At 76.2% G+C, this 57,671-nt stretch carries 11 protein-coding genes and 2 pseudogenes (1 of these 13 running past the window's edge); 8 read left to right on the top strand and 5 right to left on the bottom strand.

The genetic code is table 11. The annotated features are described in order from the left end of the window. Nucleotides 1-13,102, top strand: the 3' portion of a protein-coding gene (locus tag ACWGJO_RS14095; RefSeq protein WP_452183637.1) for a type I polyketide synthase. It extends 1,517 nt beyond the left edge of the window; 13,102 of the gene's 14,619 nt are visible here — the last part of the coding sequence; its start codon lies beyond the left edge, outside the window; the stop codon is at nt 13,100-13,102. A 66-nt stretch (nt 13,103-13,168) separates the two neighbouring features. Here ACWGJO_RS14095 and ACWGJO_RS14090 read toward each other — a convergent pair whose 3' ends face one another. Then, complete coding sequence (locus ACWGJO_RS14090) at nt 13,169-14,392, bottom strand: cytochrome P450 (protein WP_387689955.1); 1,224 nt, start codon at nt 14,390-14,392, stop codon at nt 13,169-13,171. A 279-nt stretch (nt 14,393-14,671) separates the two neighbouring features. Between ACWGJO_RS14090 and ACWGJO_RS14085 the strand changes: the two genes are divergently transcribed. From ACWGJO_RS14085 to ACWGJO_RS14075, 3 genes and pseudogenes are all read left to right on the top strand, one after another. Further along, nucleotides 14,672-31,090: a type I polyketide synthase gene (locus tag ACWGJO_RS14085; protein WP_452183636.1), complete on the top strand. Its 16,419-nt coding sequence runs from the start codon at nt 14,672-14,674 to the stop codon at nt 31,088-31,090. Further along, nucleotides 31,087-35,490: pseudogene (locus ACWGJO_RS14080) on the top strand (type I polyketide synthase); the annotation flags it as partial. The gene ACWGJO_RS14085 and the pseudogene ACWGJO_RS14080, both read left to right, overlap by 4 nt. A 217-nt stretch (nt 35,491-35,707) precedes the next feature. Beyond that, nucleotides 35,708-46,438 (top strand): annotated as a pseudogene (locus ACWGJO_RS14075) (type I polyketide synthase); the annotation flags it as partial. Nucleotides 46,439-46,694: 256 nt separating this feature from the next. Here ACWGJO_RS14075 and ACWGJO_RS14070 read toward each other — a convergent pair. From ACWGJO_RS14070 to ACWGJO_RS14055, 4 genes are all read right to left on the bottom strand, one after another. Further along, complete coding sequence (locus ACWGJO_RS14070) at nt 46,695-47,333, bottom strand: response regulator (protein ID WP_387689960.1); 639 nt, start codon at nt 47,331-47,333, stop codon at nt 46,695-46,697. Beyond that, nucleotides 47,330-48,565, bottom strand: a complete 1,236-nt coding sequence (locus ACWGJO_RS14065; RefSeq protein WP_452183635.1) for a sensor histidine kinase — start codon at nt 48,563-48,565, stop codon at nt 47,330-47,332. The genes ACWGJO_RS14070 and ACWGJO_RS14065 overlap by 4 nt, the downstream gene beginning before the upstream one ends. Before the next feature lie 80 nt (nt 48,566-48,645). Beyond that, the gene (locus ACWGJO_RS14060; protein WP_452183639.1) at nt 48,646-49,374 is read right to left on the bottom strand and encodes an ABC transporter permease; all 729 of its coding nucleotides are present in this window, start codon (nt 49,372-49,374) and stop codon (nt 48,646-48,648) included. A 54-nt stretch (nt 49,375-49,428) separates the two neighbouring features. Further along, a complete protein-coding gene (locus ACWGJO_RS14055) occupies nt 49,429-50,346 on the bottom strand; it encodes an ABC transporter ATP-binding protein (RefSeq protein WP_452183634.1) in 918 nt (305 codons plus the stop codon). Between the two features lie 263 nt (nt 50,347-50,609). Here ACWGJO_RS14055 and ACWGJO_RS14050 point away from each other — a divergent pair, with 263 nt between their 5' ends. The 4 genes from ACWGJO_RS14050 to ACWGJO_RS14035 all read left to right on the top strand — a co-directional run. Further along, nucleotides 50,610-51,848, top strand: a complete 1,239-nt coding sequence (locus ACWGJO_RS14050; protein WP_452183633.1) for a cytochrome P450 — start codon at nt 50,610-50,612, stop codon at nt 51,846-51,848. Nucleotides 51,849-51,949: 101 nt separating this feature from the next. Then, on the top strand, nt 51,950-52,987 hold the full coding sequence (locus ACWGJO_RS14045; protein ID WP_452183632.1) for an ATP-binding cassette domain-containing protein: 1,038 nt from the start codon (nt 51,950-51,952) through the stop codon (nt 52,985-52,987). Beyond that, nucleotides 52,987-53,823, top strand: a complete 837-nt coding sequence (locus tag ACWGJO_RS14040) for an ABC transporter permease (protein WP_452183631.1) — start codon at nt 52,987-52,989, stop codon at nt 53,821-53,823. The genes ACWGJO_RS14045 and ACWGJO_RS14040 overlap by 1 nt, the downstream gene beginning before the upstream one ends. A 308-nt stretch (nt 53,824-54,131) precedes the next feature. Then, the coding region (locus tag ACWGJO_RS14035) for a type I polyketide synthase (protein ID WP_452183630.1) at nt 54,132-57,671 on the top strand (3,540 nt) is incomplete at its 3' end.

Genomic DNA, 57,671 nt, shown 5'->3' with positions numbered 1-57,671 from the left:
GCTGCCGTGGCCGCTGGCCGCGAAGACGGCGGACGGGCTGCGCGGCCAGGCCGTCCGGCTGCGCGACGCCATGACCGCGGACGACGCCCCGCGGCCGGTGGACGTCGCCCGCTCCCTGCTGACCCGGGCCGCGCTGCCCAGCCGCGCCGTGGTGCTCGGCGCCGAGCGCGCGGAACTGCTGGCCGGCCTGCAGGCGCTGGCCGACGGGGAGTCGGCGGCCAACCTGGTGCGCGGCGAGGCCGCCGGCGGCACCGGGGTGGTCTTCGTCTTCCCCGGCCAGGGCAGCCAGTGGGCCGCCATGGCCCGTGAACTCCTGGACGCCTCACCGGCGTTCCGGCAGCGGCTGGAGCAGTGCGGGGCGGCGCTCGCGCCGTACGTCCCCTGGTCGCTGTCCGAGGTGCTGGGCGGCGCGCCGGACGCCCCCGACCTGAGCCGGGTGGACGTCGTCCAGCCGGTGCTCTGGGCGGTCATGGTGTCGCTGGCCGAGGCCTGGCGCTCGGTCGGCGTCCGCCCGGCCGCGGTCGTCGGCCACTCCCAGGGCGAGATCGCGGCGGCCTGCGTCGCCGGCGGCCTGACACTGGAGGACGGCGCCCGGGTCGTGGCGCTGCGCAGCCGGGCGCTCGCCGCCCTCGCCGGCCGCGGCGGCATGGTCTCGCTGCCCGTCGGCCGGGAGCGGGCCACCGAGCTGATCGCCCCCTGGGGCGAGGGCCTCTGCGTCGCGGCGGAGAACGGCCCCGCCTCCACCGTCGTCTCCGGCGAGGCCGGCCCCGTCGAGGAGCTGCTGGCGCTCTGCGGGGCCCGGGAGGTGCGCGCCCGTCGCATCCCGGTGGACTACGCCTCGCACTCCCCGCAGGTCGAGGAGCTGCGCGAGCGCATCCTCGCCGACCTCGCGCCGATCACCCCCGGCTCCAGCGGCATCGCCTTCTACTCGACCGTCACCGGCGCGCCGATCGACACCGCGCGGATGGACGCCGGCTACTGGTACGACAACCTGCGCTCCACCGTGCGCTTCGAGCAGGCCACCCGCGCCCTGCTGGCCGACGGCCGCTCGGTGTTCGTGGAGAGCAGCCCGCACCCGGTGCTCACCATCGGCATCCAGGACACCGCGGACCAGGTCGGCACCCCGGTGACGGTCACCGGCACGCTGCGCCGCGAGGACGGCGGCCCGGACCGCCTCCTGGCGGGCGCCGCCGAGCTGTGGACCGCCGGGGTCGCCGTCGACTGGTCGGCGGCCTTCGCCGGAGGCACGCGCACCGCGCTGCCCACGTACGCCTTCCAGCGCCGCCGCTACTGGCCCGACCCGCTGCCCGCCCCGGCGCGGGCGGCCGGGGGCGGCGACCCCGCCGAGAGCGGGTTCTGGGACGCCGTCGAGCGCGGCGACGCCGAGGAACTGGCCGCCACCCTGCGGCTGGACGAGGCGCCCGGGGTCCTGGACGCGGTGCTGCCCGCGCTGGCCGGCTGGCACCGCGGCCGCCGCCGGGGCGCGACCGTCGACTCCTGGCGCTACCGGGTCGCCTGGACCCCCGTACCCGACCTGCCCGCGCACCCCCGGCTGGGCGGCCGCTGGCTGCTCGCGCTCCCGGCGGGCGGGAACGGCGGGGAGGTCGCCGACCTGCTGCGCTCGGCCGGGGCCGAGGTGGTCGAGCTGACCGTCGCCGCCGACGCCGACCGTACGGAGCTCGCCGAACGGCTGAGCGCCGCCGGCTCCGCCACGGGTGTGGTCTCGCTGCTGGCGAGCGCCGAGGACGCACCGCAGGCCCCGGCCGGGCCGGCCGCGACCGTCACCCTGCTCCAGGCCCTCGGCGACGCCGACCTCGACGCGCCGCTCTGGTCGCTCACCGGCGGCGCGGTGTCGATCGGCCGCGCGGACCCGCTGCGCAGCCCCGTCCAGGCGCTGTCCTGGGGCCTGGGCCGGGTCGCCGCGCTGGAGTACCCGCGCCGCTGGGGCGGTCTGATCGACCTTCCGGCCGTCCTGGACGCCCGGGCCGGCGCCCGGCTGGTGGCGCTGCTCGGCGGCGCCGCCGGGGACGAGGACCAACTCGCCGTGCGCGGATCCGGGGTGTTCGCCCGCCGCCTGGCCCGCGCCCCGCGCGCGGCCGGGACGGCGCTCGAACTGCCCGGCTCGGTGCTGGTCACCGGCGGTACGGGCGCGCTCGGCGCGGTCGTCGCCCGCTGGCTGGCCGGCCGCGGCGTGCCGCACCTGACCCTGCTCGGCCGGCGCGGTACGGCGGCGCCGGGCGTGGCGGACCTGGTCGCGGAGCTGACCGCGCTGGGCACCCGGGTGACCGTGGCCGCCTGCGACCTGACCGACCGGGAGTCGCTGGCCGGCGTACTGGCGCGGATCCCGGCGGAGTTCCCGCTGGTCGGCGTGGTGCACGCGGCCGGCGTCGGCCAGGCCATGATGCTGGACCGCACCGGCCCGGCGGAGCTGGCCGAGGTGCTCGGCGGCAAGGTCGCCGGCGCGCTGCACCTGGACGAGCTGACCCGGGGCCTGGACCTGCGGATGTTCGTCACCTTCGGTTCGGGCGCCGGGATCTGGGGCAGCGGCGGCCAGGCGGCCTACGCGGCCGCGAACGCCTACCTGGACGCGCTGGTCCTCCGGCGCCGGGCCGAAGGCCTGCCCGGCACCTCGCTCTCCTGGGGCGCCTGGGGCGAGGTGGGCATGGTGTCGACCGACGCCGTCCGCGACCACCTGCGCGAGCGCGGCATGGTGCCGATGGACCCGGACCTGGCGATCGAGGCGCTGGCCGGGGCCGTCGACGCGGGCGAGGACTGCCTGACCGTCGCCGACATCGACTGGCCCCGCTTCGTCGACACCTTCACCGCCACCAGGGTCAGCCCGCTGCTGGCCGACCTCCCCGAGGCGCGGACGGCGGACGAGGAGCCGGCCGGCGAGGACCGGCGCCCGGACCTCGGCCGCCGGCTCGCCCCGCTGCCCGAGGCGCAGCGGCGACAGATCCTGCTGGACCTGGTCCGCACCGAGGTCGCCGCCGTGCTCAAGCACCCGGACGTCCGGGCCGTCGAGGCCGCGCGGACCTTCAAGGACCTGGGCTTCGAATCGCTCACGGCGGTCGAGCTGCGCAACCGGCTGAACCGGGAGACCGGCCTGCGGCTGCCCGCGACCATGGTGTTCGACCACCCGACGCCGACCGCCCTGGTGGCCTACCTGGAAAGGGAGTTGGACCTCGGTGCCGAGGCGGGCCCGGCCGGCGCCGAGCCGGCGGCGGTCCCGGCCGGCCTGGACGAGCCGATCGCGATCGTCGGCATCGGCTGCCGTTTCCCCGGCGGCGTCCGCTCGCCCGAGGACCTGTGGACCCTGGTGGCCGACGGCGCCGACGCGCTGTCCTCCTTCCCCGTCGACCGCGGCTGGCCGGACCGGGTGCCGGGCGTGGACAGCGCCGTCGGCGGCTTCGTGGACGACGCCACCGAGTTCGACGCCGGGCTGTTCGGGATCTCGCCGCGCGAGGCGCTGGCGATGGACCCGCAGCAGCGGCTGCTGCTGGAGGCGTCCTGGGAGGCCTTCGAGGACGCCGGCATCGATCCGCACGAGGTGCGCGGCAGCCGGACGGGCGTCTTCGCGGGTGCCTCGTCCTCGGGCTACGGCCACGGCCAGCTGCTCGACGGGGTCGAGGGGCACGTGCTGTCCGGCACCGCCAACAGCGTGATCTCGGGCCGCGTCTCGTACGTGTTCGGCCTGGAGGGTCCGGCGGTCACGGTGGACACGGCCTGCTCCTCCTCGCTGGTGGCACTGCACCTCGCGGTGCAGGCGCTGCGGGTGGGCGAGTGCGGCATGGCGCTGGCCGGCGGCGTCGCCGTGATGGTGAACGCCGGCGCGTTCGGCGAGTTCAACCGGCAGGGCGGGCTGGCGGCGGACGGCCGCTGCAAGGCCTTCGCGGCCGGTGCGGACGGTACGGGCTGGGGCGAGGGCGTCGGCGTGCTGGTGCTGGAGCGGCTGTCGGACGCGCAGCGGCTCGGGCACCGGGTGCTGGCGGTGGTCCGGGGGAGCGCGGTCAACCAGGACGGTGCGTCCAACGGTCTGACCGCGCCGAACGGGCCCTCGCAGGAGCGGGTGATCCGTCAGGCCCTCGCCAACGCGGGACTGGCGGTATCGGACGTGGACGCGGTGGAGGCGCACGGCACCGGCACCCGGCTGGGTGACCCGATCGAGGCGCAGGCGCTGCTGGCGACGTACGGCCGGGACCGGGCCGGTGAGCCGCTCTGGCTGGGCTCGGTGAAGTCCAACCTGGGGCACACCCAGGCGGCGGCCGGTGTCGCGGGTGTGATCAAGATGGTGCAGGCGCTGCGGCACGGCGTGCTGCCGGCCACCCTGCACGTGGACGAGCCGACGCCGCAGGTGGACTGGTCGGCGGGCGCGGTGGAACTGCTCACCGAGGCCCGGCCGTGGTCGCCGGGCGAACGCCCGCGCCGGGCGGGCGTGTCCGCCTTCGGGATCAGCGGAACCAACGCCCACGTCCTGCTGGAGCAGGCGCCCCCCGTCGAGGAGACGGCGCCGGTCGAGGAGGCCGCCGGGCCGACGCCGTGGGTGGTGTCGGCGCAGAGCGCCGGGGCGTTGAAGGCCCAGGCGGCGCGGCTGGCCGGGGCGTTGGACACCGACGCCCGTCCGCAGGACGTGGCGTGGTCGCTGGCGACCGGGCGGGCCGGGCTGGCCCACCGCGCGGTGGTGCTCGGCGACGGCCGGGCGGCGCTGCTGGAGGGTCTGGCGGCGCTGGCGGCGGGCGAGCCGTCGGCGCGGGTGGTCTCGGGCGTCACGGCCGAGGGCCGGACGGCGTTCCTGTTCACCGGTCAGGGTGCGCAGCGGGTCGGCATGGGTGCCGGGTTGTACGAGGTGTTCCCGGTGTTCGCCGAGGCCTTCGACGCGGTCTGTGCGGAGTTCGACCTGCTGCTGGACCGTCCGGTGAAGGACGTCGTCTTCGCGGGTGCGGAGGATCTGGACCGTACGGTCTGGGCGCAGGCCGGGCTGTTCGCGGTCGAGGTGGCGCTGTTCCGGCTGCTGGAGTCCTGGGGTGTGGTCCCGGACGTGCTGCTCGGGCACTCGATCGGTGAGGTGGCGGCGGCCCATGTGGCGGGCGTTCTCTCGCTGGCGGACGCGTGCGCCCTGGTGGCGGCGCGCGGCCGGCTGATGGACGCGCTGCCGAGCGGCGGGGCGATGCTGGCGGTGCAGGCCGGCGAGGCCGAGGTCCGCGAGGCGATCGGCGACCGCCTGGACGTCGCCGCCGTCAACGGGCCTGCCTCGGTGGTGGTTTCGGGGCCGGCGGAGGTTGTCGAGGAGTTCGCGGCGCGCTGGTCGGCCGAGGGTCGCAAGACCAGCCGGCTGACGGTCTCGCACGCCTTCCACTCGGCCCTGATGGAGCCGATGCTCGCCGAATTCGCCTCCGTGCTGGCGGAGTTGACCTTCGCCGAGCCGAAGGTACCGATCGTGTCGACGCTGACCGGCTCGCCCGCCGAGCCGGGTCTGCTGACCACGCCGGAGTACTGGGTGCGCCAGGTCCGCGAGGCCGTCCGCTTCGCCGATGGCGTCGAGGCCCTGCACGGCCAGGGCGTGACCCGCTTCCTGGAGGTCGGCCCGGACGGCGTACTGACCGCTCTCGCCGCCCCGTTGGTGCCCGACGCCGTGGGCGCGCCGCTGTTGCGCAAGGACCGGGACGAGCACGAGAGCGCTCCGGCCGCCCTGGCCGCGCTCTGGACGGCGGGAGCCGCGATCGACTGGTCCGCGGTGCTGCCCGCCGGCCGGCGCGTCGCCCTGCCGACGTACGCCTTCCAGCGCGAGCGCTACTGGCCCCGGTCCATCGACCTGGGGAGCCTCGTGGCCGACCCGGCCGAGGCCCGGTTCTGGCGGGCGGTCGAGAACCAGGACCTGGCCGGGCTGGCCGAGGCGCTGGAGATCGGCCGGGCACCCGAGGAGCTGGAGTCCGTCCTGCCGGTGCTGTCCTCGTGGCGGCAGCGCCGCCAGGTCGACTCGGTGGTGGACTCCTGGCGCTACGAGGTGGTCTGGAAGCCGCTGACCGGCCTCACGGAGACCCCCCTGTCGGGGCGCTGGCTGCTGGTGACGGCCGAGGGGGCACCCGTGGAGGCCGTCGAAGCGGCACTGCGGGCCGCCGGCGCGGACGTTCTGCCGGTGGCCGGGGAGGGCCTCGGCCGGAAGGAGCTGGCCGACCGTGTCCGCGAGTCGGCCGCCGAGGGCGAGCCGGTGAACGTGCTCTCCCTGCTCGCCGTGGCCGAACAGCCGCAGGGCCCGGGCTCGTGGGTGTCCTCCGGCGTGGCCGGGACGCTGACGCTGGTCCAGGCGCTGGGCGACGCGGGCGTCAGGGCGAAGCTGTGGTCGGCGACCGTCGGTGCGGTGTCGGTGGGCCGGGCGGACCGGTCGGTGAGCCCGGCGCAGGCGCAGATCTGGGGTCTGGGCCGGGCGGCCGCACTGGAACTGCCGGTCTTGTGGGGCGGGTTGGTCGACCTTCCGCCGGTGCTGGACGAGCGGGCCGGCCACCGGCTGGTGGCGGTGCTCGGCGGTGCCGAGGACCAGGTCGCCGTGCGCTCCTCGGGCGTCTACGGGCGCCGGGTGGTGCGGGCCGCGCAGCGGAGCGGCCGCGGCGGCGTTTGGACCCCGTCCGGGACGGTGCTGGTGACCGGTGGTCTGGGTGCGCTGGGCGCGGAGGTGGCGCGTTGGCTGGCCGGGCGCGGGGTGCCGCACCTGGTGCTGACCGGCCGTCGTGGCGATCGGACGCCGGGCGCCGCCGAGCTGGTGGCCGAACTGACCGGTCTGGGTGCCCGGGTGACGGTCGCCGCCTGTGACGTGGCGGACCGCGACGCGGTCGCCGCCGTCCTGGCCGCGGTGCCCGCCGAGCTGCCGCTCACGGGCGTGGTGCACACCGCGGGCGTGGTGGACGACGGCGTGCTGGACGGCGAGACGGTCGAGCGGTTCGAGCCGGTCTTCGCCGGCAAGGTCGGCGGCGCCGATCTGCTGGACGAGCTGACGGCCGGTCCGGAGCTCGATCTGTTCGTGGTCTTCTCCTCGATCGCGGCGACCTGGGGCAGTGGTGGTCAGGGCGCCTACGCGGCGGCCAACGCCCACCTGGACGCGCTGGTGCAGCGGCGCCGGGCGCGGGGTCTGCGGGGCACGTCGGTGGCCTGGGGCCCGTGGGCCGGTGAGGGCATGGCCGCCCAGGGCGATGCCGCCGAGCAGCTGCGCCGTCGTGGCCTGGCCGTGATGGACCCGGAGTTGGCGGTGTCGGCCCTGGCACGGGCGGTGGACGCGGACGAGGGCTGTGTGACGGTCGCGGACGTGGACTGGCAGCTGTTCGCGCCGGCCTTCACGGCCGTGCGCACCAGCCGGCTGCTGGCGGAGCTGCCGGAGGCCGTCGGCGCGCAGGCGCTGGTGGTCGAGAGCGTGGAGCGGTCCTCGGAGTTCCGGGAGCGGCTGGCGGCGGCCGCGGCCGGGCGCCGGGAGCGGATGCTGGTGGACCTGGTCCGGACCGGTGCGGCCGCCGTCCTCGGGCACGTTTCGATGGAGGCCGTGGACGCCGGTCAGGCGTTCCGCGACCTCGGCTTCGACTCGCTGACGGCGGTGGCCCTGCGGAACCTGCTGGTGAAGGAGACCGGGCTCTCGCTGTCGGCCACGCTGGTGTTCGACTATCCGACGCCGGTGCTGCTGGCGCGGCATCTGGCCGGGGAACTGCTGGAGTCGGTGCCCGAGGCGGCGGTGGCCGCGGAGCTGCCGCGCGCGGTGGTGTCCGCCGCTGAGGACCCGGTCGTGATCGTGGGCATGAGCGCCCGCTATCCGGGCGGGGTGCGTTCGGCGGCCGGGCTGTGGGAGCTGGTGGCCGCCGGGGCGGACGGGGTCACCGGCTTCCCGACCGACCGCGGCTGGCCGCTCGAAGCGGTCGGCGCCGCGGCGGCGCGCGGTGGCTTCGTGGAGAGCGTGACGGAGTTCGACGCGGGGCTGTTCGCGATCTCGCCGCGCGAGGCGCTGGCGATGGACCCGCAGCAGCGGATCCTGCTGGAGGCGTCCTGGGAGGCCTTCGAGGACGCCGGGATCGACCCGCGTTCGGTGCGCGGCGAGCAGATCGGCGTCTTCGTCGGTGCCTCCAACTCCGGCTACGGTGCCGCCGGTGGCCTGGAGGAGGTCCAGGGCCATGTGCTGGCCGGGACGGCGAACAGTGTGATCTCCGGCCGGGTGGCGTACGCCTTCGGTCTGGAGGGTCCGGCCGTCACCGTGGACACGGCCTGCTCCTCCTCGCTGGTGGCCCTGCACTGGGCGGCGCAGGCGCTGCGCGAGGGCGACTGCGGGCTCGCGCTGGCCGGTGGTGTCACCGTGCTGGCCACCCCCGGGGTGTTCGGCGAGTTCGACCGCCAGGGCGGCCTGGCCGCCGACGGCCGCTGCAAGGCCTTCGCGGCCGGCGCGGACGGTACGGGCTGGGGCGAAGGCGTGGGTCTTCTGGTGCTGGAGCGGCTCTCGGACGCGCGCCGCAACGGGCACGAGGTGCTCGCGGTGGTCCGGGGCAGCGCGGTCAACCAGGACGGCGCCTCCAACGGCCTCACCGCCCCGAACGGCCCCGCCCAGCAGCGGGTGATCCGCCAGGCACTCGCCAACGCCGGACTGACGGCCGCCGACGTCGACGCCGTCGAGGCGCACGGCACGGGCACCGTGCTGGGCGACCCGATCGAGGCCCAGGCGCTGCTCGCGACCTACGGTCGGGACCGCGACGGCGAGCCGCTCTGGCTCGGCTCGGTGAAGTCCAACATCGGCCACACCCAGGCCGCGGCGGGCGTCGCGGGCGTGATCAAGATGGTGCAGGCGATGCGCCACGGGGTACTCCCGGCGACCCTGCACGTGGACGAGCCCACCGCCGAGGTGGACTGGTCGGCGGGCGCGGTGGAACTGCTCACCGAGGCGCGCTCCTGGCCCGAGCTGGACCGGCCGCGCCGCGCGGGTGTGTCCTCCTTCGGGATCAGCGGCACCAACGCCCATGTGATCATCGAGCGCCCCGAGCCCGGGCCCGCGCCCGCGCCGGTGGCGGGGGCCGGCTCCGGCCCCGTCCCGTGGGCGCTGTCCGCCCGCACCGCCGACGGGCTGCGCGGCCAGGCCGAACGGCTGCGCGAGCACGTGCGGGAGCACGGGACGGCGGACCTCAGGGATGTCGGCCGCGCCCTGGCCACCTCCCGCGCCGCGCTGGAGCACCGGGCGGTCGTCGTCGGCTCCGACCGCGAGGAACTGCTGCGCGGGCTGGCCGCCGTCGTCGACGGCGCGCCGAGCGCGGCGGTGGTCTCCGAGCTCGCGGGCGACGGCCGGGTGGCGTTCCTGTTCACCGGCCAAGGTGCGCAGCGGGCCGGGATGGGACGTGACCTCCACGCCCGCCACCCGGTGTTCGCGGAGGCCTTCGACGCGGTCTGCGCGGAGTTCGACCTGCTGCTGGACCGCTCGGTGAAGGACGTGGTGTTCGAGGGCACCGAGGACCTGGACCGTACGGTGTGGGCGCAGGCCGGGCTGTTCGCGGTCGAGGTGGCGCTGTTCCGGCTGCTCGAATCCTGGGGCGTGGTACCGGAGTTGATGCTCGGCCACTCGATCGGAGAGATCGCCGCGGCGCACTGCGCCGGGGTGTTCCCGCTGCCGGACGCCTGCGCCCTGGTGGCCGCGCGCGGCCGGCTGATGGAGGCACTGCCCGAGGGCGGGGCGATGCTGGCGGTCCAGGCCACCGAGGCCGAGGTCCGCGAGGCGATCGGCGGCCGCCTGGACGTCGCCGCCGTCAACGGCCCGGCCGCCGTGGTGGTCTCCGGCCCCGTCGAGGTGGTCGAGGGGTTCGCCGCGGGCTGGTCGGCGGCCGGGGTGAGGACGCGCCGGCTGGCCGTCTCGCACGCCTTCCACTCGGCCCTGATGGAGCCGATGCTGGACGACTTCGCGGCCGTCCTGAAGGGCCTGGCCTTCAGCGAGCCGGGCATCCCGGTGGTCTCCGCCCTGACCGGCGGGATCGCCGGGCCCGGCCTGCTCACCACCCCCGACTACTGGGTGCGCCAGGTCCGCGAGGCCGTCCGCTTCGCCGACGGCGTCGAGACCCTGCACCGCCAGGGCCTGACCCGGTTCGCCGAACTGGGCCCCGACGGCGTGCTGTCCGCGCTGGTGGCCCGGATCGTCCCGGACGCCGTCGGCGTGCCGCTGCTGCGCGAGGGACGGGACCACGTGCCGTCCGCCGTCGGGCGGCTCTGGGCGGCCGGCGTGCCGGTGGACTGGGCGGCCGTGCTGCCCGGTGGCCGGCGGGTGGACCTGCCGACCTACGCCTTCCAGCGGGACCGCTACTGGCCGGAGCCGACGGCGGCGGCGCAGCCCGTCGACCCGGCGGAGGAGCGGTTCTGGGAGGCGGTCGAGCGCGAGGACCTCGGCGAGCTGGCCGAGACCCTGGACGCCCGACCGGAGGCCGTCGGGACGGCGCTGACCGCGCTGTCCTCCTGGCGTCGCCGCCGTCGCCAGGACGCCCGCACCGACGCCTGGCGCCACCGGGTGCTGTGGCAGCCGGCCGCCGCGCCGTCCGGCCGGGCCGTGCTGGACGGGACCTGGCTGGTCGTCGCCCCGGAGGGCGAGGAGCTGGCGGCCGAGGCGCAGAGCAGCCTGGTCGCCGCCGGGGCCCGGACGCTGCGGCTCGCCGTCGACGGCGACGCGGGCGACGGAACCCACGGAACCCACGGAACCCACGGAACCCACGGAACCCACGGGACGGACCGCGCGGCGCTGGCCGCGCGGCTGCGGACCGTGCTCGACGGGGCCGGTGCGCTCGCGGGCGTGCTCGCGGTGCCCGGCGACCGGGTCGCCGAGCTGGCGACGCTCGCCCAGGCCCTGGACGACACCGGTCTGACCGCCCCGCTGTGGGCGGTCACCGCCGGTGCGGTGTCGACCGGCCCGGCGGACCCGCCGGCCGACCCGGGCCAGGCCACCGTCTGGGGCCTCAGCCGCGGCCTCGACCTGGCCGGTCCGGACTGCTGGGGCGGAATCGTCGACCTCCCGGTGCGCCGGGACGCCGCCGCCTGGGACCGCCTCGCGCAGACGCTCACCGGAGCGGAGCAGGAGGCCGCGATCCGCGACGGGCGGGTCTTCGTCCGCCGGCTGGTACCGGCCCCGGCCGGGGCGGCGGCCGGGCAGGTGCGGTGGCCGGACACCGGCACCGTCCTGATCACCGGCGGCACCGGGGCGCTCGGCCGGCGGGTCGCCCGCCGGCTGGCCGACCTGGGCGTGCCGCGCCTGCTGCTGGTCGGCCGGCGCGGTGAGCGGGCGCCCGGCGTCGCCGACCTGCTCGCCGAGCTGCGGGCGGCCGGAACCGAGGCGACGGTGGCGGCCTGCGACGTCGCCGACCGGGCGGCGCTCGCCGGGCTGCTCGCCGCGGTCCCCGCCGAGCACCCGCTCACCGCGGTGGTGCACGCGGCCGGGGTCGGCGACGACACCACGGCCGACGCGCTCACCCCGGAGCGGATCGCCGAGGTGCTGCGGCCCACCGTGGACGGCGCCCGCCACCTGCACGAGCTGACCTCGGGTCTGGACCTGAGCGCCTTCGTGCTGTTCTCCTCGGTGGCCGGGGTCTGGGGTGCCGCCCAGCCCGCCAGGGCGGCGGCCAACGCCTACCTGGACGCGCTGGCCGAGGCCCGCCGGGCCGCCGGCCTGGCGGCCACCTCGATCGCCTGGGGGCCGTGGGCCGCCGCCGACGGGCTGACCGCCGACGCCGCCGGCCTGCTGGCCCGCACCGGGCTGCGGGCGCTGGACCCGGACGCTGCGCTCGACCTGCTCGCCCGCCTGCCCCGGGAGGCCTGCCTCACCGTCGCGGACGTCGACTGGGAGCGCTTCGCCGCCTCGTACACGCTCAGCCGGCCGCGCCGGCTTCTGGACGGGGTCCCGGCCGCACGGCGCACCGCCGGCGCGGCCGACGAGCCGGTGCCGGCGGACGCGGCGGCGCTGCGCGAGCGGCTCGCCGGGCTGCCGGACGAGGAGCGGCACCGGGCCATGCTCGACCTGGTCCGCGCCCACGCCGCCGGCGTGCTCGGGCACGACGGCGCCGAGGCGGTCGCACCGGAGCGGCCGTTCCTGGAACTGGGCGTCAACTCGCTCAGTGCGATCGAGCTGCGCGACCGGCTCCGGACGGCCGTCGGGGTGCCGCTGGAGAGCACCGTGGTGTTCGACAGCGGGACCGCGGCCGAGCTGGCCCGGCGGGTCCTGGCGGCCCTCGGCGGGTCCGCCGCCGCCGCCGAGCCGCGCGAGCAGACCGGGATCCTGCGCACCCTGTACGCCGAGTCGATGCGGCAGAACAAGCTCCACAAGTACATGGAGTTCCTGTCCGACGCGGCCTCCTACCGGCCGATGTTCGACTCGCCCGAGGAGGTCACCGAGCGGCCCGCGCCGGTCTTCCTGGCGCGCGGGCCGAAGCGGCCGCGGGTGGTCTGCCACACCGGCATGTCGGCGCTGGGCGGCGTGCACGAGTTCGCCCGCTTCGCCGCCTCCTTCAACGGCAGCCACGACGTGATCGCGCTGCCGCTGCCCGGCTACCGGGACGGGGAGCAGCTGCCGGCCGGCCTGGAGGCCTCGCTGGACTGGCAGGCCAGGACACTGGTCGAGGTCGCCGGGGACGCTCCGTTCGTGCTCCTCGGGCACTCCGGCGGTGGGCTGCTCGCCCACGCGCTGACCCGCCGGCTGGAGGCGATGGGCGTGCCGGTGGCCGGCGTGGTCCTGGTGGACACCTATCCGATGGACCGTCCGATGCACCAGGAGTGGCTGTCGGAGCTGACCGAGGGCACCTTCGGGCGTGAGGAGCTGGCCGTGCCGATGACCGACACCCGGCTCACCGCCCAGGCCTGGTACGGCCGGATGTACCTCGGCTTCCGGGCCGAGGAGGTCGCCGCCGCCACCCTGGTGGTCCGGGCCTCCGACCCGATCGGCGAGTGGACCCGGGAGGACGACTGGCGCGCCACCTGGGACCGGCCGCACCGTACGGTGGACGTCCCCGGCAATCACTTCACGGTGATGATGGAGCACGGCGCCACGACCGCCGCGGCCGTCCGGGAGTGGCTGGACACCCTGGTCGAGCCCGGTGGTGCGCGGGCCGCCGAAGGGTGACCGGACGCGGAACCGCCCGGGAGCGTCTCGTACGCTCCCGGGCGGTTCCGTCCGCGGGCCGCCGGCTCAGGCGCGGTACGCGACCCGCAGCGGCAGGCGCTTGAGGCCCAGCACGAAGTTGAACCGGGTGTGCCACTCCAGCTCCGTGGAGGCCAGCTCGATCCTCCCGTAGCGCCGCAGCAGCTCGGTGATGGTCAGGCAGACCTCGGTCCGGCCGAGCATCGCGGCGATGCAGTAGTGCGGCCCGGAGCCGAAGGCGAGCGACTTCACGCCCTCGCGGCGCAGGTCCAGGCGGTCCGGGTCGGGGAACCTCGCCGGGTCCCGGTGGGCGGCGCCGAGGATCGCCAGGACGACGTCGCCGGCCGGGATGCGCTGCCCGGAGACGACGAGGTCGTCGGTCAGGTGCCGCAGGATGACCTGCACCGTGGAGTTGTAGCGGGCCAGCTCCTCGAAGCAGTCGCCCATCATCCCCGGGTTCGCCCGCAGCAGCTCCAGCTGGTCGGGGTTGGTCAGCAGGGCGTGCAGGCTGTTGCCGATGACGTTGATCGTGGTCTCGTGCCCGGCGTTGAACAGCAGCAGCACCTGGGCGATCACGTCCTCGTCGCTGAGCCCCTCGCCGTCCTCGTCCTTCGCCATCAGCATGGTCAGGACGTCGTCCCGGGGCTCGGCCCGGCGCAGCTCCATCTGGTGCCGGATGTAGGCGCTGAACTCCGGCTCGGCCTGGTTCATCGCGTCCCGCATCCGCGGGGTGATCAGCGGGTCGATGATGTTGGCGATCGCGTTCGTCCACTTGAGGCACTTGTCCGCGTCCTCGATCGGAATGCCCAGCAGACCGCAGATCACCGCGACCGGGACGGGGGCGGCGAGCTGCTCGATCAGGTCGACCTCGCCCTCGCCCATGTCGTCGATCAGCCGGTTGACGATGCGCAGGATCTCCGGCTCCAGGCGCTGCACGGCGCGCGGCGTCACCGCCCGGGCGATGATGCGGCGCAGCTTGCGGTGCTCCTCGCCGTGCTTCACCAGCATCCAGCGGCTCAGGCTGCGCATCGCCGGGCTGTCGGGACCGCCGCGCTGCTCCGCGAACGCCGGATCCGTGGTGACGCTGGAGGACGCCTGCGGGGAGCGCAGGAACGCGTCCACGTCGTCGTACCGGCTGAGCGTCCAGAATCCGTACGGCGAATGGTGAATGGGTTCCGTCTCGCGCAGCCGCCGATAGTAGGCGTATCTGTTCCTATGGAGCTGCGGATCGTTGAGGTCGAAGAGAACCCTGGTCCTTTGCCGCTCCACCATGACCCGGCCAATCATCGCGAGGAAATTTTTCCCCAGGCTCCGGCGGACGGTGATGAGGGGTCAACCCCTATCCTTCCCGGCGGCGTGCTGGTTAAGGGGGAATCCTTGAGGCTAGGGGTGGTTGACGGCGCCGGGCCGCGATTAGCCTGCGTCGGGCGGGACCGGTGAATTGGGCGGCTGGTGCACGCGGCGGCGGCGAAAGTCCAGGAATTCCCGTAACGGGCCGGCCGGTCGTCTCCGTCTATTCGTCGCGCCATCCGTGGAAGAGGGTTTCACCAGATGGTTGATAAGGATACGCTTCGCGATTATCTGAAGCGGGTCACCGCCGATCTCCACCGGACCAGGCAGCGCCTGGCCGATTTCGAGGCGGCGGACGCCGAACCGCTGGCGATCATCGGGATGAGTTGCCGGTTCCCTGGCGGCGTCCGTTCACCGGAGGACCTCTGGCGGCTGGTGGCCGACGGCGCCGACGCCATCGGCCCCTTCCCGGAGGACCGCGGCTGGGCCCTCGACCACCTCTTCGACGACGACCCGGACCGGGCCGCGACCAGCTACGTGCGCGAGGGCGGCTTCGTCACCGGGGCCACCGAGTTCGACCCCGGGTTCTTCGACATCTCGCCGCGCGAGGCGCTGGCGATGGACCCGCAGCAGCGGCTGCTGCTCCAGGCGTGCTGGGAGGCCGTCGAGCGCGCCCGCCTCGACCCCACCTCGCTGCGCGGCAGCGACACCGGCGTCTTCGTCGGCGCCGGCGACCAGAAGTACACCGCGCTGGTTGCCGGGGCGCCGCACGAGGGCGGCGAGGGCTACCTGCTCACCGGCGGCGCCAGCGCCGTCATCTCGGGCCGGGTCTCCTACGCGATGGGCCTGGAGGGCCCCGCGATCACCGTGGACACCGCCTGCTCCTCCTCGCTGGTCGCGCTCCACCTGGCCGCCCGTTCGGTGCGCCAGGGCGAGTGCTCGCTGGCACTGGTCGGCGGCGTCACCGTGATGGCCACCCCGGGTGTGTTCACCGAGTTCAGCAAGCAGCGCGGGCTGGCCGGGGACGGCCGGTGCAAGTCCTTCGCCGCCGCGGCCGACGGCACCGGCTGGTCCGAGGGCGTCGGCGTGCTCCTGGTGGAGCGGCTCTCCGACGCACGCCGGCTCGGGCACCCGGTGCTCGCCGTGGTGCGCGGCTCGGCGGCCAACCAGGACGGCGCCTCCAACGGGCTCACCGCCCCCAACGGGCCGTCCCAGCAGCGGGTCATCATGCAGGCCCTGGCCGGCGCCAAGCTGTCCACCGGGGACGTCGACCTGGTCGAGGCGCACGGCACCGGCACCGAGCTCGGCGACCCGATCGAGGCCCAGGCCCTGCTGGCCACCTACGGCCAGGGCCGGGCACAGGACCGTCCGCTGTGGCTCGGCTCGGTCAAGTCCAACATCGGGCACGCCCAGGCCGCGGCCGGCGTGGCCAGCGTGATCAAGGCCGTGATGGCCCTGCGGCACGGCGTGCTGCCGGCCACCCTGCACGTCGACGGACCGACCCCGCACGTGGACTGGTCGGCCGGCGCGGTGGAACTGCTCACCGAGTCCCGGCCCTGGCCGCGCGGCGCCGCGCCGCGCCGCGCCGGCGTCTCCTCGTTCGGCATCAGCGGCACCAACGCCCACATCATCCTGGAGGAGGCCGACGAGCCCGCGGCCGACGAGCCCGGGGCGGCGGAGGCCGTGGCAGGCCCGGCCGGCGGGGAACTCCCCTTCGTCCTCGGCGCCAAGAGCGAGGCCGCGCTGCGCGGCCAGGCCGCGCGGCTGCGCGCCCTGCTGACGGCCGACCCGGCGGTGCACCCGGCGGACCTCGGCCGCTCGCTGGCCGTCACCCGTGCCGCGCTGAGCCACCGCGCGGTGGTCGTCGCGGCCGACCGCGCCGGCCTGCTGGCCGGCCTGGCCGCCCTGGAGGACGGCACCGAGAGCGGCCGGGTGGTGCGCGGCGCCGCCGCCCGCAGAAGCGGCAAGCTGGCCTTCCTGTTCACCGGCCAGGGCGCCCAGCGCGCCCGGATGGGCGCCGAACTGGCCGTCGCCCAGCCCGTGTTCGCCGAGGCCCTGGCCGAGGTGTGCGAGCGGCTGGACCCGCACTTCGACCCGCCGCTGCGCGCCGTGCTCGACGCAGAGCCCGGCAGCGACACCGCCGCGCTGCTCGACCGGACCGCCTACACCCAGGCCGCGCTGTTCGCCGTCGAGGTGGCGTTGTACCGCCTGGCGACCGCCTTCGGCCCGGCCCCCGACTTCCTGCTCGGCCACTCGGTCGGCGAGGTCGCCGCCGCCCACGTCGCGGGCGCGCTCTCGCTGGACGACGCCTGCACCCTGGTCGCCGCGCGCGGCCGGCTGATGCAGGCGATGCCCGAGGGCGGCGCGATGCTCGCCGTCGGCGCGGACGAGGCGCGGGTCCGCGAGGACCTGGCCGCGGTGGCCGACCGGGTCGCCGTCGCCGCCGTCAACGGGCCGGCCTCGACGGTCGTCTCCGGCGACCGCGAAGCGGTCCTGGCGCTCGCCGCCACCTGGCGCGAACGCGGCCTGCGCACCCGCGAGCTGCGGGTCTCGCACGCCTTCCACTCGCCGCACATGGACGGCATGCTGGCGGAGTTCCGCGAGGTCGTCGCGGGGCTCGCGTTCCGGCCGCCGGTGATCCCGGTGGTCTCCAACCTCACCGGCGCCCCCGTCGGCGCCGAGCAGCTGGCCGACCCGGACCACTGGGCCCGGCAGGTCCGCGAGACCGTCCGGTTCGCCGACGGGGTCCGGCACCTCGACGGGCAGGGCGTCACCCGCTACCTCGAACTCGGGCCCGACGGCGTGCTCACCGCCATGGCCCGGGAGAGCCTCGCCCACCGCGAGGACACCGTCTTCCTGGCCCCGCTGCTGCGCCGCGACCGGCCCGAGCCGCTGAGCGTCGCCACCGCGCTGGCCGGCCTGCACGTGCACGGCGGCGCCGTCGACTGGGCCGCCGTCTTCGGTGACGGACGCCTGCTGGACCTGCCGACCTACGCCTTCGAGACCGCGCCGTACTGGCCCAACACCGCCTCCTGGCGCGGCGACGTCACCGCGGCGGGCCTGAGCGCCATCGGCCACCCGATGATCGGCGCCGGGATCTCGCTCGCCGGCGGGGACGAACTGCTGTTCACCGCACGGCTGTCCGCCGACGCCCACCCGTGGCTGGCCGACCACCGGGTGCACGGCCGGGTCGTCGTTCCCGGCACCGCCTTCGTCGAACTCGCCGTCCACGCGGGCGACCAGGTCGGCTGCGGGGACCTCGACGAACTGGTCCTGGAGGCCCCGCTGGCGCTGCCCGACCGCGGCGCGGTCCAGGTCCAGGTGGCGGTCGGCGCCGCCGGCCCGGACGGCCGCCGCACCGTCACGGTGCACGCCCGGCCCGAGGAACGGGCCGACGACAACTGGCCGGACCGGCCCTGGACCCGGCACGCGACCGGCGTGCTGGCCCCCACCGCCGACGGCCCGGCGGCCGAGCCGGCCCCGCAGCAGTGGCCCCCCGCCGACGCCGCCCCGGCCGACGTGGACGCCGTGTACGAGCTGCTGGACACGGCCGGACTGGCGTACGGCCCCGCCTTCCGCGGCCTGGCCGCCGCCTGGCGTCACGGTGACGCGATCCTGCTGGAGGCCCGGGCCGGAGACCCCGAGGAGGCCCGCCGCTACGGCCTGCACCCGGCGCTGCTGGACGCCGTCCTGCACGCCCTCGCGGTCCGTTCGACGGCCGACGGGGGAGCCGACGGCACCCCGCTCACCGCCGGACTGCCGTTCTCCTGGACCGGGGTCGCCCTGCGCGCCTCCGGCGCCCCCGGCGTCCGGGCCCGGATCACCCCGCTGGGTGAGGACGCGCTCTCGCTGGTGGCCTGGGACGGCGACGGCCGGCCGGTCGTCACCGTCGAGCGCCTCGCGCTGCGCGCGGCCGCCCCCGCCGGTCCGGCCGCCGACCCGGCCGGGCTGTACCGGGTGGACTGGCGGCGCCCGGCCGACGGCGGCACCGAGGTCGCCGTGCCCGAGGACCTCGCGCTGCTGGACGCCGAGGACGCCCTGGCCGCGGCCGTCGACGAGGACGGCCACGTGCCCGGAATCGTCGTGCTGCCCTGCCCGGCCGGCTCGGCGCAGGAGGCCGTCGCCCGGGTGCTGACGGTGCTCCAGGACTGGCTGGCCGACGACCGCTTCACGCCCGCCCGCCTGGTGGTGCTCACCCGCGACGCGGTCGCCGCCGCCCCCGGCGACCCGGTCGCCGACCCGGCCGGCGCCGCCGCCTGGGGCCTGGTGCGCACCGCGCAGACCGAGCACCCCGACCGCTTCGTCCTGCTGGACGCCCCCGCCGGGGCGCCGGTGCCGACCGGGGTGCTGACCGCCGCCGTCGCCTGCGGCGAACCCCAACTGGCGCTGCGCGACGGCGAACTCGCCGCCGCCCGACTGGTCCGCGCGGCCGTGCCCGCCGGCCTGCCGGCCCCGGCCGGAGCCGGGGCCTGGCGGCTGGACACCCGCAACCCGGGCACCCTGGAGGCCCTCGAACTGCTGCCGGTCGACCCGGCCGCCCCGCTGGCCCCCGGCGCGGTGCGGCTCGGCGTGCGCGCGGCGGGCCTCAACTTCCGCGACGTGCTGGGCGCGCTCGGCATGTACCCGGGCGATGTCGTGCTCGGCGGCGAGGCCGCCGGCGTGGTGCTGGAGGTCGGACCGGACGTCGAGGGCCTGCGCCCGGGTGACCGGGTGTTCGGCCTCTGCCCGGCCGCGTTCGGCCCCGTCGCCGTCACCGACCACCGGCTGCTCGCCCCGATGCCCGCGCACTGGTCCTTCGCCGAGGCCGCGGCCGTCCCGATCGCCTACGCCACCGCCTACTACGGCCTGGTGGACCTGGCCGGCCTGCGGGCCGGCGAGTCGGTGCTGATCCACGCCGCCGCGGGCGGCGTGGGCACCGCCGCCGTCCAGGTCGCCCGGCACCTGGGCGCCGAGGTCTACGGCACCGCCAGCCCGGCCAAGTGGGAGGCGGTGCGCGCCCTGGGCGTCGCCGCCGACCGGATCGCCTCCTCCCGGGACACCGGCTTCGCCCGGCGCTTCGCCGAGGCCACCGACGGCCGCGGCATGGACGTGGTGCTGGACGCCCTGGCCGGCGAGTTCGTCGACGCCTCGCTCGACCTGCTGCCGCGCGGCGGCCGCTTCATCGAGATGGGCAAGACCGACGTCCGCGACCCCGGCGAGGTCGCCGCCCGCCACCCCGGCGTGCGCTACCAGGCCTTCGACCTGATCGAGGCCGGCCCCGAGCGGATCGGCGAGATCCTCGCCACCCTGCTGGAGCTGTTCCGCGCCGGCGAGCTGCGGCTGCCGCCGCTGCGCGCCTGGGACGTGCGCACCGCCCCCGAGGCGTTCCGCCACCTCGGCCAGGCCCGCCAGATCGGCAAGGTCGTCCTCACCCTGCCGCGCGCCTTCGACCCGGACGGCACCGTCCTGGTCACCGGCGGCACCGGCGGCCTCGGCCGGGTCCTCGCCGAGCACCTGGCGACCGCCCACGGCGTCCGCCACCTCACCCTGCTCAGCCGTACCGGGCCCGCCGCCGAGGGCGCCGCCGCGCTCACCGAGGCGCTGGCCGAACGGGGCGCACAGGTCGAGCTGATCGCCTGCGACGCCGCCGACCGGGACGCGCTCGCCGCGGTGCTGGCCGGGCTCACCCGCCCGCTGACCGGGGTGTTCCACCTGGCCGGCGTGGTGGACGACGCCGTGGTCACCGGCCTGACCCCGCAGCGCGCCGCCGCCGTCCTGCGCGCCAAGGCGGACGCCGCCGCGCACCTGGACGAGCTGACCCGGCACGCCGACCTGGCGGCCTTCGTGCTCTACTCCTCCGCCGCCGGCACCCTGGGCAGCGCCGGGCAGGCCGGCTACGCCGCCGCCAACGCCTACCTCGACGCCCTCGCCCACCGCCGGCGCGCCGCCGGGCTGCCCGCGCTGTCGCTGGCCTGGGGGGCGTGGCAGGACACCGCCGGCATGACCAGCCGGCTCACCGGGGCCGAGCGCGAGCGCATCGCCCGCTCCGCCTTCCCGCCGCTCTCCGTCGAGCGCGGCCTCGCGGCCCTGGACGCGGCGCTCGCCCTGTCCCACCCGGCGCTGGTCGCCACCGGGCTGGACCAGGCCGCCCTGGCCGCCGGCGCGGGGTCGCTGCCGCCGCTGCTGCGCGAACTCGTCCGCGGCGGCACCCGGCGCGTCTCCGGCGCCGACCCGGCCGCCGCCGGTTCGGCCCTCGGCCGCCGGCTGGCCGGACTCGGCGCGGAGGACCGGCTCCGGCTGCTGCTGGAGCAGGTGCGCGGCCAGGCCGCCGCCGTGCTCGGCTTCGCCGGGCCCGAACCGGTCGACCCGAACCGGGCGTTCAAGGAGCTCGGGGTCGACTCGCTGACCGCGGTCGAGCTGCGCAACCGGCTCTCCGCCGTCACCGGCCTGCGGCTGCCGGCCACCCTGGTCTTCGACCACCCGACCCCGGCGCTGCTCGCCGAGGAGCTCGGTCGCGAACTGCTCGGCGGGTCCGAGCCCGAGCCCGCGTCCGGGACCGCCACCGCCGGCCCGGCCCCGGTGGCCGCCACCGGCCCGGCCGACGACCCGCTGGCGATCATCGGCATGAGCTGCCGACTGCCCGGCGGCGCCGACACCCCCGAGGGGCTGTGGCGGATCGTCAGCCAGGGCGTGGACGCCATGACCCCGGTGCCCACCGACCGCGGCTGGGACCTCGGAGCCTTCCCGGAGGGCTTCGCGGACGGCCTCGACGGCGGCTTCGTCGACGGCCTGGCCGACTTCGACCCCGCCTTCTTCGGCATCAGCCCGCGCGAGGCCCTGGCGATGGACCCGCAGCAGCGGCTGCTGCTGGAGACGGCCTGGGAGGCGATCGAGAGCGCCGGGATCGACCCGACCACGCTGCACGGCAGCCCGACCGGCGTCTTCGTCGGCAACGCCACCACCGGCTACAGCGTCGGCGCCACTGAGGTGCCCGAGGGCATCGGCCCGCACCTGATGCTCGGCACCGCCGCCTCCGTCACCTCCGGCCGGGTCGCGTACAGCCTCGGCCTGGAGGGCCCGGCGCTGTCCATCGACACCGCCTGCTCCTCCTCGCTGGTGGCGCTGCACACGGCGGGCGAGGCGCTCGGGCGCGGCGACTGCTCGCTCGCCCTGGTCGGCGGCGTGACCCTGATGGTCGTGCCGACCATGTTCGTCGAGGGCACCCAGGGCGGCGCGGTCTCCACCGACGGCCGCTGCAAGGCCTTCGCCGCCGCCGCCGACGGCACCGGCTGGGGCGAGGGCGCCGGCATGCTGCTGGTCGAGCGGCTCTCCGACGCCCGCCGCAACGGCCACCGGGTGCTGGCCCTGGTCCGCGGCACCGCCGTCAACCACGACGGCGCCAGCAACGGGCTGACCGCCCCCAGCGGCCGGGCCCAGCAGAAGGTCATCCGGCAGGCGCTGAGCGCCGCCCGGCTCGCCCCCGGCGACGTCGACGCCATCGAGGCGCACGGCACCGGCACCGAGCTGGGCGACCCGATCGAGGCACGGGCGCTCCAGGCCGTCTACGGCCGGGACCGGGAGGCCGACCGCCCGGTGTGGCTCGGCTCGGTCAAGTCCAACATCGGGCACACCCAGTCCGCGGGCGGCGTCGCCGCCGTGATCAAGATGGTCCAGGCGATGCGGCACGACCTGCTGCCCGCCACCCTGCACGTGGACGAGCCGACCCCGCACGTGGACTGGTCGGCGGGCGCGCTGCGCCTGCTCACCGAACCGGTGCCGTGGCCGCGGGGAGGTCGCACCCGCAGGGCGGGCGTCTCCTCGTTCGGCATGAGCGGCACCAACGTCCACGTGATCCTGGAGGAGGCGCCGGAGCAGGCCGAGGCCCCGGCGCGGCCGGCCGCCCCGTCCCTGGCCGGCGCCCCCACCCCCTGGCTGCTGTCCGCCCGTGGCGAGGCCGCGCTGCGCGCGCAGGCCGCACGGCTGCGCGAACACCTCTCCACCCGTCCGGAAGTGACGAATGATCAGGTCGCCGGAGCGCTGTCGTCCGGCCGTTCCGCCTTCGACCACCGCGCGGTGCTCCTCGCCGACGACCGGGAGTCCTTCACCGAGCTGCTGACGGCGCTCGCCGAGGACCGGACGGCCGAGGGCCTGGTACGCGGCGTCGCCGCCGCCGGGGGCCGCACCGTGTTCGTCTTCCCCGGCCAGGGCACCCAGTGGGCCGGCATGGCCGCCGGCCTGCTGGAGGCCTCCGAGGTCTTCCGCGACTCCGTCCGGGCCTGTGACGCCGCCCTGGCCCAGTACGCCGACTGGTCGGTGGAGGACGTGCTGCGCGGCGCCGAGGACGCCCCGCCGATCGAGCGGATGGACGTCGTCCAGCCCGTGCTGTTCACCATGATGGTGTCGCTGGCCGCGCTCTGGCGCTCGCACGGCATCACCCCCGCCGCCGTGGTGGGGCACTCCCAGGGGGAGATCGCGGCGGCCCACGTCGCGGGCGCGCTCACGCTGTCCGACGCGATGCGGATCGTCGCGCTGCGCAGCCGGCTGCTCCTGGCGCTCGCCGGGCAGGGCGCCATGGCGTCGGTCTCGCTGCCCGAGGACGAGGTGGCCGCCCGGATCGAGGCCTGGCCGGGCGAGCTGCACATCGCCGCCGTCAACGGCCCGCGCTCGATCGTGGTCGCCGGAGACCCGGGGACGGTCGACGGGTTCGTCGAGGCGCTGGCCGCCGAGGACGTGCGGGTGCGCAAGGTCCGGGTCAACGGCGCCGGCCACTCGCCGCAGGTCGAGCCGCTGCGCGAGGCCGTGCTGGAGGCGCTCGCCGGCATCGAGCCGCAGCCCGCCCGGACGGCCTTCTACTCCACCGTGACCGGCGGCGCGCTCGACACCACCGAGCTGGGCACCGCCTACTGGTACCGCAACATGCGCGAGCCGGTCCGGTTCGCCCACGCCGTCCGCTCCCTGCTGGAGGACGGCTACCGCACCTTCGTCGAGTCCAGCCCGCACCCGGTGCTGGGCCCCGGCGTGCAGGAGGCCGCCGAGGAACTCCCCGGCACCGGCGAGGTGACCGTGGTCGGCACCCTGCGCCGCGACGAGGGCGGCCCGGCCCGGTTCCTGCGCTCGCTCGCCGAGGCGCACGTCCACGGCGCCCGCCCGGACTGGTCCACGGTCCTCGGCGGCGCCCCGGCCACCGCCGTCGAGCTGCCCACCTACGCGTTCCAGCGGCAGCGCTACTGGCTCGACCTGCCGGCGGCGCACGGCGCCGCGGCCGGCGACGCCCTGCGCGACCCGGCCGAGGAACGGTTCTGGGCGGCGGTCTCCGAGGCCGACCCGGCCGGGCTGGCCGAGGCGCTCGGCGTGGACGACCCGGACGCCCGCGCCGCGCTGGCCGCCGCCGCGCCCGCGCTGCCGGTGCTCTCCTCCTGGCGGGCGCGCCGCCGGGACGGCTCCACCATCGACAACTGGCGCTACCGGGTGCGCTGGCGGCGCATCGCCCGCACCGAGGGCGCCGAACTCTCCGGCACCTGGCTGCTGGTCGTCCCGGGCGGCGAGGACGACGGGACCGCCGCGTTCTGCGCGCGGGCGCTCGGCGAGCACGGGGCCCGCGTGGTGACCGTCTCGCCCGCCGCCGACGACCCGTCCGGCGACGGCCTCGGCGAGCGGATCGCCGAGGCGGCGGCCGAGGGGCCGGCCGGCGTGCTGTCCCTGCTGGCCCTGGACGAGGAGACCCACCCGGACCACCCGGTGCTCTCCCGCGGGCTGGCCCGCACCCTCGCCCTGGTCCGGGCCGTGGAGGCGGCCGGCGGCACGGCACCCCTCTGGATCGCCACCCGGGGCGCGGTCTCGGTCGGGGCCGCCGACCCGCTGACCCGCCCGGAGCAGGCCGGCGCCTGGGGCCTCGGCCTGACCGCCGGACTGGAACTCACCGGCCGTCGGATCGGCCTGCTCGACCTGCCCGCCGACCCGGACGACCGCACCCTCGCCCGGGTGGCCGCCGTGCTCCACGGCGCCGCCGGCGAGGACCAGGTGGCCCTGCGGGCCGCCGGCGTCTTCGGCCGCCGGATGGTCCGGGCCCCGCGCGAGGACGCCGCGGGCCCGGACGGCTGGCAGCCCCGCGGCACCGTCCTGGTCACCGGCGGGACGGGCGCCGTCGGCGGCCACGTGGCCCGCTGGCTGGCCCGGGCCGGCGCCGAACGGCTGGTGCTGGCCGGCCGGCGCGGACCGGCCGCCCCCGGCGCCGCGGAGCTGGCCGCGGAGCTGACCGCGCTCGGCGCCGAGGTCCGGATCGAGGCCGTGGACGTCACCGACCGCTCCGCCGTCGCCGCCCTGCTGGCGCGGCTTCCGGAGCTGACCGCCGTCGTGCACGCGGCCGGCGTCGCCCAGAGCACGCCCGTGCTGCACACCGACGTCGCGGAACTGGCCGCCACCCTGGAGGCCAAGGTCGCCGGCGCCGTCCACCTGCACGAACTCGCCGGGGACGGCCTGGAGGCCTTCGTCCTGTTCTCCTCCGGCGCGGCCGTCTGGGGCGGCAGCGGCCAGGCCGCCTACGCGGCCGCCAACGCCCGCCTGGACGCGCTCGCCCAGTACCGGCGCTCGCTCGGACTGCGCGCCACCTCGGTCGCCTGGGGCGGCTGGGCCGGCGGCGGCATGGCCACCGACGAGGCGATGGCCGTCCTCGGCCGGCGGGGCCTGGCCCTGATGGACCCGCAGCTCGCGGTCACCGCGCTCGGCCAGGCGCTCGCCGACGACGAGACCCTGCTGACCGTCGCCGACATCGACTGGGCCGCCTTCGCCCCGGCCTACAGCGCCGCCCGCGAACGGCCGCTGGTCGACGAGATCCCCGAGGCCCGGGAGGCGCTCGCCGACTCCGGGCCGCAGACCGCGGCGCCGGCGGGCGAGGGCGAGTTCGCCCAGCGGCTGGCCGCCCTCCCCGCGGGCGAGCGCGGCCGGGTCGTCCTCGACCTGGTCCGCACCCACACCGCCGCCGTGCTCGGCTACCCCGGACCCGGGGACGTCGAGCCCGCCCGGGCGTTCCGCGAGGTCGGCCTGGACTCGATCATGGCGGTCGAGGTCCGCAACCGGCTGCGCACCGCCACCGGGCTGCGGCTGCCGGCCACCATGGTCTTCGACCACCCGACGCCGGCCGCCGTCGCCGACCACCTGGCCACCCTGCTGCTCGGCGCCCCGGCCACCGCGGCCCCCACGCAGGAGCACGGCGCGGCGCCCGCGGACGACGACCCGATCGCCATCGTCGGCATCGGCTGCCGCTTCCCCGGCGGCGTCCGCTCCCCGGAGGACCTGTGGGAGCTGGTGCTGGCCCGCCAGGACGCCGTCACCCCGTTCCCCACCGACCGCGGCTGGGACCTGGACGCGCTCTACCACCCCGACCCGGACCGGCCCGGCACCACCTACGTCCGCGAGGGCGGCTTCCTGGAGGGCGCCGGCCACTTCGACGCCGAGTTCTTCGGCATCAGCCCGCGCGAGGCGATCACCCTGGACCCCCAGCAGCGGGTGCTGCTGGAGGCGGCCTGGGAGGCCCTGGAGCGGGCCCGGATCAACCCGGCGACGATGGCCGGCGCCAAGGCCGGCGTCTACGTCGGCACCTCCTTCCAGGGCTACGGCGTGGACGCGCAGGACGGCATCGCCGCCTCCGAGGGCTTCTTCCTGGCCGGGACGGGCACCGCCGCGGTGTCCGGACGGCTCGCGTACACGCTCGGCCTGGAGGGCCCGGCGGTCACCGTGGACACCGCCTGCTCCTCCTCGCTGGTGGCGCTGCACCTCGCCTGGCAGGCGGTGCGCAACGGCGAGTGCACGCTGGCCCTGGCCGGCGGCGTCACCGTGCTGCCCACCCCGGTCTCCTTCACCGAGTTCAGCCGCCAGCGCGGCCTGGCGCCGGACGGCCGCTGCAAGGCGTTCGCCGCCTCCGCCGACGGCACCAACTGGGGCGAGGGCGTCGGCGTGGTGGTCCTGGAGCGCCTCTCGGAGGCGCGCCGCAACGGCCACCCCGTGCTCGCCCTGTACACCGGCTCGGCGACCAACCAGGACGGCGCCTCCAACGGCCTCACCGCGCCCAACGGGCCGTCCCAGCAGCGGGTCATCCGCCAGGCGCTGGCCAGCGCCGGGGTGCGGCCGGGCGACATCGACCTGGTCGAGGCGCACGGCACCGGCACCTCGCTCGGCGACCCGATCGAGGCCCAGGCCGTGATCGCGACGTACGGTCAGGACCGCCCCGAGGACCGGCCGGTCGGGCTCGGCTCGCTGAAGTCCAACATCGGGCACACCCAGTCCGTCTCCGGCGTCGCCGGCGTGATCAAGACCGTGATGGCGCTGCGCGCCGGCGTCCTGCCGCCGACCCTGTTCGCCGAGGAGCCGACCCCGCACGTCGACTGGAGCGCGGGCCGGGTCGAGCTGCTGACCGAGGCCCGCCCCTGGCCGAGCACCGACGGCCCGCGCCGGGCCGGCGTCTCCTCCTTCGGCGGGACCGGCACGAACGCCCACGCCGTCCTGGAGCAGGCCCCGGAGCCCGAGGAGGAGCCGCGCGCGGAGCGCGAGGCCGGCGCGCTGCCCTTCGTGCTCTCCGCCCGCGGCCCGCAGGCCCTGCGCGAGCAGGCCGAACGGCTGCTGGCGCATCTGGACGCCGAGCCCGCGGCGGACCTCGGCGACCTCGCCTACTCGCTGGCGACCACCCGCACCCCGTTCGCCGAGCGCGCCGTGGTGCTCGCCGCCGACCGGGCCGAGCTGCGCGGCGGCCTCGCCGGGCTGGCCGCGGGGCAGACCCCCGAAGGCACCCCGACCGGCTCGGCCGTGAACGGCCGCACCGTGTTCGTGTTCGCCGGCCAGGGCGCCCAGTGGGCCGGCATGGCCGCCGGGCTGATGGACTCCTCGGAGGTCTTCGCCGAGCACATCGCCGCCTGCGACGAGGCACTCGCCCCGTACACCGACTGGTCGTTGGTGGACGTGGTGCGCGGCGTCGAGGGCGCGGCCGCGCTGGACCGGGTCGACGTGGTGCAGCCGGCCCTGTGGGCGATGATGGTCTCGCTCGCCGCGGTGTGGCGCTCCTGGGGCGTCGAACCGGACGCGGTGATCGGCCACTCGCAGGGCGAGATCGCGGCCGCCTGCGTGATCGGCGCGCTGTCGCTGGAGGACGCCGCCCGGGTGGTGGCCGTGCGCAGCCGGGCGATCACCGCGCTGTCCGGCAAGGGCGGCATGGTCTCGGTCGCGCTCCCCGCCGCGAAGGCCGGGGAACGGATCGCCCCGTGGGCGGGGCGGCTCTCCGTCGCCGCCGTCAACGGGCCCTCCTCGGTGGTGGTCTCGGGCGAGACCGGGGCCCTGGAGGAGTTCTTCGCCGGCTGCGAGGCGGACGGGGTCCGGGTCCGCCGGATCGCGGTCGACTACGCCTCGCACTCGGCCCAGGTCGAGGCCGTCGAGGAGCGGCTGGTCGCGGAACTCGCCGGGATCACCCCGCGTTCCTCCGCGGTCTCCTTCTACTCCACCGCGCTCGGCCGCTGGACGGACTCCGCCGAGCTGGACGCCGGGTACTGGTACCGCAACCTGCGCAACACGGTCGGCTTCGAGCAGGCCGTGCGCGCCGTCGCGGCCGAGGGCTACCGGCACTTCGTCGAGGCCAGCCCGCACCCGATGCACACCGTCGGCATCCAGGAGACCCTGGACGACCTGGACGAGGCCGTCACCGGCGGCGGCGCCGTGGTCGGCTCGCTGCGGCGCGACCAGGGCGGTTTGGACCGGCTGTGGACCTCCGCCGCCGAGGCGCACGTGCGCGGCCTCGCCGTGGACTGGGCGCAGCTGCTCGGCGGCCTCGGCGCCCGCACCGTCGACCTGCCCACCTACGCCTTCCAGAGCAGGCGCTACTGGCTCGGCGGCTCCGGGGCCGGCTCCGGCGCGGCCGAGGCCGCCACGGCAGGGCTCGGCGCCACCGGGCACCCGCTGCTCGGCGCCGCCGCCGACCTCGCCGGGCTGGACGCCGTCCTGATGACCGGCCGGCTCTCCCGCCGCTCCCAGCCCTGGCTGGCCGACCACGCCGTGCTCGGCACCGTCCTGCTGCCCGGTACCGCCTTCGTCGAGATCGCGGTACAGGCCGGCGCGCAGGTCGGCTGCGGCCACGTCGAGGAGCTCACCCTGGAGACCCCGCTGCTCCTGCCGGAACACGGCGCGGTACGCCTGCAGGCCGTCGTCCAGGCCCCGGACGCCGCGGGGCGCCGGATGCTGAGCGTCTACTCCCGGCCGGACGACGGCACGGCCGCCGCCGGCACCGACGGCTGGACCCGGCACGCCACCGCGACCCTGGCCCCGGAGTCGCCCGCCCCGGCGTTCGACCTCGCCCAGTGGCCGCCGCGGGACGCCGAGCCGATCGACCTCGGCGGCTTCTACCAGGAGCTGGAGGCGCGCGGCTACGCGTACGGCCCGACCTTCCAGGGCCTGCGCGCCGCCTGGCGCCGGGACGAGCAGATCTTCGCCGAGGTGTCCCTGCCGGAGCCGGGCCCGGACGCCGAGCGCTTCGGCGTCCACCCGGCGCTGCTGGACGCGGCGCTGCACGGCATCGGCATGCTGCGGGCGCTGCGCGAGTCCGAGCGCGGCGAACGGGCCCGGGCCGAGCTGCCGTTCGCCTGGCGCGGGGTCGGCTGCCACCAGCGGGGCGTCACCTCGCTGCGGGTGCGGCTGGCCTTCGCCGAGGCGGACGGGATCACCCTCCAGGCCGCGGACGACACCGGGCTCGCCGTCGCCTCGGTCGAGGCGCTGGTCTCCCGGCCGGTGCCGGACGGCCTCGGCACCGCCCCGGCCCCCGGACAGTCGCTGTTCCAGGTCGAGTGGACCGGGGCCGCCCCGGCCGGGGACACCCGGCCCGGCCGCCTGCTGCTGGCCGGTGACGACCCGTCCGGGCTCGCCGAGCGGCTCACCGCCGCCGGCGCCCCGCCCGAGCGCCACCGGGACCTCGCCGCGGTGGCGGCGGTGCTCGGCGGCACCGACGAGCCCGCGACCGTCCTGGTCCCGCTCGTCGGCGCCACCGGCGGTGACCAGGCCGAGGCGGTCCGCACCGTCACCCACACGGCGCTGGCGCTGGCCCAGCAGTGGCTCGCCGACGACCGCTTCGGCTCCTCCCGCCTGGTGCTGGTCACCCGGGGCGCCGTCGCGGCCGACCCGGCCGAGGCCCCCGTCGACCTGCCCGCGGCGGCGGCCTGGGGCCTGCTGAAGTCCGCCCAGTCCGAGCACCCCGGCCGGTTCGTGCTGCTCGACGAGGACGGCCACGAGGACACCGCCCCCGCCCTGCTCGCCGCGCTGGGCACCGACGAGCCCCAGGCCGCGCTGCGGTCCGGCGCCGTGCGGGTGCCGAGGCTGGCCCGACTGGCCGTACCGGCCCGGCCGGACACCCCGGTGTTCGACCCGGACGGCACCGTGCTGATCACCGGCGGCACCGGCACCCTGGGCCAGGCGCTGGCCCGGCACCTGGTGACCGAGCACGGCGTCCGGCACCTGGTGCTGGCCGGCCGGCGCGGGCCGCAGGCCCCCGGCGCCGCCGAACTCGTCGCCGAACTGGCCGACCTGGGCGCCGAGGCCGAGATCGCGGCCTGCGACGTGGGCGACCGGACGGCGGCGGCCGCGCTGCTGGCCGGCATCCCGGCCGACGCCCCGCTGCGCACCGTCGTGCACGCGGTCGGCGAACTGGACGACGGCGTGCTCGTCGGGCTCGACCCGGCGCGCGTCGACCGGGTCCTGCACGCCAAGGTCGGCGGTGCGCTGCACCTGGCCGAGCTGACCCGCGGCACCGGACTGTCCGGCTTCCACCTCTTCTCCTCGGCGGCCGGCACCTTCGGCGGCGCGGGTCAGGCCAACTACGCCGCGGCCAACGCCTTCCTGGACGCCTTCGCCCAGGCCCGCCGGGCGGAGGGGCTCGACACGGTCTCCTTCGCGTGGGGCCCGTGGGCGCAGCCGACCGGGATGACCGGGAACCTGACCGAACTGGACGTCAACCGGGTGCGCCGGCTCGGCATGACGCCGGTGTCCACCGCGGAGGGCCTGGCGCTGTTCGACGCGGGCCTGGCGGCCGGCACCGCCGTGGTCGTGCCGATCAACCTGGACACCGCCGCGCTGCGGACCCAGGGGCTGCTGCCCCCGCTGCTGCGCGGTCTGATCCCCGCGGCGCCGACGGCGTCCGGGGCGGGCGGTCGGACCGGGGCCGCGGCCCGCGACGCGCACCTGCCCGAGCGGCTGACCGGCCTCTCCGACCGGGAGCGGCTGGAGGCGCTGCTCGACCTGGTGCGCACCCAGGCCGCCACGGTGCTGGGCCACGACTCGGCGGGCTCGGTCGGTGCCGAGCGGGGCTTCCTGAAGGTCGGCATGGACTCGCTCACCGGCGTCGAGCTGCGCAACCGGCTGGCCCTGGCCACCGGGCTGCGGCTGCCGGCGACGCTGATCTTCGACTACCCCACGCCGCTGGACCTGGCGCGTCACCTCCGGGACGAGCTGGCCCCGGCGCCGGCCGCCCCGGCCGCGAGCGCCCTGGACGAGCTGGCCAGGTTCGAGGAAGTCCTGAAGAACGTCGGCGCCGACGGCTCCGAGCGGGCCGAGGTCGGCCGACGGCTACGCGAACTGGCCGCCCGATTCGGCGAGTTCGGCACCACTGACAGTGCGGCGAGCCTGGAGACGGCGACCGCGGAGGAGCTGTTCCAGATCCTCGACCAGTCGCAGTGAGATCCGGGGGAGACGACATGAGCGTGACCAGGGAAGAAGAGCTGCTCCGGTACCTGCGCCAGGCCACGGCCGCGTTGCAGGAGGCCCGCCAGGAGCTGCGCGAGGTGCACGAGAAGGCCCGGGAGCCGATCGCGATCGTCGGGATGGCCTGCCGGCTGCCCGGCGGGATCGCCACCCCGGAGGAGCTGTGGCGGCTGGTCGCCACCGGCGGCGAGGGCCAGTCGGGACTGCCCACCGACCGCGGCTGGAACCTCGCGGCCCTGGGCGGCGACGGCACGCGGCAGGCCGGCTTCGTGCACGAGGCGGGCTGGTTCGACCCGGCGTTCTTCGGGATCTCGCCGCGCGAGGCGCTGGCGATGGACCCGCAGCAGCGGCTGTTCCTCGAAGCCTCCTGGGAGGCCTTCGAGTACGCCGGACTGGACCCGGAGCGGCTGCGCGGCAGCCGGACCGGGGTGTTCGCCGGGATGATGTACCACGACTACCTCCCCGGCGGGGGCGAGGGTGCCGAGGCCTACCTCGGCACCGCCACCGCGGGCAGCGTGGTCTCCGGCCGGGTGGCCTACGCCCTCGGCCTGGAGGGCCCGGCGGTCACCGTGGACACCGCCTGCTCCTCCTCGCTGGTCGCCCTGCACCTGGCCGTGCAGGCCCTCCGGGGCGGGGAGTGCGACCTGGCGCTGGCCGGCGGGGTGACCGTGATGGCCGCGCCCGAGGTGTTCGGCTCGCTGGGCGGCGGGCAGGGCGTGGCCGCGGACGGCCGCTGCAAGTCCTTCGCCGCCGCCGCCGACGGGATGGGCTGGGCCGAAGGCGCCGGCGTGCTGCTGGTGGAGCGGCTCTCCGACGCCCGGCGGCTCGGGCACGAGGTGCTCGCGGTGGTGCGGGGCAGCGCGGTCAACCAGGACGGCGCCTCCAGCGGGCTGACGGCCCCCAACGGGCCGTCCCAGCAGCGGGTGATCCGGGAGGCCCTGGCCGCCGCCGGACTCTCGCCCGCCGAGGTGGACGCGGTGGAGGCGCACGGCACCGGCACCCGGCTCGGCGACCCGATCGAGGCCCAGGCGCTGCTCGCCACCTACGGCCAGGGGCGGCCCGAAGGCCGTCCGCTGCTGCTCGGCTCGGTGAAGTCCAACCTCGGCCACACCCAGGCCGCGGCCGGGGTGGCGGGCGTGATCAAGATGGTGCTGGCAATGCGGCACGGCGTGCTGCCGGCCACCCTGCACGTGGACGAGCCGACACCGCTGGTGGACTGGTCGGCGGGCGCGGTGGAACTGCTGACCGAGGCCCGGCCGTGGCCGGAGGCGGACCGGGCGCGCCGGGCGGCGATCTCCTCCTTCGGGGTGAGCGGCACCAACGCCCACGTGGTCATCGAGCAGGGCGAGGCCCCCGTGGCCCCCGAACCGGCGAGCGCCCCGGCCCTCGTGCCCTGGCCGCTCTCGGCCCGGACGGCCGACGGCCTGCGGGCCCAGGCGCGCCGGCTGCGGGCCTTCGTGGCCGCCACGCCGGAGGCCGGACCGGTGGACGTCGGGCGCGGGCTGCTCGCCCGTACCGTCATGGAGCACCGCGCGGTCCTGCTCGGCGGCGACCGGGAGGCGTTCACCGCCGCGCTCGACGCGCTGGCCGCGGGCGACCCGGCGGACGAGGGGCGGACGGCGTTCCTGTTCACCGGTCAGGGTGCGCAGCGGGTCGGGATGGGCCGGGGGCTGTACGAGGCGTTCCCGGTGTTCGCGGGGGCGTTCGACGCGGTCTGTGCGGAGCTGGACACGAGGCTCGGGCGGTCGGTTCGTGAGGTCGTCCTCGACGGCGTCGAGGATCTGGACCGTACGGTGTGGGCGCAGGCCGGGCTGTTCGCGGTCGAGGTGGCGTCCTTCCGGCTGCTGGAGTCCTGGGGCGTGACGCCCGACTTCCTGCTCGGGCATTCGATCGGTGAGGTGGCGGCGGCGCACTGCGCCGGAGTGTTCTCGCTGGCGGACGCCTGTGCGCTGGTGGCGGCGCGCGGTCGGCTGATGGAGGCGCTGCCCGAGGGCGGGGCGATGCTGGCGGTGCAGGCCGCCGAGGCGGAGGTGCGTTCGGAGATCGGCGACCGGCTGGACGTGGCGGCCGTCAACGGGCCGCGTTCGGTGGTGGTTTCCGGCCCCGTCGAGGTGGTCGAGGAGTTCGCGGCGCGCTGGTCGGCCGAGGGCCGCAAGACCCGTCGGCTGACGGTCTCGCACGCCTTCCACTCGGCGCTGATGGAGCCGATGCTCGCCGAATTCGCCGCCGTTCTGGCGGAGTTGACCTTCGCCGAGCCGGGCATCCCGGTCGTCTCCAACCTGACCGGCGGGATCGCCGAACCAGGCCTGCTCACCACCCCCGACTACTGGCTGCGCCACGTCCGGGAGGCCGTCCGCTTCGCCGACGGCGTCGCCACCCTGGGCGGCCAGGACGTGACCCGCTTCGCCGAACTCGGCCCCGACGGCGTGCTGTCCGCCCTGGCCCGACAGGCCGACGCCAAGGGCACCTTCGCGCCGCTGCTGCGCCGCGAGCGGGACGAGACGGAGAGCGCCCTGGCCGCGCTCGGCGCGCTCTGGACCGCCGGGACGGCCGTGGACTGGCCGGCCGTCTACGCCGACTGGGGCGGGCACCGGGCGCTGCTGCCCCGGTACGCCTTCGACCGGCAGCACTACTGGGCGCAGCCGCCCGTCGCGCGTCACCCCGCCCGGCCGGAGGAGCGATCCGACGCCTGGCGCTACCGGATCACCTGGAAGCCGGTGCCCACCGCGGCCGTTCCGCCGCTGCTGACCGGCAGCTGGCTGGCGGTGCTGCCCGCCGGGGCAGCGGAGTCCGGCGAACCGGGGTCCGACCTGGCCGACGCCTGCCTGTCCGCCGTCGAGCGGGCCGGCGCCCGGGTGGTGCGGACCACGACCGAGCGGCTGGCGGACGACCTCGCCCGGATCGCGGACCCGGCCGGGGTGCTGGCCTTCCCCGGTACGGCCCCGGACGCCGACCCCGTCGCCGACGCCCTGGACCTGATCGACGCGCTCACCGCCCTGGACCTGCGGGTGCCGCTCTGGTGGGTCACCTCCGGCGCGGTGACCGTGCGCGAGGAGGAGACCGTCCGGCCCGGACACGCCCGGATCTGGGGCCTGGGCCGGGTGGTCGGCCTGGAGCTGCCCGGCCTGTGGGGCGGGCTGGTGGACGTCTGCGGTCCGGCGGGGCCGGTGCTCGGTGACCGGATGGCCGAGGTGCTGTCCGGAACCGAGGACCAGGTCGCCGTCCGGGCCACCGGGACCTTCGCCCGCCGGCTGGTCCCGGCGGGAACCGGGCCGGTGGCGGCCGATCCCGCCCCCGCCACCGGAACCGTCCTGGTCACCGGCGGTACCGGAGCGCTGGGCGCCGCCGTGGCGCGCCGGCTGGCCGGGCAGGGCGTCCCCCACCTGGTGCTGGTCTCCCGCCGGGGCCGGACGGCGCCGGGGGCGGCGGAGCTGGTCGCGGAACTGGAGGCGCTGGGCGCCCGGGTGACCGTCGCCGCCTGCGACACGGCGGACCGGGAAGGGATGGCCGGGGTGCTGGCCGCCGTCCCGGCGGAGTTCCCGCTGAGCGGTGTGGTGCACGCGGCCGGTGTCGGCGACCCGACGCCGTTCGGCAGCACCGCGCGCGCCGGGTTCGCGGCGATCGTGGACGGCAAGGCCGAAGGCGCGGTCTGCCTGGACGAGCTGCTGGGGGACACCCCCCTCGACTACTTCGTGCTCTTCTCCTCCGTCGCCGGCGTCTGGGGCAGCGGCGGGCAGTCCGCGTACGCGGTGGCGAACGCGGCGCTGGACGCCCTCGCCGTCGACCGCCGGGCCCGCGGGCTGGCGGCCACCTCCGTGGCCTGGGGCCCGTGGGCGGGCGAGGGCATGGCCGGCGGCGCCGACGCCGAGGAGTTCCTGCGCCGCCGCGGCCTGCGGGCGATGGCCCCGGACCTCGCCCTGGAGGCGATGGACACGGCGATCCGGACCGGCGACGTCTGCGTGACCGTCGCGGACGTGGACTGGCAGGCCTTCGTGCCCGGCTTCACCGCGTACCACCCGCAGCCGCTGATCGAGGACGTCCCCGAGGTGCGGCAGGTCCTCGCCGGGGGCGCCGCCGGCGGCCCGCAGGACGGCACCGCGCTGCGCGAGCGCCTCGCCGGGCTGTCCGCCGCGGACGGCCTCGTCCTGCTGCTGGAGACCGTGCAGCAGCAGGCCGCGCTGGTCCTCGGCCACAGCGCGGCCGGGTCGGTCGTCGCCGACCGGGCCTTCCGCGACCTGGGGTTCGACTCGCTGACCGCGGTCGAACTGCGCGACCGGCTGACCGCGGCCACCGGGCTGGCCCTGCCCGCCACCCTGATCTTCGACCACCCCACCCCGAGGGCGCTGGCCGAGCAGATCACGGCCGAACTGCTCGGCGACGACGCCCTCGACGCCGACGAGGCGGAGCAGGCGCGCCGCGCCCTGCTCACCGTCCCGGTGTCCCGGCTGCGCGAGTCCGGACTGCTGGAGCCGCTCCTGCGGCTCGCCTCGCAGGAGTCCGCGCCCGCCGCCGAGGACGCCGCACCCGTGACCGCCATCGAGTCGATCGACGAGATGGACGGCGAAAGCCTGCTGAGGCTGGCCCTCGGCGAACGTGATTCCTGACCGCAGTACGGAGCTTGCGATGGCCTCTACCCAGGACTATGTCGAAGCGTTGCGAGCTTCCCTCAAGGAGACGGAGAAGCTTCGCGCCCGAAACCGTGAACTGACCGCCGCGGTCAGCGAACCCGTGGCGATCGTGTCGATGGCGTGCCGCTACCCCGGCGACGTCTCCTCGCCGGACGACCTCTGGCGGCTGGTCGAACGGGCCGGCGACGCGATCGCCCCCTTCCCCGAGCAGCGCGGCTGGAGAGCGGACGGGCTCGGCGCGGACGCCGCGGCGAGCGACCTCGCCGCCCAGGGCGGGTTCCTGGACGGCGCCGAGCGCTTCGACGCCGCGTTCTTCGGGATCTCCCCGCGCGAGGCCCTCGCCATGGACCCCCAGCAGCGGCTGCTGCTGGAGAGCGGCTGGGAGGCGTTCGAACGGGCCGGGATCGCGCCGGACACCGTGCGCGGCACCCGGACCGGGGTGTTCGTCGGCGCGACCTCCTCCGGCTACGGGGTCGGTGCGGCCGACGCCGACCAGGGGTACGTCCTGGCCGGCGGAGCGACCAGCGTGCTCTCCGGCCGGGTGGCGTACGTGTTCGGCCTGGAAGGCCCGGCGGTCACCGTGGACACCGCCTGCTCCTCCTCGCTGGTCGCCCTGCACCTGGCCGTCCAGGCGCTGCGCGCCGGCGAGTGCACGCTGGCGCTGGCCGGCGGGGTGACCGTGCTGACCAACGCGGAGGTCTTCCACGCCTTCAGCGCCCAGCAGGGCCTCGCCTCGGACGGGCGGTGCCGCTCCTTCGGCGCCGGTGCGGACGGTACGGGCTGGGGCGAGGGCGTCGGACTGCTGCTGCTGGAGCGGCTGTCGGACGCGCGCCGCAACGGGCACGAGGTGCTGGCGGTGGTGCGCGGCAGCGCCGTCAACCAGGACGGCGCCTCCAACGGGATGACCGCGCCGAACGGCCCCTCGCAGCGCCGGGTGATCCGGCAGGCGCTGGCCTCCGCGCGGCTCGCCCCGTCCGAGGTGGACGTGGTGGAGGCGCACGGCACCGGCACCCGGCTCGGCGACCCGATCGAGGCCCAGGCGCTGCTGGCCACCTACGGCCGGGACCGCGGCGGCGAGCCGCTCTGGCTGGGCTCGATCAAGTCCAACATCGGCCACACCCAGTCGGCGGCCGGCGTCGCGGGCATCATCAAGATGGTGCAGGCGATGCGGTACGGCCTGCTGCCCGCCACCCTGCACGCCGAGCAGCCGACGCCCCACGTGGACTGGTCGGCGGGCGCGGTGGAACTGCTGACCGAGGCCCGCCCGTGGCCGGGGGCGGACCGTCCGCGCCGGGCGGGCGTCTCCTCCTTCGGCATCAGCGGCACCAACGCCCACGTCATCCTGGAGCAGGGCGATCCGCTGCCCGCGCCGGAACCGGTGGAGAACAGCGGCCCGGTGCTCTGGCCGGTGTCCGCCAAGAGCCCGGAGGGGCTGCGCGGACAGGCCGCGAGGCTGGCCGAGTTCGCGGCGACCGGGCCCGACCCGGCGGCCGCTGGACACGCGCTGGCCGTCACCCGGGCGGCGCTGGAACACCGCGCGGTGGTCCTCGGGGACTCGGCCGCAGGCCTCGGCGAGGGGCTGGCGGCGCTGGCCGAGGGACGTTCCGCCCAGGACGTGCTGACCGGGGTGGCGGACGAGGGCCGGACGGCGTTCCTGTTCACCGGTCAGGGTGCGCAGCGGGTCGGCATGGGTCGGGGGCTGTACGAGGCGTTCCCGGTGTTCGCGGGGGCGTTCGACGCGGTCTGCGCGGAGCTGGACGGGAGGCTCGGGCGGTCGGTGCGGGAGGTGGTCCTCGACGGCGTCGAGGATCTGGACCGGACGGTGTGGGCGCAGGCCGGGCTGTTCGCGGTCGAGGTGGCGTCGTTCCGGCTGCTGGAGTCCTGGGGCGTGGTCCCGGACGTGCTGCTCGGACATTCGATCGGCGAGGTGGCGGCGGCGCACTGCGCCGGGGTGTTCTCGTTGGCGGACGCGTGCGCCCTGGTGGCGGCGCGCGGCCGGCTGATGGACGCGCTGCCGAGCGGCGGCGCGATGCTGGCCGTGCAGGCCGCCGAGGCCGAGGTGCGTTCGGAGATCGGCGACCGCCTGGACGTCGCGGCCGTCAACGGCCCGACCTCCGTGGTGGTTTCCGGGCCGGCGGACGCGGTCGAGGAGTACGCCGCGCGCTGGTCGGCCGAGGGCCGCAAGACCCGTCGGCTGACGGTCTCGCACGCCTTCCACTCGGCCCTGATGGAGCCGATGCTCGCCGAATTCGCCGCCGTCCTCGGCGGGTTGACCTTCGCCGAGCCTAGGGTCCCGGTCGTCTCCAACCTGACCGGCGGGATCGCCGAACCAGGCCTGCTCACCACCCCCGACTACTGGCTGCGCCAGGTCCGCGAGGCCGTCCGCTTCGCCGACGGCGTCGACGCCCTGGACCGACGGGGCGTCACCCGCTTCGCCGAGCTCGGCCCCGACGGCGTGCTGTGCGGGATGGCCCAGCACGCCGGCGTCGAGGGCGCATTCGCGCCGCTGCTGCGCGGCTCCGGCCACGACGGCGTGCGCACCTTCCACGCCGCCGTCGGCGCGCTCTGGACGGCGGGTGCCGCCGTGGACTGGCCGGCGGCCTTCACGGGCCGTGGCGAGGGGCGGGTCGCGCTGCCCACGTACGCCTTCCAGCACCAGTCCTACTGGGCCCGTCCAGCCCCTTCTCCCGCCGCCGCGGCCGAGGGAGCGGAGGGCACCGCCGAGGGCCGGTTCTGGGCCGCCGTCGAGCGCGAGGACGTGGCCGAACTGACCGGCGCCCTCGGCGTGGACGCGGACCAGGGGGAGCTGCGGGCCGTGCTGCCCGCGCTGTCCTCCTTCCGGCGCCGCCGCCGGGACGAGGCCGTCATCGACTCCTGGCGCTACCGGGTCCGCTGGAAGCCGCTCGCCGACGCGCCCGCCGCGGGCACGCTCACCGGCACCTGGCTGGTCGTCGCGGCCCCGGGGGACACCGACGCCCAGCGGCTGCTGACCGCCGCCGGCGCCGACGTGGTCCTGCTGGAGTTCGGCCCCGGGGCCACCCGGGCCTCCCTGACCGCCCGGCTGCGCGAGCTCGCGGCCACCCCGGCCGGCGTGGTCGCCTGCCCGGCCCGGCACCCCGAGCCGGTCCCGGCGGCCGTCGCGCTGATCCAGGCGCTCGGCGACGCGGGCATCGACGCCCCGCTCTGGCTGGCCACCCGGGGCGGGGTGTCGGTGGGCCGCTCCGACGGTCCGTCCGACCCGGTGGCGGCGCAGCTCTGGGGCCTCGGCCGGGCCGCCGCCCTGGAGCTGCCGGAACGCTGGGGCGGGCTGGTCGACCTGCCGCCCGCCGAGGACACCAGGACGGCCGCCCGGCTGGCCGCCGTCCTGACCGGCACCGAGGACCAGGTCGCCGTCCGGGGCGCCGGCACGTACGTCCGCCGCCTGGTGCGGGCCGCCCGACCGGACGGTGCCGAACCGCTCGGGCCGCCCTCGGGCACGGTGCTGGTGACCGGTGGCACCGGGGCGCTGGGCGCGGAGGTGGCGCGCTGGCTGGCCGGTCGGGGCGTTCCTCATCTCGTGCTGACGAGTCGGCGCGGTTCGGCGGCCGAGGGCGTGGACGCGCTGGTGGCCGAGCTGAGCGGGCTGGGTGCCCGGGTGACGGTCGCCGCCTGCGACGCCGCCGACCGGGCGGCGCTGGCGGCGGTGCTCGACGCGATCCCGGCCGAACTCCCGCTGACCGGCGTGGTGCACGCGGCCGGCGTCGGCCAGGCGACCTTGCTGATGGACACCGCCGCCGAGGAGATCACCGCCGTGCTCGGCGGGAAGGCCGACGGCGCCGCACACCTGGACGAGCTGACCGCCGGGCTGGACCTGGAGCTGTTCGTCGTCTTCTCCTCCATCTCGGCCACTTGGGGCTCCGGCGCCCAGGCCGTCTACGGCGCCGCCAACGCCTACCTGGAGGCGCTGGTCGAACAGCGCCGGGCGGCCGGCCGGGCCGCGCTGGCCGTCGCCTGGGGCCCGTGGGCGGAGGCCGGCATGGCCGTGCAGGGGGAGTCGGAGGACTTCCTGCGCCGCCGCGGGCTCGCCCTGCTGGACCCGGCCCTCGCCGTGCGGGCGCTCGACCTGGCCGTCGCCGGGGACGAGGCCTGCGTGGCGGTGGCGGACGTCCGCTGGGAGCGCTTCGCCCCCGCGTTCACGGCCAGCCGCCGCCGTCCGCTGATCGAGGACCTGCCCGAGGTGCTCCGGGCCCTGGAAGCCCCGGCCGCCGAGCCGGCCGAGGGCGCGTCCCCGCTGGCCGGGAAGCTCACCGCGCTGCCGCCCGCCGAGCAGGAACGGACCCTGCTCGACCTGGTCCGGCGGCTGGCGGCGGCCGTGCTCGGCCACCGCGAGGCGGGCGACGTACCGCCGGAGGTCCCGTTCAAGGGCCTCGGCTTCGACTCGCTCACCGCGCTCGAACTGCGCAACGCCCTGGCGGCCGAGACCGGGCTGCGGCTCTCCGCCACCCTGGTCTTCGACCACCCCACGCCGCGCGAACTGGCCGCCCAGCTGCGCGGCGAGCTGCTCGGCACCGCGGCGGCGGCCGAGACCGTGCGGGCCGAGGCCACCGCCGTGGACGAGCCGATCGCGATCGTCGCGATGAGCTGCCGCTACCCCGGCGGGGTCGAGAACCCCGAACAGCTCTGGCGGCTGGTCGCCGACCGGGTGGACGCGGTTTCCGGGCTGCCCGGCGACCGCGGCTGGCCGCCGCTCGGCGCGCCCTCCGGCGAGGCGGGCGCGGACGCCACCTGGGCCGGCGGATTCCTGTCCGGCGTCGCCGACTTCGACCCGGCGCTGTTCGCCATCTCCCCGCGCGAGGCGCTGGCCATGGACCCCCAGCAGCGGCTGCTGCTGGAGACCGTCTGGGAGGCGTTCGAACGGGCCGGGGTGGACGCGCGCTCGCTGCGCGGCAGCCGCACCGGCGTGTTCATCGGCACCAACGGCCAGGACTACGCGGCGCTGCTCTCCGGCCCCTCCGACAGCGAGGGGCACCGGGGCACCGGCACCGCGGCCGCCGTGCTCTCCGGCCGGATCTCGTACGTGTTCGGGCTGGAGGGCCCGGCCATGACGGTGGACACCGCCTGCTCCTCCTCCCTGGTCGCCCTGCACTCGGCGGCCGAGGCGCTGCGCCGCGGCGAGTGCACCATGGCCCTCGCGGGCGGCGCCACGGTGATGGCGACCCCGTCGGCCTTCGTGGAGTTCAGCCGCCAGCTGGGCCTGGCCGCCGACGGCCGGTGCAAGGCCTTCGCCGCCGCGGCCGACGGCACCGGCTGGGGCGAGGGCGTCGGCATCCTGCTGCTGGAGCGGCTGTCCGACGCCCGGCGCAACGGGCACCGGGTGCTCGGCATCGTGCGCGGCAGCGCGGTCAACCAGGACGGCGCGTCCAACGGCCTCACCGCCCCGAACGGTCCCGCGCAGGAGCGGGTGATCCGGCAGGCACTCGCCAACGCCGGGCTGTCGGCCGCCGAGGTCGACGCCGTGGAGGCGCACGGCACCGGCACCCGCCTCGGGGACCCGATCGAGGCGAAGGCCCTGCTGGCCACCTACGGGCAGGGCCGGGCCGGGGAGCCGCTCTGGCTGGGCTCGATCAAGTCCAACATCGGCCACACCCAGGCCGCCGCCGGCATCGCCGGGATCATCAAGATGGTCATGGCGATGCGGTACGGCACGCTTCCGGCGACCCTGCACGTGGACGGGCCCACCCCGCACGTCGACTGGTCCACCGGGGCGGTCGAACTGCTGACCGAGGCCCGGCCGTGGCCGCGGGCCGAACGGCCGCGCCGCACCGGCATTTCCTCGTTCGGCATGAGCGGCACCAACGCCCACATCATCATCGAACAGGGCGAGCCCGCCCCGGCCGAGCCCGCCGGGCGTCGGCCGCACGGTCCGCTGCCGTGGCCGCTGTCCGGGCAGACCCCGGCGGCGCTGCGGGCCCAGGCCGCCCGGCTGGGCGAGCACCTGACGGACCGCCCGGAGGACGGACCGGCCGAGGTGGCCCGGGCCCTGTCCGGGCGGACGGCGCTGGCGCACCGCGCGGTGGTGATCGGCGCGGACCGGGCCGGGCAGGACCGGGAGCTGGCGGCGCTGGCCGCCGGCGAGCCCGGCGCGGGCGTGGTCGCCGGTACGGTCGCCGAGGGGCGGACGGCGTTCCTGTTCACCGGTCAGGGTGCGCAGCGGGTCGGGATGGGCCGGGAGCTGTACGAGGCGTTCCCCGCCTTCGCGGCGGCCTTCGACGCGGTCTGCGCGGAGCTGGACCTGCTGCTGGACCGGCCGGTGAAGGACGTGGTGTTCGAGGGCGTCGAGAACCTGGACCGTACGGTGTGGGCGCAGGCCGGGCTGTTCGCGGTCGAGGTGGCGTCGTTCCGGCTGCTCGAATCCTGGGGGGTGACGGCCGACTTCCTGCTCGGGCACTCGATCGGCGAGGTGGCGGCCGCTCACGTCGCCGGGGTGTTCCCGCTGGCGGACGCGTGCGCCCTGGTGGCGGCGCGCGGCCGGCTGATGGACGCGCTGCCCGAGGGCGGCGCGATGCTCGCGGTCGAGGCCACCGAGGCCGAGGTCCGTGAGGCGATCGGCGACCGGCTGGACGTGGCGGCCGTCAACGGTCCGACCTCGGTGGTGGTCTCCGGGCCGGTCGAGGCGGTGGAGGAGCTGGCCGGGCGGTGGAAGGCCGAGGGCCGCCGGATCCGCCGGCTGACCGTCTCGCACGCCTTCCACTCGGCGCTGATGGAGCCGATGCTCGCCGAATTCGCCTCCGTGCTCGCGGAGTTGACCTTCGCCGAGCCGAGCATCCCGGTCGTCTCCAACCTGACCGGGATGCTCGCCGAACCCGGGCTGCTCACCACCCCCGACTACTGGGTGCGGCAGGTCCGCGAGGCCGTCCGCTTCGCCGACGGCGTCGCCCACCTCGGCGGGCACGGCGTGACCCGCCTCCTGGAGCTGGGCCCCGACGGCGTGCTCTGCGGGCTGGCCCAGCAGACTGTCCCCGACGCCGTGCTCGCCCCGCTCCAGCGGGCCGGGCGGGACCAGGTGGACACGCTCTGGCACGGCCTCGGCCGGCTCTGGACGGCCGGTGCCCGGATCGACTGGGCGGCGGCCCTGCCGGCCGGTCGGCACGCGGAACTGCCCACCTACGCCTTCCAGCGCGAGCGCTACTGGCCCCGGCCGGTCGCCGGGGCCGGCGACGTCGCGGCGCTCGGGCAACTGCCCGCCGGGCACCCGCTGCTGGGCGCCGTCCTGGCCCTGGCCGGGGACGGCGGCGCGGTGCTGACCGGACGGCTGTCCACGGCGAGCCACCCGTGGCTGGCCGACCACGTGGTGCTGGGCCGGACCGTGGTGCCCGGCACCGCGCTCGTCGAACTCGCGCTGCGGGCCGGCGAGCAGGTCGGCCGTACGGTGCTGGACGAACTGGTGGTGCGGTCCCCGCTCGCCCTCCCCGAACGGGGCGAGACCCAGGTCCAGGTCCGGGTGACCGCGCCCGACGACGGCGGCGACTGCCGACTGGAGATCCACGCCCGGCCCGACACCGGTGACCGGACGCCCTGGACCTGCCACGCCACCGGCCTGCTGACCGAGGCCGCACCGGCCGAGCCCTTTGAACTGGCGGCCTGGCCGCCGCCGGCCGCCGAGCCGGTGCCGCTGGACGGCTTCTACGACACCCTGGCCGACAGCGGCTACGGCTACGGGCCGGCCTTCCGCGGCCTGCGCGCCGCCTGGCGGGCCGAGGACGCGGTCTACGCCGAGGTCGCGCTGCCCGAGGAGGCGGCGGACGAGGCCGCCGGCTTCGCCCTGCACCCGGCGCTGCTGGACGCGGCGCTGCACGCCGTCGGCTTCGCCGGCGGGAGCGAGGTCGAGGGCACCGCCCTGCCGTTCGCCTGGACCGGCGTGCGGGTGGACGCGGTGGGCGCCTCGGTGCTGCGGGCCCGGATCACCCGGACCGCCGAGGGCGTCGCGCTGCGGCTGGCCGACGGCACCGGAAGCCCGGTGGCCACCGTGCGTTCGCTGGTGATGCGCGAGGTGTCCCCGGAGGCGCTCGGCGCCACCGCCGACGCCGGACCGGACGCGCTGTTCGCGGTGGACTGGCGGCCGGTGCCCCCGGCGGCCGGTGCGGCCGAGCCGGACCTGACCGCGTGGGCCGCGGTCGGCGAGACGGCCCCCGAGGGCGGACCGGCCCGCCGCCACACCGACCTGGCGGCCCTGATGGCCTCCCTGGAACAGGGTGCGGCCGTACCGTCGGTGACCGTCCTGGCTGTCCCCGCCGTCCCCGCCGGTGCCGCCGGTGCGCTCGGGGCCGAGGCCGTGCACGGGGCGACCGCCCGGGTGCTCGGCGAGGTACGGGCCTGGCTGGCCGACGAGCGGTTCGCCGACTCCCGGCTGGTGGTGCTCACCCGCGGGGCGACCCCGGCCGGGTCCGGCACCGGTGGCGAGGCCGACCCGGCCGGCGCCGCCGTGTGGGGACTGGTCCGCTCCGCGCAGACCGAGAACCCGGACCGGATCGTGCTGGTGGACATCGAACCGCAGGGCGGCGCGGCCGACCCGTGGGCCGGCTGGCCCGCGCTGGTGGGCGGCGAGGAGCCCCAACTCGCGGTCCGCGGCGGCGACATCAGGGTGCCGCGCCTGGTCCGGGAAGCCACCGTCGCCCGGCTGACCCCGCCGGAGCCCGCGGGCGCCTGGCGGCTCGGCCTCGCGGGGCGGGGCGCCGGACTGGAGGACGTGGCGCTGGTGCCCGCGCCCGACGCCGACGCGCCGCTGGGCGCGGACGAGGTCCGGGTCGCGGTGCGCTCGGCGGGCGTCAACTTCCGGGACGTGCTGATCGGTCTGGGCATGTACCCGGACCGGACGGCCGCGATGGGCTCCGAGGCCGCCGGCGTCGTGCTGGAGGTCGGCGCCGGAGTGACCGACCTCGCCCCGGGCGAGCGGGTCTTCGGCTTCTTCGCCGGTGGCGCGGCCGTCCGGGCCGTCACCGACCGGCGGCTGCTGGCCCGCGTCCCGCAGGGCTGGTCCTTCGCCCAGGCCGCCTCCGTACCGCTGGTGTTCGCCACCGCCTACTACGGGCTGCGCGACCTGGCCGACGCGCAGCGGGGCGAATCGGTGCTGGTGCACGCCGCGGCCGGCGGCGTCGGCATGGCGGCCGTCCAACTCGCCCGCCACTTCGGCCTGGAGGTGTTCGGCACCGCCAGTCCGGGCAAGTGGCGCACGCTGCGGGAACTGGGGCTGGACGAGGCGCACATCGCCTCCTCCCGCGACCTCGCCTTCGAGGAGCGGTTCCGCACCGCGACCGGCGGGCGCGGGGTCGACCTGGTGCTGAACTCGCTGGCCGGGGAGTTCACCGACGCCTCGCTGCGGCTGCTGGCCGAGGGCGGGCGCTTCCTGGAGATGGGCAAGACCGACGTCCGGCAGCCGGCCGGCCTCCGGTACCGGGCCTTCGACCTCGGCGACGCCGGACCGGCCCGGATGGGCGGCATCCTGCACGAGGTGATCGAGCTGTTCGAGGCCGGTGCGCTGCGGATGCTGCCGATCACCGCCTGGGACGTCCGGGACGCGGTCGGCGCCTTCCGGCACGTCAGCCAGGCCCGGCACGTCGGCAAGAACGTGCTGACGCTGCCGGTGGAACCGGACCCCGAGGGCACGGTGCTGATCACCGGCGGCACCGGGACGCTGGGCGGTCTGCTGGCCCGGCACCTGGCGGCCACGCACGGCGTGCGCCACCTGACCCTGCTGAGCCGCCGGGGCGCGGACGGCCCGGACGTGCGGGAACTCCTCGCCGAGCTGGGCGAGACGGGCGCCCGGGCGGAGGTCGTCGCCTGCGACGCGGCCGACCGCACCGCCCTGGCGCGGGTGCTCGACGGCCTCGCCCGCCCGCTGACGGGCGTGGTGCACGCGGCCGGCGTGCTGGACGACGGGGTGTTCGGCACCCTGACGCCGGAGCGCCTCTCCCGGGTACTGCGCCCGAAGGTGGACGCGGCGCTCAACCTGCACGAGCTGACGGCGCACCTCGACCTGTCGATGTTCGTCCTGTACTCCTCGGTGTCGGGCACCTTCGGCTCCGGCGGGCAGGCCAACTATGCGGCCGCGAACGCCTTCCTGGACGCCCTGGCCGCCCGGCGGACGGCCTCCGGCCAGGCCGGCCAGTCGCTGGCCTGGGGCCTGTGGGAGCAGGCCAGCGGGCTCACCGGCCACCTCGGGAAGGTCGACCAGGCCCGGGCCGGCAGCCTCAGCGCGCCGCTGTCCACCGCCCGGGCGCTCGCCCTGTTCGACCGGGCGCGCACAACGGGCCGCTCCCACCTGGTGCCGGTCGACATCGACCCGGGCGTGCTGCGCGCAGCCGCCCACCCGGTGCCCGCGCTGCTGCGGGCGCTGGTCGGCCAGCCGGTCCGCCGGGCCGCCGACAACCGGCGCCCGGACGGCCCGGCGCTGGCCGAGCGGCTGGCCGTGATGGCCGACGCCCAGCGCGATGCGGCCCTGCTGGACCTGGTCACCGGGAACGCCGCGGTGGTCCTCGGACACGGCTCGACGGACGCCGTCGCGGCCGACCGGCCGTTCAAGGACCTCGGGTTCGACTCGCTGACCTCGGTCGAGCTGCGCAACCGGCTGAACACCGCCACCGGCCTGCGGCTGCCCCCCACCCTGGTCTTCGACCACCCGACCCCGGCCGCGCTCGCCCGCCACCTGCGGGAGAGCCTGCTTCCGCAGGCCGACCCGGTGGAGGACCTGCTCGGCCGGCTGGCCGGAATGGAGGCCGACCTGGTCGCACTGGCCGGGGCGGAACGGGCCGGGGCCCGCGCCAGGCTGGAGCAGCTGCTCGACCGGCTGCGGGACGCCGACGGGCCGCAGCCGGAGCACGACGACAGCGACCTGGAGTCCGCGACGGCCGAGGACATCTTCGCCCTGATCGACGACGAACTGGGGAGCTGACGGCGGGCCGGCGGGGCGTTCCGGGTCAGGTCACCAGACCGCGCCGGAACGCCTCGCCGACCGCGCCCGCCCGGTCGCGGACCCCGAGCTTGTCGTAGATCCGCAGCAGGTGCGTCTTGACACTGGCCTCGGTGATGAACAGCTTGCCGGCGACCTCCTTGTTGGAGGAGCCGTGGGCGACCAGCCGCATCACCTCCAGCTCACGGGCGCTCAGCACACCGAGGCTGGGCCGGCGCACCCGGTCCATCAGCCGTTTGGTGATGGCGGGGGAGAGCATCGCGTCGCCCCGGGCCGCGACCCGGGCCGCGCGCAGCAGCTCCTCGGTGGGCGCGTCCTTCAGCAGGTAGCCGGTGGCGCCGGCCTCGATCGCGGGCAGTACGTCGTTGTCGGTGTCGAAGGTGGTCAGCACCAGCACCCGCACCCCGGGCGCGCTCTCGCCGAGCCGGTGGATCGCGGTGACACCGTCCATCACCGGCATGCGCAGGTCCATCAGCACCAGGTCGGGCTTCAGCTCGGCGACCCGGTCGAGCGCCTCGGCGCCGTTGCCGGCCTCGCCGACGACCTCGAACTCCGGGCTGTTGGCGAACGCGCCGCGCAGGCCGTCCCGGACGATCGGGTGGTCGTCGACGATCAGCAGCCGTACGGGGGCGGACTGTTCGCTCATGCGGTGCCGCCCCGGCGAATCGCCGGCACGCTCGCGTTCACCGCGGTGCCCGAGCCCGGGGCGCTCTCCACGGTCAGTGTCCCGAGCACCCGGTCGAGCCGTCGGCGCAGGCCGTCCAGCCCGTAGCCGCTGTCGCCGTCGGCGGGCGGCGGCCCGTCGAGGTCGGTCACGGTGAAGCCGACCCCGTCGTCGTGAACGTCCAGCATGACCGTGTCCTCCAGGTAGGAAATGGTCAGTCTGACCTTACTGGCAGCGGCGTGCTTCGCGATGTTCGCCAGGGTCTCCTGGGCGGCACGGAACAGGGCGACCTCGATCTCCGTCAACAACGGGACGGGATCACCGGTGGTCTCCACCGAGGCCGGCACGCCCGCACGCGCCGACCAGCGCTGGGCCAGCTCCCGGATCGCGTTCGGCAGGTGCGCCTCCTCCAGCTCCGCCGGCCGCAGCGCGGCCACCGAGCGCCGGGCCGCCGTGAGGCTCTCCCGGGCCAGCCCCCGGGCCTGTTCGAGGTGCCACTCGCGCTGCTCGGGCTGCGGCCGGGCCCGGTCGGCGGCCTGGAGCTGGGTGATGATGCCGGCCAGTCCCTGGGCGATGGTGTCGTGGATCTCCCGGGCCATCCGCTGGCGCTCGTCCTGGATGCCCGCCTCCCGGGCCTGGATCAGCAGCTGGGCGTGCAGGCCGTTGTTCTCGGCGATCACCGTCTTCAACTCCGTGACCAGCCGGCGGCGTTCCTCGCTGCGCTCGTTGAAGCGGTGCGACAGGTTGCCGAACAGGCCGATCAGGCAGGTCTGGAGGCAGACCGAGGCGGCCGCGATGGCGATCCGCCGGGAGCTGTCCGGCACCCCGCCGGGGATCAGGTTGATGATCAGCGAGGTGGCGCCGACGCTGACGAAGGCCCACTGCGGCGGGAGCAGGTCGTAGGCCTGGACGAACCCGATCACGGCGAACACGAAGAAGATCGGGTGCTGGGTCATCAGCAGTGCGGCCAGCACCAGCTGGCCCGCCACGTACGTCAGCATCGGGCCGGTGCGCCCCGTCCACTGCGGCGACCGCAGGGTGTACATCGCCAGCGTCCACGCGGCGGTCACCACGACCAGCGGGAAGACCGTGACCCGCGCGGTGGCCGCGCCCTCCTCCGGCTGCACGACGCACAGCACGGTGGCCACGCCCAGCAGCACGACGGGCAGCGGGGTGAGGAAGCGGCGCAGGTCGATCGGTTCGTCGCTCTTCATGGTGCTGCTCCTCGGCCCCGCTGCTTCCCCGGCTCCCGCCCCGCCGCGACCGCCCGTGACCGCGGACCTCCACCCTAGGCCTACTCCCAGCGGAAGAGCCGTGCGGCCGCGACACCGAAGACCACCGTGTAGCCGACGAGGACCAACAGCGCCGTGGCGCCCGGCAGGTGACCCCCGGCCACGTCGCCGAAGGCCTGGACGGAGGCGCCGAGCGGGGTGAAGTCACCGATCCGGTTGACCGCGGCGGGCATCTGGTCGCGGGGCACGTACAGGCCCGCGAAGAACATCAGCGGGAAGAACAGCATGCTGCCCGCGCCGGTGGCGGCCTTGGTGGTCTTGAGTACCGAGGCGACGAACAGCCCGATGGACAGCACGGCGGTGGCCGAGAGCAGGAAGGTCAGCGCGAAGCCGAGCGGGTTGCTCGGCAGCTTGACGTCCCACAGCAGGCGCGCGGTCGTGAGGACCAGGACGGTGGTGGCGATCGCCACGGTGATCTGGACCACCAACTGGGCGATCAGCACCCGGGCCGGGCCCACCGGCGTGGTCGACAGCCGGCGCAGGATGCCCTTCTCCCGGTAGCCCACCAGGTAGGTCGGGGTGATGAACAGACCGGTCATCGCGAACGCCAGCACCACGGTGACGGGCGTGTAGGAGTCGATGACGCGCTGGCCGATCTCGGCCTTGAACTCGCGGGAGGACGGGATGCTGCCGATGATCACCACCAGGGCGACCGGGAAGAGCAGCGTCCAGAAGTACGCGGCCGGGTCTCGCAGGAAGAGCTTGAACTCCACGGCCGTGAGCCGGTTCATCGCCCGCACGGGGGTTCTCCTTCTAGGGGTCGGGGGTCGGCTACGGGCCGGGGATCAGTGGGAGGGGTGGTCGAACCGGCGGCCGGTCAGGGCGAGGAACGCGTCCTCCAGACTGGCCAGCTCCGCGCGCAGGTCGGCCGCGACGATCTGGTTGCGGGCGAGCGCCGAGGTGACGGCGTACACCAGGTTGCCCGTGCCGGTGACCTCCACCTGGGAGCCGTGCCGCTGGACCGAGGTCACCTCGGGCAGCGAGGTCAGGAGGTGGTCGTCGAGCGGGGAGGTCGGGCGGAAGCGCACCTTCTGCTCGGCGCCCACCCCGGCCACCAGGCCGGCGGGGGTGTCCAGCGCGACGATCCGGCCGCCGTCGATCAGGGCCAGCCGGTCGCAGAGCCGCTCGGCCTCCTCCATGAAGTGGGTGACCAGGACGACGGTGATGCCCCGGGCGCGGACCTGCTCGATCAGCTCCCAGGTGTCCCGCCGGGCCGCCGGGTCCAGACCGGTGGTCAGCTCGTCCAGCACGGCCACCTTCGGGTTGCCGACCAGCGCCAGCGCGATGGACAGCCGCTGCTTCTGGCCGCCGGACAGGCTGGCGAACGGACTGTTCATCTTGTCCAGCAGGTTCAGCTCGGCGAGCAGCTCCCGCCAGTCGGCGTGGTCGTCGTAGAAGGAGGCGTACAGCTCCATCGCCTCGGCGACCCGCAGCTTGTCCGGCATCTCGCTCTTCTGCAGCTGCATGCCCAGGATGCGGTGCAGCTTGGCGGCGTCGCGCTGGGGGTCCAGGCCGTGCACCGAGATGCTCCCGCCGCCGGGCTTGCGCAGCCCGGCGATGCACTCGACCGTCGTGGTCTTCCCGGCGCCGTTGGGGCCGAGGATGCCGAAGATCTCCCCCTCCTGCACCTCGAACGAGATGTCGTCGACGACGACCTTCTGGCCGTACTGCATCCGCAGGTTCGAAACGACGATCGCTGGCACGGTCTTGGTCTCCGATCTCCGAGGTCCCACCAGTGTCCGGCCGGCACCGCCGTGCCCGGATCGACCTGGTGATATCCATCCGGTGGAACTTCCCGCGATCGAACGGTTGACACCCGGACCCGCCCCGCGCGTCCCCGGACGTCGCGACCGGCTCCCGGGCCCGGCCCCTAAACACCTGCCCGGGCCCCGGATAGGGGTGTCGGCCCTGTTACGGCCGTGTCTACGCTCGGCCCCATTCGCGGAGGCTGAAGGGGCACGGGACGATGGAGTCGAGTGAGCGGCAACTCCGGGCGCAGATGCGCTTCTTCCACGACCTGGTGCGCAAGCTCGCCGCCCAGGGAGATCCCTACGCGAAGGTGCTGAGCGCGCCGGACAACCCCTACCCCGCGTACGAGGAGATCCGGGCGCGGGGCCGCGTCTACCGCAGCCCGCTGGGCACCTGGGTCACCACTGACCACGAACTCGCCAACCAGGTGCTGCGGGACAAGCGCTTCGGCGTGCGCAAGGCCGACGGCGAGAAGGTGCCGGAGTTCATGAACTTCGACAACTCCATGCTCGGCCTCGACCCGCCGGAGCACACCCGGCTGCGCCGGATGACCATGCCCACCCTCAACCCGCGCGTCGTCGAGCGCTGGCGCGGCCGGGCCGAGGAGTTCTGCCACCGGCTGATCGACGACATCCTGGCCCAGGGCGACCGGTTCGACCTGATGACCGCCTTCGCCCACCACCTGCCGACCGCGGTGATCGGCGACCTGGTCGGCATCCCCGAGGAGGACCGGGAGCACTTCCACCACCTCAGCCGGGAGATCGTCCCGCTGCTGGACGGCGTGGTCACCTACGAGAAGGCGCGCAGCGTGGACGCCGCCATCGCCGGGATGACCGAGCTGTTCACCCGGATCGTCGAGCAGCGCCGGGTCGAGCCGCGCGAGGACATGATCAGCCGGATGCTGCCGCTGGTCGACGAGGGCAGCCTGAGCATGGACGAACTGCTGCCGCTGTGCATGTTCCTGCCGCTGGCCGGCACCGAGACCACCGTCAACCTGATCGGCAACGGCATCCTGGCGCTGCTGCGCCACCCCGAGCAGTGGCGGATGGTGGCCGAGGACCCGGAACTGGCCCAGAACGTGGTCAACGAGACGCTGCGCCACGACCCGCCGGTGCAGACCTACCGGCGGATCGCCCACGAGCCGGTCGAACTGGGCGGCGTCGTGCTGCCCGTCGACAGCGAGCTGGCGATCGTGGCCGCCGGGGCCAACCGGGACCCGCAGGTCTTCCCCGACCCCGCCCGCTTCGACATCACCCGGGTCAGCCGCAACGACACCCTGGCGTTCTCGGCCGGCATCCACTACTGCCTGGGCGCGCCGCTGGCCAGGTTCGAGGCCGAGGTGGCCTACCGGACCCTCATCTCCCGGATGCCCGGGCTGCGGCAGGCCGGGCCGGTGCGCCGGCGGGGCTCCTTCATCATTCGCGGCCTGCGGGAGTTCCCGCTGTCGGCGAGCTGACCCGGCGTCGGCGCACGGCTCCCCGGCGCGGGTCGGCCGCGACCGCACCACGACCGCGTACGGCGCGACCCGCGCACACGGCACTTCCCAGTGGAGGGATCATGGCGGACCCGATCATCCTCGCCGAAGGACTGCACAAGCACTTCGGCGAGGTCCACGCCCTACGAGGGCTCGACCTCGCCGTCCCGGCCGGGACGGTCCGCGGGGTGCTCGGCCCCAACGGCGCCGGCAAGACCACCGCGGTGAACATCCTCGCGACCCTGATGGACCCGGACGCCGGGCACGCCCGGATCGCCGGGCTGGACGTGGTCCGCGAGGCCGACCGGGTGCGCTCGGTGATCGGCCTGGCCGGGCAGTTCGCCGCGGTGGACGAGAAGCTGACCGGCCGCGGCAACCTGCGGATGTTCGGCCGGCTCTACCACCTGCCCCGTCGGCAGGTGCACCAGCGGGCCGACGAACTCCTGGAGCGCTTCGGCCTGATGGAGGCGGCCGACCGGCAGGTGCGCGGCTACTCCGGCGGCATGCGCCGCCGGCTCGACCTCGTCGCCAGCCTGATCCTGCGCCCCCAGGTGCTCTTCCTGGACGAGCCGACCACCGGCCTCGACCCGCGCAGCCGCGGCGAGATCTGGGACTGCGTGCGGGAGCTCGTCACCGAGGGCACCACCGTGCTGCTCACCACCCAGTACCTGGACGAGGCCGACCAACTGGCCGACGACATCGCGGTGGTGGACTACGGCCGGGTGATCGCCGAGGGCACCCCCGACCAACTCAAGTCGACGATCGGCAACCGCTTCGACGTGGTCGTCGAGGACCCGGCGCTGCTGCCGCAGGCCTCCGCCGTGCTGCACCGGCTGACCGGGGCCGAGCCGACCGGGACCGGCGAGAACAGCCTGAGCGTGCCGTCCGCGGACGGCACCGTGCGGGTCGCCGAACTCGTCCGGGAGCTGGACCGGGCGGGGATCGAGGTCGCCGACGTCAGCCTGCGCCGCCCCACCCTCGACGAGGTGTTCCTGCGCCTGACCGACCGCTCGGCCCCGGCCGACACCGATACCGACGGCGACGCCCCGGCCGACACCGAAACCGACGGCGACGCCCCGGCCGGCGCCCGAGCCGACGACAGAGTCAAGGACCACGCCTGATGACCGTCCAGAGCACCCCCGTTGCCCGCCGGACCCCGGTGACCCGCCTGCGCTGGGCGCTGTCGGACGGCTTCGTCCTCGTCGGGCGCGAGTTCAGCCGGCTGCGCCAGGAGCCCGGCTCACTGATCGCCGCACTGATCTTCCCCGCCGTGATGGTGCTGCTGTTCGGCTACGTCTTCGGCAGCGCCATCCGGATTCCGGGCGGCGGTGACTACCGCGCCTACCTGATGCCCGGGCTGTTCGCCATGGTGACGGCCAGTTCGGTGGTGGCGGTGATCGAGCGGGTCGCCGCCGACGTCTCGCGCGGACTGATGAGCCGGTTCCGCTCGATGCCGATGTCGCGGGTCGCGGTCGCCTTCGGGCACACCGCCTCCGACATGGTCGGCGGCCTGCTCAGCGTGGCCATCATGGCGGTGGCCGGTCTGCTGGTCGGCTGGCGTGCGTCCGACGGGCTGCTGAACGCCCTGGCCGGCTTCGGGCTGCTGGTGCTGATGCGCTACGCGCTCAGCTGGGTCGGCTGCTTCTTCGGCCTGAAGGTCCCCAACGAGCAGATGGCGCAGCAGCTCACGCTGCTCGTGATGCCGGTGACCATGCTGTCGAACGCCTTCGTGCCGACCGACGGGATGCCCGCCTGGCTGCGGTTCATCGCCGAGTGGAACCCGCTCAGCGCCCTGACCGCCGGCTGCCGCGAGCTGTTCGGCAACCCGGGGACGGCGACCGGCTCGCACGCCTGGCCGGTGGACCACCCGGTGGCCGCCACGCTGCTGTGGTCGGTGGGCCTCCTGGTGGTCTTCGTGCCGCTGTCGGTGCGCTCGTTCCAGCGCAAGAACCGCTGACCCGGCGAACCCCGCACCGCCCGGTGGGAATCCCCGGGACCGGGGTCCCCGGCCGGAAGTCCCCGGACCGGCACCCCTAACTGTGGGGCCGCTACCGGGGGCCGGCATCCGCCCTGCTTAGGGGTTGGTGCCGGTCGGTTCGCTCCCTAAGCTCGCGGATGACGCGCCATCGGGTACGCCGGGGAATTCCACCCGGCGGACCGCGGTGGCCCTTGCGAAACGCCAATCCGCCCAGGTCGACGGGTGGGCAAATTCCACCCGTGAATTCCGTTCGGCTATTTCCGGCGCATTACGTGTTGAGGTGTCCCATGCCTGAGGTCCATGCCGATGACGCTGCCATCGCCGTCGTAGGACTCGCCTGCCGACTGCCGGGCGCCGCGACCCCGCGGGCCTTCTGGAAGCTGCTGTGCGACGGCGTGGAAGCGATCGGCGACGTCCCCCTCGACCGGGGCGACCTCGCCGAGCGGGACGTCCCGCGCCGCGGCGGCTTCCTCGACCGGATCGACGGGTTCGACCCGGGCTTCTTCGGCATCTCGCCGCGCGAGGCCACCGCCATGGACCCGCAGCAGCGGCTCATGCTGGAGCTGAGCTGGGAGGCACTGGAGGACGCCCGGATCGTGCCGGACGCCCTGCGCGGCAGCCGGACCGGCGTCTTCGTCGGCGTGATGGCCTCCGACTACGCCACCCTCGCCCAGCGCGGCGGCACCGCGCAGATCGGCCCGCACTCGCTGGTCGGCCTGCAGCGCGGCCTGATCGCCAACCGGGTCTCCTACGCCGTCGGCCTGCGCGGCCCCAGCATGACCGTCGACGCCGGACAGTCCTCCTCCCTGGTCGCGGTGCACGTCGCCGCCGACAGCCTGCGGCGCGGCGAGGCCACCCTCGCCCTGGCCGGCGGCGTGCACCTGATCGCGGCCCCGGAGAGCACCGTCGGCGCGGCCCGCTTCGGCGCGCTCTCCCCGGACGGCCGCTGCTACACCTTCGACGAGCGCGCCAACGGCTACGTCCGCGGCGAGGGCGGCGTGGTCGTCGCCCTCAAGACCGTCGCCCGGGCCGTCGCCGACGGCGACCGGATCTACGCCGTCATCCGCGGCAGCGCCGTCAACAACGACGGCGGCGGCGACAGCCTGACCACCCCCAGCCGCGACGCCCAGGCCGACGTGCTCGGCGCCGCCTACCGGCGCGCCGGGATCGCCCCCGACGCGGTGCGCTACGTCGAACTGCACGGCACCGGCACGGCCGTCGGCGACCCGGTCGAGGCGGCGGCCCTCGGCGCCGTCCTCGGCGCCGGCCGCACCCCCGACGCCGCGCTGCGGGTCGGCTCCGCCAAGACCAACATCGGCCACCTCGAAGGCGCCGCCGGCGCGGCCGGCCTGCTCAAGGCCGTCCTGTCGGTGGCCAACCGGCAGCTCCCGCCGAGCCTCAACTTCGAACGGCCCAACCCGCGCATCCCCCTGGACGACCTCGGCCTGCGGGTGCAGACCGCCCTCGAACCCTGGCCCGAGGGCCCGCGGATCGCGGGTGTCAGCTCCTTCGGCATGGGCGGCACCAACTGCCACGTCGTGCTCACGGAGTGGCCCGGCCGGGCCGACGACCCGCGCGAGCGGACCGCCGACGCCGACGCGCCGGTGCTCTGGCCGCTGTCGGGCCGCACCGAGGACGCGCTGCGCGAGCAGGCCGCCCGGCTGCGCTCCCACCTGGAGGCCACCCCCGCCGCCGACCCGGCCGACATCGGCCACTCGCTGGCCACCACCCGCGCGGCCTTCGGCCACCGGGCCGCCGTGCTCGGCCGCGGCCGGGACGAACTGCTGCGCCGCCTCGGCTCCCTGGCCGCCGGCGAGCCGGTGCGCGGGGTGCTCTCGGGGGAGACGGACGAGGGCCGCACGGCCTTCCTGTTCACCGGGCAGGGCTCGCAGCGGGTCGGGATGGGCCGGGGCCTGTACGAGGCTTTCCCCGCCTTCGCGGCGGCGTTCGACGCGGTCTGCGCGGAGCTGGACGCGAGGCTCGGGCGGTCGGTGCGGGAGGTCGTCCTCGACGGCGTCGAGGATCTGGACCGTACGGTGTGGGCGCAGGCCGGGCTGTTCGCGGTCGAGGTGGCGTCCTTCCGGCTGCTCGAATCCTGGGGCGTGACGCCCGACTTCCTGCTCGGCCACTCGATCGGTGAGATCGCCGCCGCGCACTGCGCCGGCGTGTTCTCGCTGGCCGACGCCTGCACCCTGGTGGCGGCGCGCGGCCGGCTGATGGACGCGCTGCCGAGCGGCGGGGCGATGCTGGCGGTCGAGGCCGCCGAGGCCGAGGTGCGTTCGGAGATCGGCGACCGCCTGGACGTCGCGGCCGTCAACGGGCCGACCTCCGTGGTGGTCTCCGGCCCGGTCGAGGCGGTGGAGGAGTTCGCCGCTCGCTGGAAGGCCGAGGGTCGCCGGATCCGTCGGCTGACGGTCTCGCACGCGTTCCACTCGGCGCTGATGGAGCCGATGCTGGAAGAATTCGCTTCCGTGCTGGCCGGGTTGACCTTCGCCGAGCCGCGCATTCCGATCGTGTCGAACCTGACCGGTGGGATCGCCGAGCCCGGGCTGCTCACCACCCCCGACTACTGGGTGCGCCAGGTCCGTGAGGCGGTCCGCTTCGCCGACGGCGTCGCCCACCTCGACGGGCAGGGCGTCACCCGCTACGTCGAGCTGGGCCCGGACGGCGTGCTGAGCGGGCTGGCACAACAGTCCGTGCCCGAAGGGGTGTTCGCCCCCGTTGCCCGCCGCGACCGGGAGGACGTGGACACCGCGCTGCGCGCGCTGGCCCGGATCTGGGTCGCCGGCGCGGACGTCGACTGGCGGGCCGTGCTGCCGGCCGGCCGACGGCTCGAACTGCCGACGTACGCCTTCCAGCACGAGCGCTACTGGCCGGAGGCGGTCCCGCCGGTCGGCGACCCGGGTACGGTCGGCCTGGAGCCGGTCGGCCACCCGCTGCTCAGCGCCGCAGTTCAACTGGCCGGTGGCAACGGCCTGTTGCTGACCGGACGGCTGTCGGTGGCCACGCACCCGTGGCTGGCCGACCACGTCATCCTGGACCGGGTGGTGGTGCCCGGCGCCGCGCTGGTCGAGATGGTCTGGGCGGCCGGCCGCCGGGCCGGCTCCCCGGCGATCCGGGAGCTGGTCCTGCGCACGCCCCTGGTGCTGCCCGAGCACGCCGGGGTGCAGATCCAGGTGAGCGTGAGCGCCGCCGGCGAGACCGGTGAGCGCACCGTCGAGGTCTACTCGCGGCCCGAGGGCACCGGCGACGCCGTCTGGATCAGCCACGCGGCCGGACTCCTGGCCGACGAGGCCGCCGTTGCCGACGCCGCTCCGGACCTCACCGCCTGGCCGCCGGCCGGTGCCACGGCGCTGTCGCTGGAGGGTTTCTACGAGGCTCTGGCCGAGGTCGGGTACGGCTACGGTCCGGTGTTCCGGGGTCTGGGTGCGGCCTGGCGGGTGGGTGGGACCGTTTACGCGGAGGTCGCGCTGCCCGAGGAGGCGGCGGGTGAGGCGGGCGGTTTCGGTCTGCACCCGGCGCTGCTGGACGCGGCACTGCACGTCAGTGGCCTGGTCGAGGCCGAGGGCGGGGCGACACGACTGCCCTTCGCCTGGACCGGCGTCCAGCTGCACGCCGTCGGGGCATCCGCGCTGCGCGTCGCCGTAAGTCCGGCGGCCGACGGTGTGGCGATCCTGGCCGCCGACGAACTCGGTGCTCCTGTCGCGTCCGTGGGCTCCCTGGTCCTGCGGGAGGTTTCGGCGGAGGCGCTTCGGCCGGTCGGTGAGGGTGGGCCGGAGGCGTTGTTCGCGGTGGACTGGGTGCCGGTTCCGGTTCCGGTTCCGGTT

The organism is Kitasatospora sp. NPDC054795 (assembly GCF_053611565.1).
Note: the sequence above shows the minus strand (reverse complement) of the source record. Positions and strands in the feature narration are given on the sequence as shown.

Bases quoted from the DNA above. Each gene is read 5' to 3' on its own strand.
- ACWGJO_RS14090 (WP_387689955.1), bottom strand. From the start codon at position 14,392: ATGGTGGAGCGGCAAAGGACCAGGGTTCTCTTCGACCTCAACGATCCG.
- ACWGJO_RS14085 (WP_452183636.1), top strand. From the start codon at position 14,672: ATGGTTGATAAGGATACGCTTCGCGATTATCTGAAGCGGGTCACCGCC.
- ACWGJO_RS14070 (WP_387689960.1), bottom strand. From the start codon at position 47,333: ATGAGCGAACAGTCCGCCCCCGTACGGCTGCTGATCGTCGACGACCAC.
- ACWGJO_RS14065 (WP_452183635.1), bottom strand. From the start codon at position 48,565: ATGAAGAGCGACGAACCGATCGACCTGCGCCGCTTCCTCACCCCGCTG.
- ACWGJO_RS14060 (WP_452183639.1), bottom strand. From the start codon at position 49,374: ATGAACCGGCTCACGGCCGTGGAGTTCAAGCTCTTCCTGCGAGACCCG.
- ACWGJO_RS14050 (WP_452183633.1), top strand. From the start codon at position 50,610: ATGGAGTCGAGTGAGCGGCAACTCCGGGCGCAGATGCGCTTCTTCCAC.
- ACWGJO_RS14045 (WP_452183632.1), top strand. From the start codon at position 51,950: ATGGCGGACCCGATCATCCTCGCCGAAGGACTGCACAAGCACTTCGGC.
- ACWGJO_RS14040 (WP_452183631.1), top strand. From the start codon at position 52,987: ATGACCGTCCAGAGCACCCCCGTTGCCCGCCGGACCCCGGTGACCCGC.